Below are 56,012 nucleotides of genomic sequence, written 5' to 3' on the forward strand. Positions count from 1 at the left end.
GTCAGCGACTCGCCCCGGGCCTGCGGGGAGATCCCGGCCGCCACCAGGGCCGCCTCGGCGGCGGCGGGGGAGCCCGCCCAGCCGGCGAGGGCGGCGCGCAGCGTCTTGCGGCGCTGCGCGAAGGCGGCGTCGACGACGGCGAAGACCTCGGACTTGGCGGCGGTGGTCTTCGGCGGGTCGCGGCGGACCAGCGAGACCAGACCGGAGTCGACGTTGGGCGCGGGCCAGAACACATTGCGGCCGATGGAGCCGGCGCGCTTGACCTCCGCGTACCAGTTGGCCTTCACCGAAGGCACTCCGTAGACCTTGTTGCCGGGCGCGGCGGCGAGCCGGTCGGCGACCTCGGCCTGGACCATCACCAGGGTGCGGTCGATGGTGGGGAAGCGGTCCAGCATGTGCAGCAGCACCGGGACGGCGACGTTGTACGGGAGGTTCGCGACCAGCGCGGTCGGCTCCTCGGGCAGCTCGTCGACCTTCATCGCGTCGGAGTGCACCAGGGAGAAGCGGGGCGCGCGCTCCGGCAGCCGGGCCAGGATCGTGGCGGGCAGCGCGGCGGCCAGCACATCGTCGATCTCGACGGCGACGACCTTGTCCGCCGCCTCCAGCAGCGCCAGCGTCAGGGAGCCGAGCCCGGGGCCGACCTCCACGACCACGTCGTCCTCGCGGACACCGGCGGTGCGGACGATCCGGCGGACGGTGTTGGCGTCGATGACGAAGTTCTGTCCGCGCTGCTTGGTGGGGCGGACGCCCAGCGCCGAGGCGAGTTCGCGGATGTCGGCGGGGCCGAGGAGTACGTCGGAGGGCTCAGTGGTGCTCACCGATACAGCGTACGGGTCAGCGGTACAGGCTTTGGCCGCAGTGCGGCCAGGGAGTCGCGCCGCGCTGGATGTACAGCTTCTTGGCGCGGAAGGTCTGCTCGGCGGGGGCGGCGTCCTGCGGGCGGCCCCGGCCGCCCAGCGCCTGCCAGGTGAGGACGTCGAACTGGTAGAGCCCGCCGTGGGCCCCGGTGGGCGAGACGGCGGCGGGCCGGCCGCCGGACTCGCAGCGGGCCAGCGCGTCCCAGTTCAGGCCGTCCGCGCCGGGCACGGCCTCGGGCATCCGCCGGGTGCCGGTGTGGACGCGCTGGGTGACCGGCTGCCGCAGCACCACGTCGGCGACCTTGCGGGGCCGCTGGCGGACGCCGTTGACCGTGCGCAGCTCGTAGGTGACCCGGCGGGCCCCGGCCCGGCCCTGCTGGACGACGATCTCGGTGCCCGCGAAGAGCACCGGGTCCTCGACGGTGACCACCTCGTACGGGATGGACACCTCGCGCACCTCGCGGCTGCCGGTGATCCGTTTGACGGTGACGGTCTGCCCGTCGCGCGGGAAGCTCGCGGGCGGTACGGAGGTGGTGTCCTGGCCGCCGAGGGTGATCCCGGCCTCGGCGAGCGCCTCGGCGACGGTCGCCGCGTTGGTGCGGATGGCGCGCTCGTGGCCGTCGGCGAGGAAGGTCACGGTCCGTTCGGTGCGGACGTCCAGGGCGAGGCCGGCGCGGGAGATCGCCGCCGAGCGGGAGGCGGAGAGATACGCGCCGTCGGCCCGTACGCCCAGTTCGCGCAGTGCGCCGCCGACCGTGCGGGCGGTGGTCCACACTTCGCGGCGCTGTCCGTCGAGGGTGAGGACGACGGGCCGGCCGTGGCTGACGACGATCTCGTCGCCGCTGGTCAGCTCCGTGCCGGGGGCGGGGGCGACGAGGTCGTGGGTGCCGACGCCGACGCCGACGTCGTCCAGCAGCTCCTGGACGCGGTCGGCGAAGGTGTGCAGGGTGCGGGGGCGGCCGTCGACGGTGAGGCGCACCGCCTTGTCGCTGGCGACGAAGGCCGAGGTGCCGCCCGCGAGGATAACGACGACCAGGGCCTGGGGGACGAGTCGGCGCAGACCGGTCTCCGGGCGCTCGGCGGGGCGGCGGCGACGGCCCCCGCCCCCTCCCCCGAGGGTCCCGCCGAGGGTGGTGCCGATGACGGTTCCGCCGCCGCTGTGGGCCCCGCTCCCGCCTTCGGTGCGGCCGGGCGGGGCGGTGTTCCGCCGTGAGAAGGGGAGGAAGGGCGGGACGGAGGAGGGCGGGGGGACGGGCGGGGTGTACGCGGGGTGGACGGGGTACGGGGCGGCGTACGCGGGCGCGCCGGGGCGCGGGGTGAGGATGACGGTGTCGTCGGCCGCCCGGGGGCGTGGCTCGCCGTGGCCGTACGGCCGGTGGCCCGGCCCGTACCCCTGTCCCTGTCCCTGTCCGTGCCCGTATCCGTTGTGGCCCTGAGGGCTGAAATGGCTCACGACGCCGCTCCGTAAGGTCCGGGTCGTCCCGGGACGGCCCTGTGGGCCGGACGCTATCGGCAGCCGTGGTGACTCTCCAAAGCCATTCCGCCACCCGGTGTCACCTTCGTACGCGCGCGCTCCCGTACAGCCGCACGGGTCGGTACGGGTCGGTACGGGTCAGTAGTCGAACGCGGCGGCCGTGTTCGCCGCCACCGCCTCGGCCATGGTGTCCTCGTCCAGCCCCTTCACCGCCGCCATCGCGCGCAGGGTGAGGGGAATCAGATAGGGCGCGTTGGGCCGTCCTCGGTACGGCATCGGGGTGAGGAAGGGCGCGTCGGTCTCCACCAGGACGAGTTCCCTCGGCGCGACGGCGAGCGCGTCGCGCAGCGGCTGGGCGTTCTTGAAGGTCATATTGCCCGCGAAGGACATGTAATAGCCCGCGTCGGCGCACAACCGCGCCATTTCCGCGTCGCCGGAATAGCAGTGGAACACCGTGCGCTCCGGCGCACCCTCCTCCGCGAGTATGCGCAGCACATCCGCGTGCGCGTCCCGGTCGTGAATGACCAGGGCCTTTCCATGGCGCTTGGCGATCTCAATGTGGGCGCGGAAAGACCGCTCCTGGGCGGCGATCCCTTCCGCTCCGGTGCGGAAATAATCGAGCCCGGTCTCGCCGACCGCGCGCACCTGCGGGAGGGCGGCCAGCGCGTCGATCTCGGCGAGCGCCTCGTCGAGCGCGCCCTCGCCGCCCGCCTCGCGGGCGCCCTGGCGGGCGGTGCCGTCCGGGTCGCCGAAGACGATGCGCGGGGCCTCGTTGGGGTGCAGGGCGACGGCCGCGTGCACGGCGGCGTGTTCGGCGGCGGTGCGGGCGGCCCAGCGGGAGCCCTCGATGTCGCAGCCGACCTGGACCACGGTGGTCACTCCGACGGCGGCGGCCCGGGCGAGCACCTCCTCCACCGTGCCCTGCTGCATGTCCAGGTGGGTATGGGAATCGGCGACCGGGACACGGAGCGGTTCGGGCAGCGGCGGCGGGTCGGACTTCGAGGTCATGGGCGTGATCCTACGAGGCACGCGCCCATGACCCCGGCCGAGGATCTTCCGTTACCTGCGCTGGAAGGGGTGGAGCAGATCCGAGAGGTGCCAGTGGTGGGCCGGTTTGGCGGCCGGCGACTCCTCCCCGGCGGCGCCGGCCCCGGTGCCCTTGGCCGGTGGCATCGCCTCCCGGTGCGGGGGCGCGATACGCGCCGGACTGGCGGTCCTCGCCATCAGGTCCAGCACCGAGGAGACCTGTCCGGCCCGCATGATCCGTACAACGTGCCCCCCGCAGTTGAGGCAGGTGGGGCTGGACAGCGGGGACGGCACCCGCTCTCCATTCGCCTTGTAGACGACGTACTCGTGCCCGGCGGGGTCGCGGTGGTGCTCGATGTCGTACGACTGCTCCCAGCCGTGCCCGCAGCGCATGCACGCGAAGGCGTATGCCTCGTGGACCGTGGCGGCGCCTGTGATCTCACTCATGCCTGCTCCTTTCCACTGACCCAGTGGACGCCTATTCCGGCGGGAGCGCATCAGCGCTGTCGAATAATGGTGCGCTCTTTGGGCTTCCCATGCCCAAAGAGCACCGGAGCCGGTCTGCGCTTTGCCTTCTACGGTATCCCTTTACCGTCTCAGGGGGTCGGTCGAGCGGAGTTCTTTGCCGCCACGACGGCATCGAACACCTCTCGCTTGGGCAGTCCGGCCTCGGCGGCGACGGCCGCGATGGCCTCCTTGCGGCGCTCTCCGGCCTCTTCCCGGACCCGTACCCGGCGCACCAGCTCCTCGGCGTCGAGGTCGCCGGGGCCGGGGGCGGGCGCGCCCTCGACGACGACGGTGATCTCGCCGCGCACCCCGTCGGCGGCCCAGGCGGCCAGCTCAGCGAGGGAGCCGCGCTTGACCTCCTCGTACGTCTTGGTCAGCTCGCGGCAGACGGCGGCGCGGCGATCGGCTCCGAACACCTCGGCCATTGCGGTGAGGGTGTCGTCCAGTCGGTGGGGGGCCTCGAAGTAGACGAGGGTGCGGCGCTCGGACTCGTTGTCGCGGAGCCGGGTGAGGCGCTCGCCCGCCTTGCGGGGCAGGAAGCCCTCGAAGCAGAAGCGGTCCACCGGGAGCCCGGAGAGGGCGAGCGCGGTGAGCACGGCGGAGGGGCCGGGGACGGCGGTGACCCTGATGTCCTTCTCCACGGCGGCGGCGACCAGCCGGTAGCCGGGGTCGGAGACGGAGGGCATCCCCGCGTCGGTGACCAGCAGCACCCGTGCGCCGCCGATGAGGGCGTCGACCAGCTCCGGCGTGCGCGCGGACTCGTTGCCCTCGAAGTAGGAGACGACCCTTCCGCTGGTCTGGACGCCGAGCGCCTGGGTCAGCCGGCGCAGCCGGCGGGTGTCCTCGGCGGCGACGACATCGGCTCCGGCCAGCTCGGCGGCGAGCCGGGGCGGGGCGTCGGCGACGTCGCCGATCGGGGTCCCGGCGAGGACCAGCAGACCGGACGAGCCGGAACGGTCGGCGGGGGCCGGGGGGCCGGGGGGCGTGTCGCGGGGCTCAGTGGTCACACCGGCCATTGTCCCGCACCGGTGGCGGGGGTCGGTCCGGCGGCCGGTCCCGGAGGTCCTCGTGGGGGCCCTCATGGGGTCCTCGTGGGGTCCTCGTGGGGACGGAGGCGCACCTCGCATACATACGTTCCCTACGATGGCGCGGTGACCAGTACCGCGCCACAGACCCACCAGGGCAGGGACGCCGAGCCGCCGCCCTCCGGCCGGCAGCAGCGGCTGCGCAGATTCGGCTACACGTCCCCGGCCGTGATCGGGCTGCGCGAGCGCCTGGTGCCGCCCTACGTCCGCCCCTCGACCCGGCTGTGGCCCGTCCTCGGCATCGCCCCCTCGGCGGTGGCACCGCTGCTGCGGGCCTCCGCCTGGCTGGGGCCGCTGCTGGTGGCGCTGGTCGCGGGCCTGCTCCGGTTCTGGAACCTGGGCAAGCCGGACCAGGTGATATTCGACGAGACGTACTACGCCAAGGACGCCTGGGCGCTGATCAACCAGGGGTACGAGGGCAACTGGCCCAAGGACATCGACAAGGCGATCCTCAAGGACCCCTCGGCCGTCGCCGTCCCCGTCGACCCCGGCTATGTGGTCCATCCGCCGGTCGGCAAGTGGATCATCGGTCTGGGCGAGAAGCTCTTCGACTTCACGCCCTTCGGCTGGCGTTTCATGGTCGCGGTGCTCGGCACCCTGTCGGTGCTGATGCTCTGCCGGATCGGCCGCAGGCTGTTCCGCTCGACCTTCCTCGGCTGTCTGGCGGGCGCGCTGCTCGCCGTCGACGGGCTGCACTTCGTGATGAGCCGGGCCGCCCTGCTCGACCTGGTGCTGATGTTCTTCGTCCTGGCCGCCTTCGGGGCGCTGGTGCTGGACCGGGACTGGGCGCGGCGCGGACTGGCCGCCGCGCTGCCGGAGGACGAGGAGGGGGTGCTGCGGCCGGACGCGCACATCGCCCAGACCCTGCGGCTGGGGTGGCGGCCCTGGCGGATCACCGCGGGCGTGATGCTGGGCCTGGCGGCCGGCACCAAATGGAACGGCCTCTATGTGATGGCCGCGTTCTGCCTGATGGCGGTCTTGTGGGACGTCGGCGCACGGCGCACGGCGGGCGCGGTGCGGCCGTACCGCGCGGTGCTGCGCAAGGACCTGGTGCCCGCCTTCGTCTCGACGGTGCCGGTGGCGCTCGCCGCGTACATGGCCTCCTGGGCCGGCTGGTTCATCACGGACAAGGGCTACTTCCGGGACTGGGCGAAGGGCCGCGAGGGGCTCTCGCCCGACAGCGTCACCCTGCCGCTGCTGGGGCAGATCGATCTGCCCCAGTTCTCCATGACCTGGGTCCCGGAGGCGCTGCGCGCCTTCTGGCACTACGAGACCGAGGTCTACAGCTTCCACGTCAATCTGAAGTCCGGGCACACCTACGAGTCGAACCCCTGGAGCTGGATCGTCCTGGGCCGCCCGGTCTCGTACTACTACGAGGACCCGGCGGCGGGCGAGGACGGCTGTCCCGCCGACGCCGCCGACAAGTGCGCGAGCGAGGTGCTGGCGCTGGGGACGCCGCTGCTGTGGTGGGCGGCGTGCTTCGCGGTCTGTTACATCCTGTGGCGGTGGGCCTTCCGGCGGGACTGGCGGGCGGGCGCGATCGCCTGCGGTATCGCGGCGGGATGGGTGCCGTGGTTCCTCTACCAGGAGCGCACGATCTTCCTCTTCTACGCGGTGGTCTTTGTTCCGTTCCTCTGTCTGGCGGTCGCGATGATGATCGGCGCGATGCTGGGCCCGCCGGGGTCGGACGAGCGGCGGCGGACGATCGGCGCGATCGGTTCCGGGGTGCTGGTGCTGCTGATCATCTGGAACTTCATCTACTTCTATCCGCTGTACACGGGGACGCCGATCCCGGTGGAGGAGTGGCGCGACCGGATGTGGCTGGACACCTGGGTCTGATCCCCCGTCCGCCCGGACCCGCGCCGGATGCCGGGGCCGGGCGGACGGGCGGGTTCAGTCGGTGAGCCCGGAGACCGCGACCGCCTTGGCGACCTTGATCCGTACGGTGATCGAACCCGGGCCGCTGTTGCGCGCGCCGACCGCGGCGGCCACGTCCTCGCCCAGATACCGGGCCGCGATCCGGGTCGCCCAGTGCAGGGCCTGTTCCTGATCCTCACTCACCTCCGCCCGCCCCTGGAGGGTCACGAAGGCGAACGGCGGGGTCTCGTCGTCCACACAGATGGCGACCCTGCCGTCCCTGATCAGATTGCGGCCCTTGACCGACTCCTTGTCGGTGTTGAGGACCAGTTCGTCGCCGTCGAGGAGGAACCACACCGGAGCGATGTGCGGGCTGCCGTCGGCCCGTACGGTCGAGAGCTTCGCGGTGCGGGTGCCCTCCGAGACGAACGTGTGCCACTCGCCCTTCGTCATTGTTTTCGCCATTTGGCCATATTCCGACAGTTGCGGGATGACGGACGGTCAGGCACGCCGGGCGCGGGCCGCCGCATAGGTTCCGGTCCCGTAACAGGGCTGCCCCGGGAGCGTCCGCGTCCCGTAGGGTTCACGGGCCGGTTCCTTCTTGAACGTGTTCAAGAAGGATGGGGTGTCGAGGTGTCGAAGAGGGGCTGCAAGCCATGCGGAGTGGAGCGAAGGTCGCCGTCGTGGGCGGCGTCTTCCTGGTCATAGCCGGCGGCGTGGGGTACGGGGGCTACGCCATGCTCAGCGACGGGAGCGACGGCCGCGAGGCCCCCCGGGCGGAGAAGATCAGAACGGGTCCGCCGAGCGCGCGGGAGATCGAGAGGACCAGCACCGCCTTCCTCGCCGCCTGGGCCGAGGGCCGCACCGCCGAGGCGTCCCAGCTGACCAACAAGCCGGTGGACGCCGAGCCCCGGCTCGACGGCTACCGCGAGGACGCCAAGGTCTCCAAGGCGGTGATCACCCCGGGCACGCCCGTCGGCGCGAAGGTGCCGTTCACGGTCGAGGCGACGGTGACACACCAGCACGGCAGCAAGCCCTGGTCGTACTCCTCCGAGCTGACCGTGGTGCGCGGCAGGACGACCGGCCGGCCGCTGGTCGACTGGAAGCCCTCCGTGCTGCACCCCCGGCTGACGGAGACCACCACACTGGAGCTGGACGAGTCGGCCGCCCCGGGCTTCAAGGCCCTCGACCGTGAGAACCGGCCGCTGACGAAGGAGAAGTACCCCTCGCTCTCGACCGTCCTGGGCTCCCTGCGCCAGCGGTACGGCCGCGAGGAGGCGGGCGGCACCCCCGCCACCCGGCTGGTGCTCTCCTCCACCCTGGAGGGGGTGGCGAACCAGACCCTGCTGCCGCTGCACAAGGGCAGGCCGGGCACCCTGCGGACCACGCTCGACGCGGACGTCCAGGCGGCGGCCGAGCGGGCGGTGAAGCGGTACGGACAGGCGTCCGCGGTGGCGATCCAGCCCAGCACCGGGGAGATCCGGGCCGTCGCCGGCAGCCCGGCGGGCGGCTTCAACGCGGCGATGATGGGGACGCAGGCCCCCGGCTCCACGATGAAGATCGTGACGGCCGCGATGATGCTCGACAAGGGCATCGTCAAGGGGCCGGACGCGAAGGTGGAGTGCCCGGCGACGGTGAGCTGGGCGGGCGCGAACTTCCAGAACCTCGACAAGTTCGACATCCCGAAGGCCACCTTCCGGGACGCTTTCCTCCGCTCCTGCAACACCACCTTCATCAAGGCGGTCACCCCGCTCGGCAGCGGGGCGCGGGACACCGCGCTGGGCGAGACCGCGCGGAAGTACTTCGGCATCGGCCTCGACTGGCAGACCGGCGTCCCCAGCTTCGACGGCAGCGTGCCCGCGTCCTCCGGGACCGAGACGGCCGCCTCGTACATCGGCCAGGGCAGGATCACGATGAACGCGCTCACCATGGCGTCCATCAGCGCGACCGCGAAGAACGGGGCCTTCAAGCAGCCGGTCCTGGTGCCCGCCTCCCTCGACGACCGGCCGCTGGCCGAGGCCGAGCCGCTGCCGGGAGCCGTCGCCGGGGCGCTGCGGGACATGATGGGCGCGACCACCCGGGGCGCGGGCACCGGGCGGGCCGCGATGGCCTCGGTGACCGGCGTCAAGGGCGCGAAGACCGGCTCCGCCGAGGTCGAGGGACAGTCCAAGTCCAACAGCTGGTTCACCGGCTACGCCGACGACCTCGCCGCCGCCGCGGTCGTCCAGGCCGGCGGGCACGGCGGCGACGCGGCGGGCCCGGTGGTGGCGCAGGTGCTCAACGCCCGCTGAGCCTTCCGCGCCCTCGGGGGCCGACCGGGCCCGGCCCCCGTCGGCCGAATGTTTCTCGCGCGGCGGGCGGTGCGAGCGCTAGCGTGTCGCCATGAGCGATCAAGTCACCGAGGCCCACCCCCGATTCGCCGAGGCCCTGCGGGAGTTGGGCCTCGACGTGCCCGTACGCCGCTTCCCCGACGCGACCCGCACCGCCGCCGAGGCCGCCGCCGCGATCGGCTGCGACGTCAGCGAGATCGTGAAGTCGCTGATCTTCGCGGTGGACGGGGATCCCGTGCTGGTGCTGCTGGACGGCTCCTCCCGGGTGGATCTGGAGCGGGTGCGCGAGGAGCTGGGCGCGGACGCCGTCAAGCGCGCGAACGCGGACCTCGTACGGAAGACCACCGGCTACGCGATCGGCGGCGTACCGCCCTTCGGGCACCTCACCCGGACCCGGGTGCTCGCCGATCGCGCCCTGCTGGACCACCCGGTGGTGTGGGCGGCGGCCGGGACCCCGCACACGGTGTTCCCGCTCGACCCGAAGACGCTGATCGAGCACGCGGGCGGCAGGCTGGTGGACGTGCGCGAACGCGCGGCCTGAAAAATCCCGGGCAACTTCCCTTCCCCGTACAACCATTCACTCCCGTCCCTTGTCTACGTGTGCGAGTCAGCAGACTCATGAGCCACATCTGAGTACGGGGAATTACATGCGTTTTCGGATATCCGCCGCCGTCGTGACCGGTGCCGTCGTTCTCACCGGCCTCTCCGCCCCGGCCGTCCAGGCCGACGAGAAGCCGGCCGGCTTCTCGAAGGGCTTCGCCGCCAAGCCCCAGGGCGACGTCTCCACCGGCGACATCAAGATCTCGGACGTCTCCCTCAACGGCGGCAAGCCGGTCATCGTCGGCACCACCAAGGAGAAGAAGGTCACGCTGACCTTCAAGGCCATCGACAACTCGGGCGTCAAGGCGTCCTTCGCCTACCTGTGGCGGGGCACCGACCCCGAGGACCCGCAGGGCTTCTTCTTCGCCGACTCGGGCGGGGAGGACGTGAAGTGCAGCGGCAGCGGCAAGAAGACCAAGGCCACCTGCAAGGTGACCTTCACCATCGACCCGAGCTTCGACCTGTCCAACACCGACGCGGGCGGCGGCTGGCGGGTCATGGCCGCCGCGCAGGCCAACGACGGCAACGTCCGCGCGATGTACAAGGCCAAGTCCTTCAACCTGAACCGCGGCTCGCAGATCTCCATCAACGCCGCGCCCGAGCCGGTCAAGAAGGGCAAGGACCTCACCGTCACCGGGTCGCTGACCCGCGCCGACTGGGAGTCCGGCAAGTACATCGGCTACACCAAGCAGCCGGTGAAGCTCCAGTTCCGCAAGAAGGGCGCCAAGACCTTCACCACCGTCAAGACGGTCAGGACGGGCGACAGCCGCGTCCTGAGCACCACCGTCAAGGCCACGGTCGACGGCACCTACCGCTACTCCTTCGAGGGCAACTCCACCACCGCCCCCGTCACCAACGGCGGCGACTTCGTCGACGTCAACTGACGCGACAGCTCTGAAGGCCTCCTGAAGGCCCTCTCCACCGGATGCCCGCGCCCCCTCCCGGCCGCGGGCATCCGGCGCATCCGCACACCCCCTCCACGGCCTGCGGGCCGCCATCGCACCAGGGAAACAGCATGCGCTTTCGTGTCTCCGCCGCCGTCGTGACCGGGGCGATCGCCCTGACCGGCCTCTCCGCCCCGGCCGTCCAGGCCGACGAGAAGCCGGCCGGCTTCTCGAAGGCCTTCGCCGCCAAGCCCCAGGACGACATCTCCACCGGCGACACCAAGATCACCGACATCGTCCTCAACGGCGGCAAGCCGCTCGCCCTCGGCACCGCCAAGAAGACGTTCACCCTCACCTTCAAGGCCTCCGACAGCTCCGGCATCGAGTCCGCCTCCGGTCTCCTCTGGCGCGGCAAGGACTTCACCTCCGCCAAGGAAGGCATCCGCCCCGACCACGACGAGGTCAAGTGCAAGGGCGGCACCAAGGCCACCTGCACCGTCACCTTCACCCTCGACCCCCGCGCCGAGGACGCCACCAACTCCTTCGCCGGCGGCGGCTGGCACCTCGCCGTCTCCGCCCTCGGCAAGGACCGCAGCGTCCGCGCCATCTTCAAGGCCAGGACCACCAGCCTCCACCGCGCCTCCCAGATCTCCGTCAACGCCTCCCCCGAAGACGTGAAGAAGGGCAAGACCCTCACCGTCACCGGCTCCCTGAGCCGCGCCGACTGGGAGGCCAAGAAGTACACCGGCTACGGCAAGCAGTCCGTGAAGCTCCAGTTCCGCAAGAAGGGCGCCAAGACCTTCACCACGGTCAAGACCGTCAAGACCGACGCCAAGGGCAAGCTCAAGACCACCGTCAAGGCCACCGTCGACGGCACCTACCGCTACGCCTTCGACGGCACCTCCACCACCGCCCCCGTCACCAACGGCGGCGACTTCATCGACGTCCGCTGACACCCGGCCGTATCCGCTCCGACACGGCCTGAGCAGCGGATACAACCTTTTGGCGGGCTTGTCCGTCTGTGGTCGGTGAGTCACCGGACTCACCGACCGAACGGAAAGCACATGCGTATCCGGACATCCGCCGCCGCCCTCACCACCGGGGCCGTCGCCCTCACCGGGCTCACCGCCCCCACCGCCCAGGCCGATCAGAAGCCCGACGGCTTCTCGGCGTTCGCGGCGAAGACCCCGGGCGCCACCAAGATCACGGACGTCGTCCTCAACGGCGGCAAGCCGATCGTGCTCGGCCCCGCCAAGAAGAAGGTCACCCTCACCTTCAAGGCCGCCGACAGCTCCGGCATCGAGCTGGCGTTCGGCCTGCTCTGGCGCGGCAAGGACTTCGACTCCGCCAAGGAGAGGGTCAGTCCCGACCGGGACGAGGCCGGCTGCAAGGGCGGCACCAAGGTGACCTGCACCGTGACCTTCACCTTCGACACCCGGATGCCCAGCGCGGACAACGGCTTCGCGGGCGGCGGCTGGCACGCCGCCGTCGCGGCGCTGGCCAAGGACGACAGCACCCTCGTGCAGTTCAAGGCCAGGACCACCAGCCTCCTGCGCGCCTCCCAGATCTCGGTCAACGCCTCCCCCGAAGACGTGAAGAAGGGCAAGACCCTCACCGTCACCGGCTCCCTGAACCGCGCGGACTGGGGGACCAAGAAGTACACCGGCTACGGCAAGCAGCCCGTGAAGCTCCAGTTCCGCAAGAAGGGCGCCAAGACCTTCACCACCGTCAAGACCGTCAAGACCGACACCAAGGGCAAGCTCAGGACCACCGTCAAGGCCACCGCCGACGGCACCTACCGCTACGCCTTCGACGGCACCTCCACCACCGCCCCCGTCACCAACGGCGGCGACTTCATCGACGTCCGCTGATACGGATCCGGTCCCGGCCGCACCGGAATCAGCCTCGTACGGGCAAGGTGTGTGCGGCCGGGCCCCTGGCCTGTGAAGCGCTGATCCGGGGCTGAGCGCGGGCCCCGGGACCGGGGACCCGGGTGGTCTCCCGGTCCCGGGGCGGGGCCGCTACTCGGCTGTCGGGTCCGCTTCCGCGAGGATGTCGCGGAAGGCCATGTTCACGGAGGTGATGCCGCCGTCGACGCGGAGGGTGGTGCCGGTGATCCAGGAGGCGTCGCGGGAGGCGAGGAAGGCGACGGCGGAGGCGATGTCCTCGGGTTCGCCGACGCGGCCGAGGGGGTAGAGGCGGCGGCCCAGCTCGGCGAGGCCGTTGGAGTCGTCGGCCCAGGCACGGGTGCGGACGGTGCCGGGGTTGATCTGGTTGACGCGGACGCCGCGGGGGCCGGCGTGGCCCGCGAGGGTGCGGGTGAGGGAGGCGAGGCCGGCCTTGGCGGCGCTGTAGGAGTGGCCGTCGAAGTCGATCTCGGCGTTGACGGAGCCGATGTTGACGATCGCGCCCCGGCCGGAGGCCACCAGATGGGGCAGCGCGGCGCGGGCGCAGCGGAACGCGCCGGTCAGGGAGACATCGAGGTCGCGCTGCCAGGTGTCGTCGGGCTCGTCCTCGAAGAGCGGGGCGTCGGTGGCGCAGGCGAAGGCGTTGTTGACGAGGACGTCCAGGGTGCCGAAGTGCTCGACGGCGTACGCCACCGCCGCCTCGACCTGGTCCCGGTCGGCGACGTCGCAGCGGATGGACTCGGCACCGGGTATGGACCCGGCGGTCTTCGCGGCCTCCTCCTCGTCCAGATCGCTGACCAGTACGCGTGCCCCTTCCTCGGCCAGTCTCCGTGCGGTGGCCGCGCCGATCCCCCTGGCCGCGCCCGTGATCAGTACCCCGTACCCCTCGAAACGCCTCAACGGTTCAGTCATAGCGCTGAACGTACAGCGCGGATCAGGGCCTGAGCACGGGGATCAGCGGTAACTCCTTTCCGCAGACCGTTGGTTACATAGCCGAGCGCGACCCCCGACCCGGGGTCGGCGAGGCCGAGGGAGCCGCCGCGGCCGGGGTGGCCGAAGGAGCCGGGGCCGAGCAGGGGGGCCGCCGCGCCGTGGAGCATGAAGCCGAGGCCGTAGCGGGTGGGCACGACGAGGACGCGGTCGGGGCCCGCGGACTCCTCGGTGCGGGCGAGGGTGAGGGTGGCCGGGGCGAAGAGCCGACGGCCGCCGTCGACGTCGCCGATGGTCGCCGCGTAGAAGCGGGCGAGGGCGCGGGCGGTGGAGATCCCGCCGGAGGCGGGGAGTTCGGCGGCGCGGTAGCCGGGGTCGTTCTCGTCCGGCAGCGGGTCGATCGCGCCGAAGGCGCGGCGGGTGAGCGAGTCGGGGTCCCGGTAGGCCTCGGAGACCGCGCGCTTGGGGCGCAGGGTGAGTCCGGGCGCGGTGGGCGGCTCCTCGACCGGCCCGATGCGGCCGACCCGGTGGGCCTCCTCCGCGGGCAGCCCGATCCAGAAGTCCAGACCGAGCGGACGGGCGATCTCCTCGGCGACCCAGCGGCCCACGGTGCGGCCGGTGACCCGGCGGATCAGTTCGGCGGTGAGCCAGCTGTAGGTCTGCGCGTGGTAGCCGTGATCGGTCCCCGGCTCCCACGCGGGGCGCTGCGCGGCGAGCGCGGCCGGGCCGCTCCTCCCGTCGATCGCCTCGGCGGGGGTGAGCGGCCGGTCCAGCACGGGCAGGCCCGCGCGGTGCGAGAGAAGATGGCGCACCAGCACCCGCTCCTTGCCCGCCGCCTTGAACTCCGGCCAGTACGTGCCCACCGGCGCGTCCAGGTCGATCTGCCCCCGCTGGTGGAGCAGCAGCACCACGGCGGCGGCGACGCCCTTGGTGACGGAGCGGACCACCTGCGCGGTGTCCACCGCCCAGGGTTCCTCGCCGTCGACATCCCGGGTGCCGGCCCACAGATCGGCCACCTTGACCCCGTGCCGGTAGACGGCGACGGCCGCCCCCCGCTCGCCGCGCTCCTCGAAGTTGCGGACGAACGCGTCGCGTACCGCCTCGAAGCCCTCCGCCACCGTGCCCTGGACGTCCACTGTGTCCACTCTCCCGCTCCGTCGACCTCCCCCATGGTGCAACGGCGTGGATCGGCGCTCGCTTCCGGGGCCGGGCGAGGAGCACCGGAAATCCGTTTGAGCCGGAAATCGGGCCGTGTTACTACTTCCAGGCGAACTGCCGGAGCGAGCACACAAGGAAAAGACCATGATGCGGGGAGAGCTGGTGGGGCTGCGCGCCCTGGAGCCGTCGGACGCCGAGGCCCTGTGGCGCTGGAACCACGACCCCGAGGTCATGCGCTGGATGGACGACGGCCACCCCCAGTCCCTCGCCCGCACCCTCACCTCCCTTCAGGAGCGCCCCCGCAACTCCTACGGCGACGTCCTCCTCGGCGTCGAGGCCTCCGAGGACGACCGCCTCATCGGCCTGGTCCGGCTCCGCGACGCCGAGCCGGAGACCGGCTGCGCCGAGCTGGACATCTACCTGGGCGAGAAGGAGTACTGGGGCCGCGGCTTCGCCACCGACGCCCTGCGCAGGGTCTGCCGCTACGGCTTCGAGGACATGCGGCTGCACAAGATCTCACTCACCGTCGTCGTCGACAACCACGCCGCCCGCCGGGTGTACGACAAGGTCGGCTTCGTCGAGGAGGGCCGGCTCCGCTCGGTCTTCCGCCGCGACGGCCGCTGGTACGACCAGTACACGATGGGGCTGCTGGAGGGCGAGCTGCGCTAACCCGCGCCACCCGCCCGGCGGCCCGGGGCGGCGGGGACCGAGCGTGGGTCGAAGCCGTGGGGGAGTTCCAGGCGGTGGGCGCGCAGGAGGGGCTCGTCGGTGAGGAGTTGGGCGGTGGGGCCGTCGGCGGCGATCACGCCTTGGCTGAGGATGGCGGCGCGGGGGCAGAGTTCCAGGGCGTAGGGCAGGTCGTGGGTGACCATGAGCACGGTGATGTCCAGTTGGCGGACGATGTCGGCGAGTTCGCGGCGGGAGGCGGGGTCGAGGTTGGAGGAGGGCTCGTCGAGGACGAGGATCTCGGGCTCGGTGGCGAGGACGGTGGCGACGGCGACGCGGCGGCGCTGGCCGAAGGAGAGGTGGTGCGGGGGGCGTTCGGCGTACTCGGTCATGCCGACGCGGTCGAGGGCGCGGGTGACGCGGGTGCGGAGTTCCTCGCCGCGCAGGCCGGCCGAGGCGGGGCCGAAGGCGACGTCCTCGCGGACGGTGGGCATGAAGAGCTGGTCGTCGGGGTCCTGGAAGACGATGCCGACGGTACGTCTGATCCGGGCGAGGTTCTCGCGGGCCATCGGGAGCCCGGCGACGGTGACGGTTCCCGCGCCGGCGGCGAGGATGCCGTTGAGATGGAGTACGAGGGTGGTCTTGCCCGCGCCGTTGGGGCCGAGGAGGGCGACCCGTTCGCCGGGGGCGACGGTGAGGTCGACGCCGAAGAGGGCCTGGCGTCCGTCGGGGTAGGCGTGGGCGAGGCCCCGGATGTCGAGCGAGGGGACGGCGGTGCGGGCGGTCACAGGGTCACTCCCAGGAGGCAGACGGTGAACGCGGCGGCGGGGAGCAGGGCCGTGCGCGCCCACTGGGCGCGGGTGGCGGCGGGGTGGTCGGGCACGGGCGGGGACCCGGTGTACCCGCGGCTGACCATGGCGAGGTGCACCCGCTCGCCGCGTTCGTAGGAGCGGATGAAGAGCGCGCCGGCCGTTGTGGCGAGGACGCCCCACTGGCGTACGCCCCGGGCCTCGAAGCCGCGTGATCTGCGGGCGACGGACATCCGGCGCAGCTCGTCGGCGACGACCTCGCCGTAGCGGAGCATGAAGGAGGCGATCTGGGTCAGCCGCGCGGGGAGCCGCAGCCGCTGGAGGCCGAGGAGCAGGGAGCGCGGGTCGGTGGTGGCGGCGAGGAGCAGGGAGGCGGTGACGCCGAGGGTGGCTTTGGCGAGGATGTTCCACGCGCCCCAGAGGCCGGGGACGCTGAGCCGGAGGCCGAGGACGGTGGTGTGTTCCCCGGGGACGACGAAGGGGAGCAGCAGCGCGAAGGCCGTGAAGGGGACCTCGATGAGCAGCCGGCGGGCCAGCAGGCCCGGCGGGACGCGGGCGAGGGCGGCGACGGCGGCGAGGAGCAGCGCGTACAGGCCGAAGGCCCAGAGGGCGGTGCGCGGGGTGCAGGCGACGGCGAGGACGAAGCAGAGCACGGCGACGAGCTTGCAGTGCGCGGGGAGGGTGTGGACCGGCGAGTGGCCGGGGCGGTGGAGGGAGCGGTGGGCGCCGCCCATGTCAGAGGGTCTCCGGCGCGCGGGCGGGCCGTCGGCGTCGGGCTCGGCGGCGGCGTCGGGCGGTGAGGCGGAAGAGTCCGATGCCGACGGCGGCGGTCGCGCCGACGCCGATGACTCCGGCGAGTCCGACGGAGAGCCGGGGGTCGGTGATGTCCGCGACGCCGTAGTCGGCGAGCGGCGAGCCGGCGGCGGGGTGGTCGCGGACCTCGGCGTCGATGCCGTGGTCGGCGGCGACCTTCTCCAGGCCGTCGGGGCTGGCGGAGGCGTAGAAGGAGACTCCCCCGGCGAGGACGAGGGCGGCGGCCAGACCCGCGAGCCGGATCCGGCGCGAGGAGGCGGCGGAGGCCGGGGAAGAGGCGGGAGCGGGGGCGGTGACCGTCGTCGCGTCGACGAGCCGGCCGCCGACGCGGAGCTTGAGCGCGGGGGCGAGTCCCCGCGCGCCGTGGACCAGGTCGGGCCGTACCGCGAGGACCGCGCCGACGGTGAGCGCGGTGATGACGCCCTCGCCGAGGCCGATGAGGGTGTGCACGCCGGTCATCGCGGCGAGCACGGTGCCGGTGGGTACGTCGGTGGTGCCGCCGACGGCGTGGAGCAGGGTGAAGGCGGCGGCGGACGCGGGTACGGAGATCAGCGCGGCGGCGAAGGAGGCGGCGGTGACCGAGCGCCGGGCGCGCGGCAGCACGGCGAGCAGGGCGCGGAAGATCCCGTACGCCACGGCGACGGTGACCACGCCCATGAGGACGATGTTGACGCCGAGCGCGGTGAGACCGCCGTCGGCGAAGAGGAGGCTCTGCGTCAGCAGGACGACGGAGAGACAGAGGACGCCGGTGAAGGGGCCGACGAGGATCGCGGCGAGCGCGCCGCCCAGCAGATGGCCGCTGGTGCCGGCGGCGACGGGGAAGTTCAGCATCTGGGTGGCGAAGACGAAGGCGGCGACCAGCCCGGCGAGCGGGGCGGTGCTCTCGGGGTGGGGGCCGAGGGCGGTGGCGGGGCCCGCGGCCGGCTCCCGGCGGGCTCCCCGGAGGCTGATCGCGAGGGCCGCGGCGGCCACGGCTCCGGTCGCGAGGGACACGGGTGCGTTGATGAATCCGTCGGGCACATGCATGGCGCGCTCCGCATCGGACAGACGAGGACTGCGGCGAGGACTACGACGAGGACTACGACGAGCACTGCCCGTCGATAGTGGGCCTGTTGCACATCGCTCGCAAGAGCGGGCCGGTCACAGAAAGGGGTCGAACAACGGATCGAACATCCCGTCGAACACCATGCGGAATCGATGCTTCACGTAAAATATGGGACATTAGAGGGCAAATAAGACGAGTGTGAGGAGCAATCGATGCCCGCCGCCGTCAAAGATCTCGCCTGGGGCCGGATAGTCACCGACGCTCCCCAGGAGCGTCCCGTGCGCGTCGCCCTCTGCTACGAACCGTCCGAGGACCCCGGAGCGGTCCGGTTCTCCTTCCCGGGCGGGCGCGACGTCCCCCGTGACTGGACCTTCCCGCGCGAGCTGCTGGAGAGCGGGCTGCGCTCCCCCGTACGCGAGGGGAATGTGGAGGTCTGGCCCTGCGGCCGGGTCCAGGCGGTGGTGGAGCTGCACACCGCGGACGGGGTGTCGGTGGTCCAGTTCGACACCAGCGCGCTCAACAGATTCCTGCGCCACACCTACGCGGCGGCGACCCCGGCGCGCTGAGCGGCGTACGGCGGACGCCCGCCCGGCCCACCCGTGTACGGCGGTGGCCGCACCCCTCGCGTGGAGGAGTGCGGCCACCGTCGTCTCCGTATCCGCGCCCGGCGGACCGGCGGGATCCCGAAGGGTCAGACGCGAGCCAGCTCGCGGTCGTCGTCCGGACCCGCCTGAGCGTGGCCGAGCTGCTTCTGGAGCTGCTCGCCCTCCACGTCCACATTGGGCAGCGCCCGGTCGAGCCAGCGCGGCAGCCACCACGCCTTGTGACCGAGGAGCGCCAGCACCGCGGGCACGATGGCCATCCGGACCACGAAGGCGTCGAAGATCACCGCGATCGCGAGACCGAAGCCGATCATCGTGACCATCTGCTCGCCGGAGCCGATGAAGCCCGCGAAGACACCCACCATGATCGCCGCGGCGGCGGTGACGACCCGCGCGCCGTGCTTGAAGCCGGTCACCACGGCCTCGCCGGGACGCTCGCCGTGGACGTACGCCTCGCGCATCCGGGTGACGAGGAAGACCTCGTAGTCCATCGCCAGACCGAAGACGACACCCACCATGAAGATCGGCATCATCGACATGATCGGACCGGGCTGCTCCACATTGAACAGCTCGCCGAGCCAGCCCCACTGGAAGACCGCGACGACCGCGCCCAGCGCCGCGAGGACGGAGAGCAGGAAGCCGAGGGCCGCCTTCAGCGGAACCAGGATGGAGCGGAAGACCAGCACCAGCAGCAGGAAGGCGAGGCCGACGACCAGGGCCAGATAGGGCACCAGCGCGTCGTTCATCTTCTGCGAGAAGTCGATGTTCAGCGCCGTGGTGCCGGTGACCAGGACCTTCGCACCGGTGTCGGAGGCGATGTCCTTGCCGGAGTCACGGATGTCGTGGACCAGGTTCTCGGTCTTCACCGAGGAGGGGCGGTCCTTGGGGACCACGGTGACAAGACCGGTGTCGCCGGCCTCGTTCAGCGGGGCGGGGATGACCACGGCCACCCCGTCGAGCTTGCCGATCCGCTCGGCGACCTCGTCCACCGCGGCCTTGGGGTTCTCGCTCTTCTTGGCGTCGACCACCAGGGTCAGCGGACCGTTGAAGCCGGGGCCGAAGCCGTCGGAGAGCAGGTCGTACGCCTTGCGGGGGCTGGAGGAGGGGGCCGAGGAGCCCTCGTCGGGCAGACCCAGCTGGAGCGAGCCGACCGGGACGGCGGCGATGCCGAGGCCCACCACGCCGACGAGCAGCACGGCGATCGGGCGGCGCAGGACGAAGCGGGCCCAGCGGGTGCCCATGTTGGGCTTGTCGGAGACCGGGTCGGGACCCTGGCGGCCGGAGAGCTTGGCCTCCTTGCGGGCCTTGCGGACCTTGCGGCCCAGCACCTTCTCGCCCGCGAAGCCCAGCAGCGCCGGGATCAGGGTGATCGCGATGACGACGGCGATGACCACCGTGCCCGCCGCGGCGAAGCCCATCTTGCTGAGCATCGGGATGTTCACGACGGCCAGGCCGACCAGGGCGATGACCACGGTGAGACCGGCGAAGACCACCGCGGAGCCCGCGGTGCCGGTGGCCCGGCCCGCCGCCTCCTCGCGGGAGTGGCCCTCCAGCAGCTCCGCGCGGTAGCGGGAGACGATGAAGAGCGCGTAGTCGATGCCGACCGCGAGACCGATCATCATCGCCAGGGTGCCGGTGGTGGTGCCCAGGTCGAAGACGTTGGCCAGCGCGGTGATCGAGGAGATGCCGACGCCGACGCCGATGATGGCGGTCAGCAGCGGAAGACCGGCCGCGATCAGCGAGCCGAAGGTGATGGCCAGCACGATCGCCGCGATGACGATGCCGATGACCTCGGCGGAGGACGGGTCGACCTCCGCCATGGCGGCGTCGCCGCCGATCTCCACGGTCAGCCCGGAGTCCCGGGCCTTCTCGCCGGTGTTCGTCAGCGCCTCACGCGTCTGGTCGGTCAGCTCCATGCCGCTGACCTTGTAGCTGACGGAGACGTACGCCGTGCCGGCGTCCTTGGAGACCGCGCCCGCGGTGTACGGGTCGGCGACGGAGGCGACCTGGTCGGAGCCCGCCTTCAGATCGGCGATGACCTTGTTGACCTCGGTCTTGTTCGCCGGGTCGGTCATCTTCTGACCGTCGGGGGCCTTGAAGACGATCCTGGCGGTCGCGCCGTCGGCGCTGGCCCCCGGGAATCGCTCTTCCAGAACGTCGAAGGCCTGCTGGGACTCGGTGCCCGGGAGGGCGAACCCCGGGTCCTTGGGGGTGGAGGCACTGGAGGCGGCGACACCCGCGAGCACCAGCAGCGCCACCCATATCAGAGCGACGAACCGGCGTCTGCGGAAGGCGAACCGGCCGAGTTTGTAGAGGAACGTGGCCACGAGGGCTTACTCCCGTTATTGAAGACGGAACAGGACATGGGGAGTCGGCCCGACGGACGAGAGCAGCGCGCGTCAGGTACGGGGGTGGTGCGTGAGCGGGGTGGGGAGAGGCTCTGGGGAGAGCCGGGGCTCGAAAAGGGCTCGGGGGAACCCGCGGGCCCGCTGGGGAAGGGGCCCGAAGTCTCAGGGAAATCAGGGGAAGCAGAGAGAACAGGGGGAACGGAAGGGGCGGGGCTCAGGGCTCAGGTGGGGGGCTCACGGAGACTCAGCGGTGCGGAGAGGGCCGACAGCGGGGGCAGCCGCCCACTCCTCGGCCGCTGGGAGTACGGTGACGCATCAGGCCTCCAGCGCCGGGAGGACGACGGCGTCCACGTACTGGCGGAGGAACTCGATGTCCGGCGGCCGGACGTCGACCACCTCTCGGGCGAAGAACACACCGAGCAGCATGTGCGGCAGGAAATCCTTCGCGGGGTTGTCCTCGCGGATCTCCCCCCGCTCGACCGCCCGCCGCACCACGGTCTGGAGCTCGCCCGTGTCGGGCTCGACCAGCTGCTCCCGCAGCGCGCGGTGGAGATCGGGGTGGGTGTGGATGGCCTGGAACAGCCCGCGCAGCAGCGCGGTGTCCCGCGCCATCTCGGCGTCGTCGCCCCGGCAGACCATCGCGTGGAAGTCACCGCGCAGCGAGCCGGTGTCGACCTGGCTGCTGTTGTGCGGGGACAGCTCGCGCAGCGCCTTCGCCACCAGCTCGGGCTTGCCGCCCCACTGACGGTAGAGGGTGGCCTTGCTGGAGCGGGTACGGGCGGCGATCGCGTCCATCGTGAGGGCGTCGTACCCCACTTCGCGCAGCAGATCGAGGACGGCGCCGAAAAGCTCGCCCTCGCGCTCCGGCGTCAGCCGACTGCGTGTCATGACGGGCCTCCCCCCACCGATCGAATGATCAACCGAACGAAACGGTTTCGTACACTTAGGAATTTACTCCACCGCTCATCGAAACGAAAACGTTTCGCTTGTGTCCTCGGTCACGCCCCGGCGGCACCCGGGGTGCCCCCGGCCGCCGCCACCCGGAATGCCTCCGGCCGCCGTCGCCGGAGTTGCCGCCGCCCCGGAGCGCGGAAAGCATTGGGGGGTGAGCGACGACGTGGCGTATCTCCGCTTCCCGCATCTCCACGGCGATCTGCTGTGCTTCGCCGCCGAGGACGATCTCTGGGTCGCGCCGCTGGTCCCCGCGGGCCGCCGGCCGGACCGGGCCTGGCGGCTCACCGTCGACCGGACCCGGGTCGGACACCCCCGCTTCTCGCCGGACGGCGAGAGCATCGCGTACACGAGCTGGCGCAGCCTCGACCCGGAGATCCATCTCGTCCCGGTGGCGGGCGGCCCCGCCCGGCGGCTCAGCTACTGGGGGTCGGCCGACACCCGGGTCTGCGGCTGGGCCCCCGACGGCCATGTGCTCGCCGTCTCCTCGCACGGCCAGCCCTTCTCGTACTTCTCCTGGGCCTACAGCGTCCCCACCGACGGCTCCCCCGGCGGACAGCTCCCCTGGGGTCCCGTCTCGGACATCGCCGTCGCCGACGACCCCGGCGGCGAGCGGCGCACCCTGCTGCTCACCGGGAAGCCGCCGCACGAGCCCGCCTTCTGGAAGCGGTACCGGGGCGGGGCGACCGGGCGGCTCTGGCTGCACGGCCGGCGGCTGCTGGCCGAGCTGGACGGGCACCTGGAGTGCCCGATGTTCGTCGGCGGCCGGATCGCCTTCCTCTCCGACCACGAGGGCATCGGGAATCTCTACTCGTGCCTGCCGGACGGTTCCGGGCTGAGGCGTCATACCGACCATGACGCTTTTTACGCCCGTCATGCCTCCACCGACGGCCGGCGAGTCGTCTACCAGTGCGCGGGCGAGCTGTGGATCGCCGGGGAGCTGACCGATCCCGCCTCGGTCCCGCGCAGGCTGGACGTGCGGCTCGGCGGGCCGCGCACCGGCAGACGGGTCCATCAGGTGCCGGCCGCCAGCCATGTGGACGCGGTCTCGGTGGACACCACCGGCCGGGCGAGCGCCGTCTCCGTGCGGGGCAGTCTGTACTGGCTCACCCACCGCGACGGCCCGGCGCGCACCATCGCGGACACCCCGGGGGTACGGGTGCGGCTGCCGGTGATGCTCGGCGCGGGCGGGCAGGTGGCGTATGTGACGGACGCGGAGGGCGAGGACGCGGTCGAGATCGCCTATCTGCCCCGGGCCAGCGGCGACCGGGAGCCGAGACGCCCCGCGTCCGGAGAGCTGGGCCGGGTGCAGGAGATGGTGTCGGACCCGGCGGGCGAGGTCCTGGCGATCGCCTCGCACGACGGGCGGCTGCTGCTGCTGGACGCGCGGGAGGCGGAGCCCGGGGAAGCCGATACGGACGCTCTCAAAGACACGGGGGCGGCGGGCGGCGGCGGTCCGGTCGAGCTGGCCCGGTCCGACAACGGCCCGGTGCGCGATCTGGCCTTCTCCCCCGACGGCTCCTGGCTGGCCTGGTCCCAGCCCGGCGTCGGCCGGTCGCTGCGGCAGATCAGACTGGCCCGGATCGCGGACCGGACCGTCGTCGACCTCACCGACGGCCGCTTCGAGGACGAGAATCCGGTCTTCACCGGCGACGGCCGCTATCTCGCCTTCCTCTCCTGGCGGGGCTTCGACCCGGTGTACGACGTCCACACCGGGGACCTGTCCTTCCCGCTGGGCTGCCGCCCCTATCTCGTCCCCCTGTCCTCGGCGACCCCCTCGCCCTTCGCGCTCTCGCCGGACGGGCGGCCGGCGGCGGGCGGACTCGATCCGCTGGAGGAGTCCGACGCCCCGCAGGCCGAGGGCGCGGCCCCGCCGCTGGTGGTCGAGACGGAGGGGCTGGAGAGCCGGGTGACGCCGTTCCCGGTGGCGGCGTCCAAGTATTCGGCGATGTGCCCGGTGAGCGGCGGCGGGCTGGTCTGGCTGCGCTGGCCGATCTCCGGCGCGCTCGGGGAGACCTTCGCCAATCCGGCGGACATGTCCGGGCGTCCCACCCTGGAGCACTTCGACATCTCCAAGGCGCGGCGCACCGAACTCGTCGGCGATCTGGACTGGTTCGCGGTGAGCGGGGACGGCACCCGGCTGGTGGTGGTCGACGAGGACGAGCTGAGCGCGGTCCCGGCGACCGAGCCCGCCGACGGGGACTCGACGGTGCTGCTGGACCTGCGGCGGATCCTGCACGAGGTGGACCCGGCGTCCGAGTGGCGTCAGGCGTACGCCGAGGCGGGCCGGCTGATCCGGGCCTACTTCTGGGACCCGGGGCTGAGCGGCGTCGACTGGGACGCGGTGCTCGACCAGTACCGGCCGCTGGTGGAGCGGGTGGCCTCGCCGGACGAGTTCGCGGATCTGCTCCGCGAGGTGCTGGGCGAACTGGGCACCTCGCACGCCTATGTCTCCCCGGCGCGCCGCAACGAGGGGCCGCCGCACTACCAGCGGCCGATGGGGCTGCTGGGCGCCAATCTGATCTGCCGGGACGGGAACTGGCTGGTGAAGAGGATCCTTCCCGGCGAGTCCTCCGACTCCAAGGCGCGCTCCCCGCTGGCCGGGGCCGGGATCCGCGAGGGCGCGGCGATCACCCATGTGGACGGCCGCCCGGTGGACCCGGTCGCGGGCCCCTTCCCGATGCTGTCGGCGGCCGGCGGCACCACGGTCGAGCTGACCTTCCGGCCCGCCGAGGGCGGCCCCGGCTCCCGCCGGGTCGCGGTGGTCCCGCTGGTGGACGAGCGCCCGCTGCGGTACCAGGACTGGGTGGCGAAACGCCGTGCGGTGGTCCGCAGGCTGAGCGGCGGGGCCTGCGGCTATCTCCACATCCCGGACCTGGGCGGCTCCGGCTGGGCGCAGTTCAACCGCGATCTGCGGCTGGAGGTCTCCCGTCCGGCGCTGATCGTGGACGTACGGGGGAACGCGGGCGGCCACATCAGCGAGCTGGTGGTGGAGAAGCTGAGCCGGAGGATCCTCGGCTGGGATCTGACCCGGGACGCCCAGCCGGTCTCGTACGCCTCCAACGCGCCGCGCGGGCCGGTCGTCGCCCTGGCGGACGAGGCGACCTCCTCGGACGGCGACATGATCACGGCGGCGTTCAAGCTGCTGGGCCTCGGGCCCGTGGTGGGCTGCCGGACCTGGGGCGGGGTGGTGGGGATGACGGGACGGCACCAGCTGGGCGACGGCACGGTGATCACCGTGCCAATGAACGCGGCCTGGTTCGACGCCTACGGCTGGTCGGTCGAGAACCACGGCGTCGAACCGGATCTGCCCGCGCTGCGAACCCCGCTGGACTGGGCGGAGGGCCGCCACGCGGGCCTGGACGACGCGGTCCGCCTCGCGCTGGAGATGCTCGCCGAGCACCCGGCGGCGAGCCCGCCGGGTTACGACGCCGTGCCGGACCGCCGGCGGCCCGTCCTCCCGCCCCGCTGAAGACACGGCCCAGGGGTCACCCGGGCTCGCGCGCCGCCTCGTCCGCCGCGCCGCCCGGGCCGACGAGGCGCTGGGAGACGTCCGCGACCCGGGGCCCGAGGCGGGCCATCTCGCGTCGGCCCGCCGCCGCGACCAGCGGCGGCAGCAGCCCCCGTACCGCCTGGGTGGAGCGCAGCCAGCGCTGCCCGTAGACATGCGCGGAGCGGCGCTCGATCCCCGCCACGATCCGGTCGACGGCGGGGCCCGCCGGATAGGTGCGGTTCGCGGGCCAGGGCAGCCGTGCGCGTGTCTCGCGCATCACCTCGTCCCGGTCGGCCCCGCGCACCATGTCGGTGTCCGTCCAGGACAGATACGCCACCCCGACCCGTACGCCCCGGTGGGCGACCTCGGCGCGCAGGCCGTGGGCGAAGGCCTCGACCCCGGACTTGGAGGCGCAGTACGCGCTCATCAGCGGCGCGGGGACGATCGCCGCCAGCGAGGCGATCTGGAGGAAGTACCCCCGGCTCTCGGTCAGCACCGGCAGAAAGGCCCGTCCGGTGATCGCGCTCCCGATCAGATTGACCTCGATCACCCGCCGCCAGGAGGCCGGGTCGGAGTCGGCGAAGGGGCCGCCGGAGGCCACCCCGGCGTTGGCGACGACGATGTCGGCCTTGCCGAAGCGCGCCTTGACCTCGGAGGCCACCCGGGCCATCGCCTCGTGATCGGTCACATCCGCCTGCCACCAGTCGTTCTCGGTGTAGAGCCGGCCGCCGACCCGCTTCAGCTCCTCGGGCTCCAGGCCCACCAGCGCCACCCGGGCCCCACGCGCGGAGAGCTTGCGGGCGAGGAGTTCGCCGACCCCCCTGGCCGCGCCGGTGATCACCGCGACCTGTCCGTCGAGCCGCTGCCGCCTCATACGGCCTCCTCCACCGAGGTCGCTGTCACTGCCGCCGGCGCGCGCAGCACCTCGTACTCCGCGAGGTCGACCCGCCGGGTGACCCGGCGGAACTCGGCGGTCGTCCCCGGCCAGAGCGTGGTGTTGCGGCCGCTCGCGTCGAGGTACCAGCTGGCGCAGCCCCCGGTGTTCCAGACGGTCCGCCGCATCCGCTCCTGGATCCCCCGGTTCCACGCCTCGACGGCGGCCGGGCGGGCGGCGAGCGCGGTGCGTCCGCCGAGGGTGTTCAGCTGGCGCAGATAGTCGGCCAGATAGTTCAGCTGGGACTCGATCATGAGGATCATCGAGGAGTTCCCCAGGCCGGTGTTGGGGCCGATGATCGTCATCCAGTTGGGGAACCCGGCGGCGGTCGCGCCGCGCAGCGAGCGCATGCCGTCCTTCCAGGACTCCGCGAGGGTGATCCCGTCCGCGCCGACGACGCGTTCGGCGATGGGCAGATCGGTGACCCGGAACCCGGTGCCGAAGACGATCACGTCCGCCTCGGTCTCGGTGCCGTCGGCGGCGATCAGCGTCGAGCCCCTGACCTCGGCGAGCCCGGACGTCACCACGTCCACATTGGGCCGGGCGACGGCCGGGTAGTAGTCGCTGGAGAGCAGGATCCGCTTGCAGCCGATGCGGTACGAGGGGGTCAGCGCGGCCCGCAGCGCCGGGTCCTTCACCGACTTGGCGAGATTCGCGCGGGCCATGGCCTCCACCGGGGCGAGCCGGCCGGGCGACCTGGTGAAGGCGGAGACCTGGAGCTCGCGCAGCGCCCAGAGCGCTCCGCGCCGTACCGAGGTGGTGAACGGCAGCCGGCGGTGCAGCCAGCGCTCGGCCCCGGTGATCCGCCGGTCCATCTTGGACAGCACCCACGGCGGGGTCCGCTGGAACAGCGTCAGCCGCGCCGCCTCCGGCTGGATCCTGGGCACGATCTGGATCGCGGACGCCCCGGTGCCGATCATCGCGACGCGCTTGCCGCGCAGCTCACGGCCGCTTTCCCAGCGGGCGGTGTGGAAGACCTCGCCGGGGAAGGAGTCGAGGCCGGGGATCTCGGGGATCTTCGGGTCGGAGAGCGGGCCGGTGGCGGAGACCACCACATCGGCCGTGTAGTCGCCCCCGCTGGTCTCGATCGTCCAGCGCAGCTGGTCCTTGTCCCAGGTCATCTTCCGTACGTCGTGGCCCAGCCGCAGATGCGGGCGGAGCCCGAAGACATCGGTGACATGCTCCAGATAGGCGCGGATGTGCCGCTGTCCGGAGAAGGTGCGGGGCCAGTCGGGGTTGGGGGCGAAGGAGAACGAGTAGAGGTGCGAGGGCACGTCGCAGGCGCACCCCGGGTAGCTGTTGTCGCGCCAGGTGCCGCCGACGGAGCCGGCCCGCTCCAGGACGACGAAGTCGGTGATCCCCTCGCGGCGGAGCCGGACGGCGGCCCCGAGACCGCCGAAGCCGGATCCGACGACCGCGACCCTCACATGCTGTTGGTGCTCCTGTTCCCGCCGGCTCATGCCGCCTCCCACCGAAAGCCACAACCCTGCCAGCGATCACTGGCACAGTTGGGAGCGTAGAGCAGCGGGCTACCGTGCGGTAGGGCCAGGACACGCCAAGTTACTGGCGGTACAACATAGGCTTCGCCCGTGGCAGAGGGACGCGAGTACCGCATGGAGGAGCTGGCCGACAAGGCCGGCATCACGGTGCGCACCCTGCGCTTCTACCGTGAGCGCGGACTGCTTCCGCCGCCCCGGCGCGAGGGCCGGATCGCCTGGTACGACGATCACCATCTGGCCCGGCTGCGCACGATCTCCGCCCTGCTGGAGCGCGGGCACACCCTGAACGGCATCGCCGATCTGGCGACCGTGTTCGAGAGCGGCCGGGACGCCGCCGAGATGCTGGGCCTCCGCCCCGGCGGGCCGACGGAGGAGGTCCCGGTCCGGCTCACCCCCGAGGAGCTGGCCGACCGCTTCGCGGGCGAGGCCACCCCGGAGAATCTGGCGACCGCGCTGGAGCTGGGGTATCTCGCCCCGGACGGCGACGAGATCGTGCACATCAGCCGCCGGCTGCTGGACGTCTCCGCCGCGCTGGTCCGCGAGGGGGTGCCGCTCTCGGCCGTACTGGAGGCGGCCCGCCGGGTGCGCGTCCACGCCGACGCGCTGGCCGAGCTGTTCACCGAGGTCCTCGGCGCGCACGCGCCGGAGGCGGGCGCGGCCGGCCGGCTCCGGCCGCTGGCGAAGAGCGTGGTGGAGGCGGAGCTGTCGATGGCGCTGGACCGCAGACTCCGGCCGAACGGTCCCGGCTGACCCCGCCCGGCCCCGTCCGACCCCCCACCCGGCCCCAGCGGCCTCGCGGATGCGCACCCGCAACAGCGGTTTGGTCTAGACCAAGCGGGGTACGCTCCCGAGACCGGCGCTTGGCATGCCCATGCCCATATCCGCACTTAGTGCCAGGTCGACCCATCGATCACCCCACATCGAGACGAGGTCCCATGAACCGACACGAAGCGACCGCCCGCGCGGTCGCCGTGACCCTGCTCGCCACCGGTCTCGCCGCCGGCCTCACCGCCGCCCCGGCCGCCGCAGCGGCCCCCGCCGCGAAGTCCCGCGTCAACGCCGACTGGGCGACCCAGTCGATCCTCTTCACCGACACCTCGGGCCAGGTCAACGACCTCCATGTCATCCCCATGGACACCGGCTCCGGCATCCGGCGGATCGGCTTCCGCGACGCGGTCCCGCTCGCCCCCGGTGAGCACTGTTCGTACCTCGAACCCGGCGATCAGACCTTCGTCGTCTGCGAACTGCCCACCGGCGCCGCCCGGCCGGACCGGATCGACGTCCTCCTCGGCGAGGGCGACGACACGATCGTCACCAGCGACCCCGCGGTCTCCACCGTCCGGGGCGGCCCCGGGAACGACACCCTGCACGCCCACAGCGCGCACACCGTGCGGGGCGACGCCGGGGACGACATGGTCATGGGCCACTCGGTCCTGGACGGCGGCGACGGCATGGACCATCTGATGGGCGACGACAGCGGCCAGCGGCTGTGGGGCGGCCGGGGCCACGACATGATCGAGGCGTACGGCGGCGCGGACGTCATCCACGCCGGGCCCGGCGACGACCACGCCATGGGCGGCGACGGCCGCGACATCATCCTCGGCGGCACCGGCGACGACACCCTGCACGGCGAGGGCGGCGACGACCTGCTCGACGGCGGCCCCGGGAAGGACACCCTCGAAGGCGGCCCGGGCCGCGACATCATCCTCCGGTAGGCGCGGCGCTCAGGCCCTCAGGGGCCGTAGACCACCGTCACGGGCGCGTGGTCGCTCCACCGCTCCTCGTGCGTCGCCGCCCGCTCGACCGATGCCTTGATCACGCGCGCGGCCAGCCCCGGCGAGGCCATCTGGTAGTCGATCCGCCAGCCCGAGTCATTGTCGAAGGCCCGGCCCCGGTAGGACCACCAGCTGTACGGACCCTCCTGGTCCGGGTGGAGCGCCCGCACCACGTCCACGTACTCCGCCTCTTCGAGCACGCGCGAGAGCCACGCGCGCTCCTCCGGCAGGAAGCCCGCGTTCTTCTTGTTGGCGCGCCAGTTCTTCAGGTCCGCCTCGTGGTGGGCGATGTTCCAGTCGCCGCAGACGACGACCTCCCGGCCGGCCGCCGCCGAGCGCTCCCGCAGCTCGCGCAGATACGGCAGGAACTCGTCCATGAAGCGGTACTTCTCGTCCTGGCGCTCGGTGCCCACCTCCCCGGAGGGCAGATAGAGGCTGGCGACGGTGACACCGGGCAGATCGGCCTCGATGTACCGCCCGCTCCCGTCGAACTCGGCCGAGCCGAACCCGATCCGCACCTCGTCCGGCTCCCGCCGGGTGTACAGCGAGACGCCCGCCCGCCCCTTCGCCGCCGCCGGAGCGTGCGCCGTGAACCACCCCTCGGGCCGCCGCACGCCCTCCGGAAGCTGCTCCGGCTCGGCCCGCACCTCCTGGAGGCAGACGACCTCGGCGGCCGTCCCCGCGAGCCACTCCACGAAGCCCTTCTTCGCGGCGGCGCGGAGACCATTCACATTCACTGAAGTCACGGTGAGCATCCCGGCACGATACCCAGGACCGACGCGAAGGCCCACATTTCCGGTACCCGTACGATCGACCGCATGGATGTACGACCCACCCCGTTCGACCACCCCGACGCCGTCAAGCTCAGCGACCAGGTACTGCTCGAATACATCGAGCGGTACGGGGACGGGGAGGGCGACGAGACCCCCCTGAGCCCGTCGATGTTCGCTCCCCCCAGTGGGCTGTATCTCATCGCCTACGACGACGAGGACCACCCGGTGGCGACCGGCGGCTGGCGCGCCCTGGACGAGAACGAAGAGGGCTACTCCGACGGCGACGCCGAGCTGAAGCGCATGTACGTCATCCCCGAGGCCCGCGGCCTCGGCCTCGCCCGCCGCATCCTCACCGCCCTCGAACAGGACGCCCGCGCGGCCGGCCGCAGCCGCATGGTGCTGGAGACCGGTGACCAGCAGCCGGAGGCGATAGCCCTCTACACCTCCACCGGTTACCTCCCCGCCCCGAAGAAGTTCGGCCACTACCGCGAGCACGAGAGCAGCCGCTGCTTCGTCAAGCCCCTGATCTGACCCGCGCCCGCCGGGCCCCTCCGGGCCCGGCCGTGGTGCGCTCCGGATCCTGAAACGACGGAATCCCGCCCGATCTTGACGATCGGACGGGATTCCGTCGGCGATTCCGGGGCGAACCCTGGAACCGTTGCGTTGTGGACCTGTGGGGATTTGAACCCCAGACCCCCTCGATGCGAACGAGGTGCGCTACCAGACTGCGCCACAGGCCCTTGCAACGAGTGAAACTCTAGCACCCTCCCCGGGGTGGTTGGAAATCCGCTCCCCCGCTGGTCACGACCCGTCCCCGGCGGCCGGGCGGGAGGTCACTCGTTGGCGGCGCGGGGGCGGTCGTCGCCGTCGGCGTACTGGTCGAAGAGGGGGGTGCGGCCCCGGTCGCGGGCGGTGCGGCGGGGCTGGGGGGTGGTGCGGCGGGGGTGGGCGGGCGGGTCGGCGACGGGGTCGGGGTGGGCGGTGGTGGGGTCGGCCGTGGAGGAGCGGGCCGAGCTCCAGGTCTCCGGGTCGTTCATGTCGACGCCGCCGGTGGCGCGGGGGGCGACCGGGGCGGTGACATAGGTCGGGAGCGGGACCGGGACCGGCTCCCAGCTGTCGCCCGTGGCCGGGCCGCGGTCGCGCTGCTGGTCGACCCACTCGGCGTGGTCGGTCTGCTCGACCAGCGCCCGGCGGTCCGCCGCCTGCGGGGAGAGCTTGGCCGGCGCGGGCTCGGGGCCCGCCTCGGGCTCGGCGGCGGCCGAGGGGTCGGCGGGACCGGCGGGCGGGGCCTGGTGGCGGCGCGGGCGGTTCTCCCGGAGCCGCTGGGCCGCCTGCTCGGCGCGGCGGCGGTCCATGACCACCACGAAGCGCCGGCGCTCCTGGCCGCGCAGATGCACGATGTACACGCTCAGCAGGACGGCGGGGAGCGCGGGGGCCCAGAGGAGGCCGAGGCCGCCGACGGCCGCCACGACCGAGCCGAGGGTGAAGGCCAGGAAGAGCAGGATGGTCGTACGCCGACGGCGGGCCAGCACCTTGCCGCGCCGGGCCCGCTCGGTGGCCGCGCCGTCGCCGGGGGCGGGTCGGCGGCCCCGGGGAGCCCTGGCCTGCGGGGCCGGGGCCTGAAGCTGGGGCTGGGCCGGCGGGGCCTGGGCGGCCGGCCGGACATCGGTCCGGGGCGCGGCGAAGCCCCGGACGTCCACGGTACTCAGCCGGTCCGTGGCGGCGTCCGGGTCGGCGTCGGGACCGGGCTGCTCCCCGGCGCGCTCCCGCAGCTCCTTGGCGTACCGGCGCTCCATCGCCCCGCGTCCGGACAACAGCCGGATGGCGGTGGAGAAGCGCTCTGTCGGACGAGCCTCGTTCAACTCGTCCTGCCTGCGGAGCCACATCGGCACCAGGTAGGCGGCCCAGGCCCCGACGATGACTGCGTAGATGAGGCCGCTGCTGCTCACGGTCACACCGTAGAGGGATTCCGGCGGCAGGATCCGCCAATTGGCCCGGTGTGTCGCGCGATCCCGCTAATATCACTGACTTTTTTTCTGATTGTTCCGATCAGAGTATGGTCAGGATCACTCTCGGTCGGGGTGCGTGGCCCGGGGGCCCACCCGCTGCCAGCGGCGGAGCAGCCCGTCGGGGACCTCCTCGGCGGTCAGCGCGAAGACCAGATGGTCCCTCCATGCGCCGTCGATGTGCAGATACCGGGGGCGCAGCCCCTCCTCGCGGAAGCCGAGTTTCTCGACCACCCGGCGGCTGGGCCCGTTCTCCGGACGGATGCAGACCTCCATCCGGTGCAGCCCGACCGAGTGGAAGCAGTGGTCGACGGCGAGCGCGACGGCCGTGGGCATCACGCCGCGGCCCGCGACCTCGCGGTCGACCCAGTAGCCGACATGGCCCGAGCACATGGAGCCCCAGGTGATGCCGGCCACGGTCAACTGGCCCACCAGCCGTCCCCGGTACTCGATGACGAAGGGCAGCATCCGGCCCGCGTTGGCCTCGGCGCGCAGATGGCGGACCATCTGGCGGTAGGTGGGCCGGCGCGAGGCCGGGACGCCCGGGACGGGCGGCGGGACCGTCGCCTCCCAGGGGCGCAGCCAGTCGCGGTTGCGGCGGTTGACCTCGCGCCAGGCGCGCTGGTCGCGCAGCTTTATCGGACGGAGGACGATCTCGCCGTCCGTCAGCACCACCGGCCAGGGCGCGTTCAGCTCGGGCTCCCGGCGGCTCGTGGCGGACGGCCGCCCTGCTCCGCGTGGCCGCCGGGATCGCCGGGGCCGCCGGGATCGGCATGGTCGCCGCCGTGGATCTGGTCGATCGCGTGCAGCAGCAGCGGTTCGAGCACGGCCAGGCCGTCCCGTACCCCGCCGGTGGAGCCGGGGAGATTGACGATCAGGGTGTGGCCGGCGATTCCGGCCAGGCCCCGGGAGAGGGCGGCGGCCGGGACCTTGGCCAGGCCGTGGGCGCGGATCGCCTCGGGGATGCCGGGGATCTCGCGGTCCAGTACGGCGCGGGTCGCCTCGGGGGTGCGGTCGGTGGGGGAGAGGCCGGTGCCACCGGTGGTGACGATCAGGTCGTAGCCGGCGCTCACGCCCGTACGCAGGGCCTGTTCGACGGGGTCCCCGTCGGGGACGACGCGCGGCCCGTCGACGGTGAGGCCGAGGGCGGTCAGGCCCTGGGCGACGAGCGGGCCGCCCCGGTCCTCGTAGACCCCGGCGGAGGCCCGGTTGGATGCGGTGATCACCAGCGCGCGGCGGGCGGTGGTCATGCGCGGCTCCAGTCCCCGGACCGGCCGCCCGACTTGGCCTCGACGCGGACGTCGGTGATGACGGCGGCCCTGTCGACCGCCTTCACCATGTCCACGAGGGTGAGCGCGGCGACCGAGACGGCGGTGAGGGCCTCCATCTCGACCCCCGTGCGGTCGGTGGTGCGCACCGTGGCGGCGATCTCCACCGCGTCGTCGGCGACCGTGAGATCGACCGTGACGCCGGAGACCGCCAGCGGATGGCAGAGCGGAATCAGCTCGGGGGTGCGCTTGGCCCCCATGATCCCGGCGATCCGGGCGGTGGAGAGCGCGTCGCCCTTGGGGACGCCGTCGCCGCGCAGCAGCTCCACCACCCGGGGGGAGACCAGGACCCGGCCGGTGGCCCGGGCGGTGCGTGCGGTGACGTCCTTCTCGGAGACATCCACCATGCGGGCCGCCCCCGCATCGTCGATGTGCGTCAGCCTGCCGTCGGTGCTCATGTCTTGGTCGCCGCTCCCGGTCCGGGCCATCGGGGCCGCCAGGGCCCATGTGGGCAGACACGGTACCTTCCCGGCGGCGGCGTCAGCCGAGGAGGACCACTTCGACCTCCGTGCCGGGCTCGGCCGACTCGACCTCCTCCGGGAGCACGATCAGACAGTCGGCGTGGGCGAGGGCGGCGACCAGATGGGAGCCGGAGCCGCCCACGGGGGCGACGGAGCCGTCCGCCGGGTCGTGGGCGCCGCGCAGGAACTGCCGGCGGCCCGGGATCGAGGTGAGGGCCTTGTCGGTCTTCAGCTCGGCGCGCACCCGGGGGCGGTGGATGTCCGTCAGACCCATCAGGGTGCGGATCGCGGGGCGGACGAACAGCTCGAAGGAGACGTAGGAGGAGACCGGGTTGCCGGGCAGGGCGAGCAGCGGGATGTGGTCGGGGCCGATGGTGCCGAAGCCCTGGGGCTTGCCGGGCTGCATGGCCAGGGTGCGGAAGTCGATCCCGGTGCCGGGCTCGTCCTCCCCCTCGCCGACGGAGCCGAGGGCCTCCTTGACGACGTCGTACGCGCCGACGCTGACGCCGCCGGTGGTGACCAGCAGATCGGCGCGAATCAGCTGGTCCTCGATGGTGGAGCGCAGGGTGTCGGCGTCGTCGGTGACCGCGCCGACCCGGTAGGCGAGCGCGCCCGCGTCGCGCGCGGCGGCGGCCAGGGCATGGCTGTTGGAGTCGTAGATCTGGCCCTCGCCGAGGCTCTCGCCGGGCTGCACCAGCTCGCTGCCGGTGGAGAGCACGACGACGCGCGGCCGGGGCCGCACCCGGACCGTGCCCCGGCCGATCGCGGCGAGCAGGCCGAGCTGCGGCGGGCCGAGCACGGTGCCCCGGGCGAGGGCCAGCTCCCCGGCCTTCACATCGCTGCCGCGCGAGCGGATGTGCGCGCCCTCGGCGGCGGCGCGGTGGACGCGGACCTCGCCGCTCGCGTCCTCGGGGGCCTGGCCGGCCGGGCGCATCGCGGTGGCGGCTCCGCCGCCGCTGCCGCCGTCGGTCCACTCGACGGGGACGACGGCCTCGGCCCCGGGCGGCAGCGGCGCGCCGGTCATGATGCGGGCGGCCTGGCCCGGCCCCACGGTGAGCGGCTCGCCGGCGCCGGCCGCGACGTCGCCGATGACGGTGAGGACGGCGGGGAACTCCTCGCTCGCCCCCTGGACATCGGCGACGCGGACCGCGTACCCGTCCATGGAGCTGTTGTCGAAGGGCGGCAGGGCGACGGGGACGGTGACGTCCTCGACGAGGACGCAGCCCTGCGCGTCCATCAGTTGCAGTTCGATCGGATCCAGTGGGCGGATCGTCGCGAGGATGTCCTCCAGGTGGTCGTCCACCGACCAGATCGCGCTGCTCACCGTCGTTACATCTCCTCGGTCACATACGTCTGGAGCCAACCCCGGAACTCGGGTCCCAGGTCCTCACGTTCGCATGCGAGTCTGACAATGGCCCGCAGATAGTCGCCCCGGTCGCCGGTGTCGTAGCGGCGGCCCTTGAAGACGACGCCGTGGACCGGGCCGCCGATCGTCTCGTCGGCGGCCAGCTTCTCCAGGGCGTCGGTCAGCTGGATCTCATTGCCCCGGCCGGGCTCGGTCTCCCGGAGTATGGCGAAGACGGCGGGGTCCAGGACGTAGCGGCCGATGATGGCGAGATTGCTCGGGGCCTCGGCGGCGGAGGGCTTCTCGACCAGCCGGGTCACCCGGACGACGTCGGACTCGCCGGTGGCCTCGACGGCGGCGCAGCCGTAGAGATGGATCTGCTCGGGCTCGACCTCCATGAGGGCGATGACGCTGCCGCCCTCGCGCTCCTGGATCTCGACCATGCGCGCGAGCAGCGGGTCGCGCGGGTCGATCAGGTCGTCGCCGAGGAGGACGGCGAAGGGCTGGTCGCCGACGTGCGGGGCGGCGCAGAGGACGGCGTGGCCGAGGCCGCGCGGGTCGCCCTGGCGCACATAGTGCATGGTGGCGAGGTCGCTGGACTCCTGGACCTTCTTCAGGCGCTCCTCGTCCCCCTTGCGGGTCAGCGCCTCCTCCAGCTCGTAGTTGCGGTCGAAGTGGTCTTCGAGCGGGCGCTTGTTGCGGCCCGTGACCATGAGCACGTCGGAGAGGCCGGCGGCGACCGCCTCCTCCACGACGTACTGGATCGCGGGCTTGTCGACGACAGGCAGCATCTCCTTGGGAGTGGCTTTGGTGGCAGGCAGGAAGCGCGTGCCGAGGCCGGCGGCGGGGATGACCGCCTTGCTGATCCTGGTGTTCGACTCATTCATGTTCAGCACAATATCCGGTGACCGGGGAGGCGGAGCGGGCATCGGACAAGCCCTCCGTCCCGAGCCACGACAGGAGAGGCCTTTCATCCCCCATGGGCGAAGAAATGACCACAAAGCGCGCCATTCGGAGTGAACTGCTCGCCGCACGGCGCCGGCTCACCCCCGAGCTGCTGAAGGAGGCCGACGCCGCCTTCGCGCACCGGGCGGCGCGGCTGGAGGAGTTGTCGGGCGCGGCCACCGTCGCCGCCTATGTCTCGGTGGGGAGCGAGCCGGGCACCCGCGCGCTGATCGACGCGCTGCGCGCCCGGGGCGTACGCGTGCTGCTGCCGGTCCTGATGGCCGACGACGATCTCGACTGGGGCGAGTACCGGGGCGCCGAGCACCTCGTCGCCGCCGGGCGCGGGCTGCTGGAGCCGGACGGGCCCCGGCTGGGCCCGGACGCGGTGCTCGCCGCCGGGGCCGTGCTGCTGCCCGGGCTCGCGGTGGACGGCCGGGGGATGCGGCTGGGGCGCGGGGGCGGCTCGTACGACCGGGTGCTCGCGCGGCTCGCGGCCCATGGCGCGCACCCGGCGCTGGTGGTGCTGCTGTACGCGAACGAGGTGGTCGCGCGGGTCCCGGAGGAGCCGCACGACCACCCCGTACAGGCTGTGGTCACCCCCGAGGGGGTGCGCCGGTTTACGGCTTCAGCGTGAGTGTGTCGACGGTGTTGGTCTCGACCGCTTCCTCGGTGAAGGACCAGTCGAGGAGTTCGCCCTCGGCCCACTTGTCGGTCTGATCCGTGTAGTGCGCGCTGTAGGCGTGCCCGGACGCGCCGGTCAGATTGATCCAGTCGGACTTGTCCCAGTCGCCCACGTTCACCACCATCCGCATGGACGGCACCCAGACGACGTCGTAGCCGGCGGCAGCGTTCCAGCCGGTGGCGTTGACGGTGGCCTCGCCGCCGCCGAGGTCCCAGGGGCCCCGGTTGAGCAGGAACTTCAGGACGCCGGGGCCGTCCGTGCCGAGGGTCTGGTTCTTCAGCTTCAGCTGGTGCAGCCTGCCCCAGCTCCAGCTGTCGATGTCCTTGCCCAGCTCGGCCGTCAGCTCCCAGCGGGCGTCCTCCATGGCCCGTGCGAACAGCTCGTCACGGGTGTCGGCGGCCTTGTCGGAGCGGGTGGCGGGCGCGCGCCACCACGGGTTCTTCTCGTCCTCGACGATGCCGCGCACCACCTCGAACCAGCGGTCGCCGCCGTCCGGCTGCGCCGAGTCCGCGTCGCGCTCGCCGCACTCGATGACCCGCTCGCTCAGCTCGTCGTCCGGAACGGTGCTGTCCGCCGGGCGGACGCTCAGGCACTCGCCCTCCACCCGCAGCTCCTTGGGGAGCTTGTTGCCGAAGGCGAGCTTGAGGATGTTGCGCCACACACCGTTGAAGTAGGCGGCGGCGGCCGAGTCCGGCTCCTGGGTGTAGTCCCAGGTCTCCAGCAGCTTCTGGGCCTCGCGGACATACGGGTCGTCGATGTCGATCTTCAGCAGATGCGGGGTCAGCAGCTTCGCGATCTCGCTCGCGTTGTCCATCTGCATCGTCCGCATGTCCTCGGTGGAGATCTTGCCGCCACCCTTGATCTTGGACTCGATGAGGTTGTTGAGCCGCTGGCTGCGCGCGCCGTATCCGTAGTCCTCGGTGATGGCGTACGGGTACTTGTCGGCGTCCACGACGGCCTGGTTGGCGGTGACGATGAAGCCGCGCTTCGGGTTCAGCTCGTACGGCATCTCGTCGAAGGGGATGTAGTCCTCCCAGCGGTACTTCGGGTCCCAGCCGGGCGCGGGGGCGGAGCCGTCGCCCGTCGCGCGCCTCGGGATCTTGCCGGGGGCCTGGTAGCCGATGTTGTTCTCGCTGTCGGCGTAGATCAGGTTCTGGGAGGGGACCTCGAAGTCCTTGGCCGCCTTGCGGAAGGAGGCGAAGTCGTTCGCGCGGTTGAGCGCGAAGACCGCGTCCATCGACTTGCCGGGCTGGAGGGCCGTCCACTGGAGCGCGACGCCGTAGCCGGTCGCGCGGTCCGGGGCGGCGTTGGAGACCGGGGCCTTCTGGCCGACCTGCGCCAGTTCGGTGCTGCGGTCGGAGACCAGCGGGCCGTGCTCGGTGGCGCGGACCGTGATGGGCTTCGGCTTGCCGCCCGCGACCTCGATGACCTCCTTGCGGGTGATGAGCTTCTTCTGCTCGTCACCGACCTGGTAGGTGTTGCCGGTGAGCTTCTCCAGGTAGAGATCGGTCACGTCCGCGCCGAGGTTGGTGAAGCCCCAGGCGATGTCCTTGTTGTGTCCGATGATCACACCGGGCATTCCGGAGAAGGTGAATCCGGCGGTCTGGTACTGGCAGGACTCGCTGACCTTCCGGCAGTGCAGGCCCATCTGGTACCAGAGCGAGGGCAGCTGGGGGGCGAGGTGCGGGTCGTTGGCGAGCAGCGGCTTGCCGGTCGTCGTGTACTCGCCGGAGACGACCCAGGAGTTGGAGCCGATGCCGTTGCCGCTGGGGCCCAGCAGGGCGGGGATGGTGTCGAGGGTGTCGGCGAGCGCGGCGAGCTGGGTGTTGAGGCCCTGGGTGGCGTCGGCGGGGGTGCCGGCCGTCCCGGTGCCTGTACCGGTCCCGGTCCCGGTCCCTGTGCCAGTCCCCGTACCGGTGCCCGTGCCTGTGCCCGTACCGGTGCCGGTCCCTGTACCCGTACCGGTGCCCGTGCCCGTCGCCGATCCGACCGGTGCGGTCTGGCCGTTGGCGGTGCCCGACGGCGCGGCCTCCGGGTCGAACTTCCCGGTGACCGGGTCGATCCCGCCGCGTTCCATGATCGGCTTGTTCCTGTCGTACGGATACGCCGGGTACAGCTCCTTGATCTGCTTCTTGCTCAGCCTGCTGGTGAGCAGCGAGCGGTCGATCTCCTCCTCCATGTTGCCCCGGAGGTCCCACGCCATCGCCTTGAGCCAGGCCACCGAGTCGACCGGCGTCCACGGCTCGGGCTTGTAGTCGTTGGTGAAGGCGAGCGCCGCGTACTCGACGGAGAGGTCCTTCGCGCCCTTGCCCGCGAGATACGCGTTGACACCGGCCGCGTACGCCTTGAGGTGGTTCTTCGTCTCGGGCGTCAGCTTCTCGTCGTATTCCTTCTGAGCGACGCCGCGCCAGTCGAGCGTACGCAGGAACGCGTCCGTCTCGACCTGGCTCTCGCCGAACATCTCGGAGAGCCGTCCCGCCGTCATATGACGGCGTACGTCCATCTCCCAGAAGCGGTCCTGGGCGTGGACGAAGCCCTGAGCGCGGAAGAGATCCTCGTCGGTGTCCGCGTAGATCTGCGGAATGCCGTAGTCGTCGCGCTTCACCTCGACCTCGCCGCGCAGGCCTTCGATCTCTATCGTGCCGGTGGTCTGCGGGAAGGAGGCGCGCACGGTGCTGACACCCCAGTACCCGCCGTATCCGATGCCGCCGAGCAGCGCCAGTACCAGGAAGATCACAAGCAGGCGGGCGCGTCGCCCCTTCTTCTTGGGGGAAGAGGCGGTTTTTTTGGAGGGCATCGCTGTCCTTCGAGGCGCAGGCTGGTACAGGAGTGCTGGAGCCAACCATAGGCGCAGCGCCCCACCGCCCCTGACGCGGTATCCGAAAGCGATACGGCGGCCGAGCGCGCGGGACCCCTGTTCACGGGGCGGACACACGACTGTCCGCGGAGAAGATCCACACAGGATCGGGCGTCAAGGAAACGTTAAAGATTAGGTAAGGTAACGAAGTGTCGCCGCCCGGATCAGCGATCCGGCACGTAGAGGCGCGAGGGGAAGGATCGGCCACTGACTGTCCACCAGCTCAACGAACTCCTGCTCATCTGCTCGCTCGTGCTGCTCATCGCCGTCGCGGCGGTACGCGTCTCCTCGCGCAGCGGGCTCCCCAGCCTGCTGCTGTATCTCGGCATCGGGATCGCGATAGGGCAGGACGGTTTCTTCGACGTCGAGTTCAACAACGCCGAACTGACGCAGGTGATCGGCTATGCCGCGCTTGTGGTGATCCTCGCCGAGGGCGGACTGGGCACCAAGTGGCACGAGGTCAAACCCGCGCTGCCCGCGGCCGTCGCGCTCTCGACCGCCGGCGTCGCGATCAGTGTGGGCATCACCGCGTCCGCCGCGCACTATCTGGTCGGCCTGGAGTGGCGGCAGGCGCTCATCATCGGCGCCGTGGTGTCCTCGACGGACGCGGCCGCGGTCTTCTCCGTACTGCGCAAGGTGCCGCTGCCGTCCAGGGTGACGGGTGTGCTGGAGGCCGAGTCCGGGTTCAACGACGCCCCGGTGGTCATCCTGGTGGTGGCCTTCTCGGCGGCCGGTCCGGTGGACGACTGGTACGTCCTGGTCGGCACGATCGCGCTGGAACTCGCCATCGGCGCGGCCGTCGGCCTCGCGGCCGGATTCCTCGGCGCGTTCGGACTGCGGCATGTGGCGCTGCCCGCCTCGGGCCTGTACCCGATCGCCGTGATGGCGATCGCGGTGGTGGCGTACGCCGCCGGGGCCATGGCCCACGGCAGCGGATTCCTCGCCGTCTACCTCGCCGCCATGGTGCTCGGCAACGCCAAGCTGCCGCACGCCCCGGCCAATCGGGGCTTCGCCGAGGGACTGGGCTGGATCGCCCAGATCGGGATGTTCGTCCTGCTCGGTCTGCTGGTGACGCCGCACGAGCTGGTGGACGACTTCTGGCCGGCGGTGACGGTGGGGCTGGTGCTGACCATGGTGGCGCGGCCGGTGTCGGTCGTCCTCAGCCTGCTGCCGTTCCGCATCCCCCGGCGGGAGCAGGTGCTGCTCTCCTGGGCGGGGCTGCGCGGGGCGGTGCCCATCATCCTGGCCACCATCCCCATGGTGGCCGGGGTCGAGGGCAGCGACCGGATCTTCAACATCGTCTTCGTCCTGGTCGTCGTCTACACCCTGCTCCAGGGCCCCACCCTGCCCTGGCTGGCCAAGTCCCTGAAGATCGGCCCCGGCGACCCGTCCGACCTGGGCGTGGAGTCCGCGCCGCTGGAGCGGCTGCGCGGGCATCTGCTCTCGGTCTCGATCCCCGGCGAGTCCAAGATGCACGGCGTCGAGGTCGCGGAGCTGCGGCTGCCGCCGGGGGCGGCGGTCACCCTCGTCGTCCGCGACGAGAAGAGCTTCGTCCCGCTGCCGGCCACCGTGCTGCGCCGGGGCGACGAGCTGCTCGTCGTCGCCACCGACCCCGTACGCGACGCCGCCGAGAAACGCCTCCGGGCCGTCGCCCACGGCGGCAAGCTCGCGGGCTGGCTGGGCACGGGGCAGTGACCCCCTCCGCCGTCCTGGCCGGCCGGGCCCGGCCGGTCAGGACGGCAGGCCGGGGCTCCCTGTAATATGAGCGGGTATTGATCGACCACCTCTGCCTGACGCAGAGCTGGCGCGACCGTATGGCGGCCGAATCGTCCCCCCAGGACCCGGTATCTACCGCAGTCCCGCGCGTAGAGGACAGCTCTCGGCCTCCCCGTACCCCCGGGGACGTCACCAGGCGGCAGAAAGGCACGGGCCGTGGCATCCACGGTCACGAAAGACCCCCGCCCCGGGTACGGACAGCTGCTCCGCACCCCCGGCGCCTGGACCTTCCTGCTTCCGGGCTTCGCCGCCCGACAGCCCTTCGCGATGCTCACCATCGGCATCGTGCTGCTGGTCCAGCACACCACCGGCTCCTACGGCAGCGCCGGAGCCGTCGCCGCCGCGACCGGTGTCTCGATGGCCCTGTTCGCCCCGCAGAGCGGCAAGCTCGCCGACCGCTTCGGCCAGCGCGCCGTCCTGCTCCCCGGTGTGCTCATCCACACCGTGTCCGTATCGGCCCTGACCGCCCTGGCGCTCGCGGACGCCCCCCTGTGGGCCCTGTTCGTCGCGGCGGTGCCGACGGGTGCCTCCGTACCGCAGATAGGCCCGATGGTCCGCGCCCGCTGGGCCGCGAAGCTGGACGGTTCGCCGCTGATGCCGACGGCCGCGGCCTTCGAGTCGGTGACGGACGAGTTCACCTTCGTCGTCGGACCGGTCCTCGCCACCGCGCTCTGCGCCGGTGTCCACCCCGCGGCCGGCCTGATCGCCGAAGCGGCCCTGACCCTGGTCGGCGGTCTGCTCTTCGCCGCGCAGAAGCGCACCCAGCCGAAGGTGCTGCCGCGGGGCTCCGCCGACGGCTCCGGCCCCCGGGTCTCGGCGCTCTCGATACCGGGCGTACGCGTCCTGGTGATCGCCTTCCTCGGCATCGGCTCGGTCTTCGGCGGCATGCAGGTCTCGCTGACCGCCTTCAGCGAGGAGATCGGCAACCCGAGCGTCAACGGGCTGCTGTACGGGATCTTCGCGGCGGGCAACATGCTCGCGGGCGTCGCCTGCGGCGCCATCGCCTGGAAGAGCGGCCCGCGACGCAGAGTGGTGATCGGTTACGTGGGGCTCACCCTGGCCGCGTCCGGGCTCTGGGCGGTCCACTCGGTCGCCCTGCTCGCGGCGCTCGGTCTGCTGGTCGGGCTCTGCATCGCCCCCGCGCTGATCGGCGGCTACACCCTGGTGGAGTCGCTGGTGCCGGCCTCGGCCCGTACCGAGGCCTTCACCTGGCTGACGGGAGCGGTGGCTCTCGGCCAGGCGGCGGCCGTCACGGCGGCCGGACAGCTCGCCGACGCCAAGGGCGCGAGCGCGGGTTTCGTGGTGCCGCTCGTGGGCACCGTACTGGCTCTGATCACGCTTCTGACCTTGCGTTCCCGGCTTTCGCCGCAGGGCGGCGGGGGCCAGGGCGGGGGCTTGATCGCCGCCCGTGGGGCGAGTGGGATGGATCACCGAGAGCCGGTGGCGGTGGACTGACGCAGCGGAATACGTCACTATGGACCGTCGTTAGCACTCATTGAGTCAGAGTGCCAGGAGGAAGACACAGTGCCGACCTACCAGTATCAGTGCACCGAATGCGGCGAGGGCCTCGAGGCGGTGCAGAAGTTCACCGATGACGCCCTGACCGTGTGCCCGAATTGCGAGGGACGCCTGAAGAAGGTGTTCTCGGCAGTCGGCATTGTCTTCAAGGGCTCCGGCTTCTACCGCAACGACAGCAGGGGCTCCTCGTCGAGCAGCACGCCTGCCGCGTCGTCCACGTCGAAGTCGTCCGACACGAAGTCGTCGTCGTCCGACGCGAAGGCGTCCGCGTCCTCGTCGTCCGCGTCCTCTTCTTCATCGACCTCGTCCTCATCTTCGTCGTCGTCGAGTTCCACGGGTTCCGGCGGCAGCAGCTCCGCCGCCTGATTCCGGCTCTTCTTCTTCACCGGTCTTCACCGATTTCCGCCGAGGGCCCCGCCGTTCCACACGGCGGGGCCCTCGGCGCATCCGTCCCCGCTCCGTCCCCATGGGCCTCTTCCGCGCGTCGATAGTGTGCTCGGCATGACTGACGTGGACGTGGACATGAACGCGGAGATCGGTGTCATCGGCGGCTCGGGTTTCTACTCCTTCCTGGAGGACGTGACCGAGGTCGAGATCGACACCCCTTACGGCAGCCCCAGCGACTCCCTCTTCTTCGGCGAGGTGGCCGGGCGGCGGGTGGCCTTCCTCCCCCGGCACGGCCGCTCCCACCGGATCCCGCCGCACCGCATCAACTACCGGGCCAATCTGTGGGCCCTGCGCTCGGTGGGGGTGCGGCAGGTGCTCGGGCCGTGCGCGGTGGGCGGGCTGCGGCCCGAGTACGGGCCGGGGACGCTGCTCGTGCCCGATCAGCTGGTGGACCGGACGAAGACCAGGGCGCAGACGTACTTCGACGGGGAGCCCAGGGCCGACGGCGTTGTCCCCAATGTGGTGCACACCACCTTCGCCGATCCGTACTGCCCGACCGGCCGGGCCGTGGCGCTGAAGGCGGCGCGGGGGCGCGACTGGGAGCCGGTGGACGGCGGAACGATGGTCGTCATAGAGGGGCCGCGGTTCTCCACCCGGGCCGAATCGCGCTGGCACGCGGCGGCGGGCTGGTCGGTGGTGGGCATGACCGGGCATCCGGAGGCGGTCCTCGCCCGTGAGCTGGCGCTCTGCTACACCTCGCTGTCGCTGGTCACCGACCTGGACGCGGGGACGGAGACCGGCGAGGGGGTCTCGCACACGGAGGTGATGCGGGTCTTCGGCGAGAAGGTGGGGGAGCTGCGGAAGGTGCTCTTCGACGCGGTGGGGGCGCTGCCGGCGACCGGGGAGCGGGATTGTCTGTGCGTGAGCGTTCACGACGGGTGGAAGCTGGGGCTGGAGCTGCCCTGACGGCTGCTCTGACGGCTGTCCTGGCCGCTGCTCGGAGCTCGTCCGGGTGAGGGAGTTGTCCACAGGCCGTGGGCCGTCCACAGGCTTCGACGGGATCGGGGCGGACGGCGCATCGTGAAGGGGCGAGGTTCCGGCCGGTGACGGCGGCCGGGACACCCTCTCCATGACGGGCGGTGCGGGTACCGATGTCGTTCCCTTCTTCCTCTGCGTCCTCCTCCGGCTCTTCCTCTCCCGCGGGGGTCCCGGAGTTCGCGCCGATCCGGGTCCGGGGCGGGGCGCACCGGCTGCGCCGGGCGGTCGGGAGACGGCGGCGGGCGCTGGCGGCCGGGGTCGCGCTGACGGCGGCGGCGCTGGCCGCGTCGGCTCCCCGTGGCGCTGACGGCGGGAGTGCCGGGGCCGGGACCGGGCGGGCCGTTCCGGACGGGGCGGGCGGCGGGGAGCGGGTCTCACGGAGGCCCGTGGTCCACGCGCTGGTGTCGGCCCCGGTGCGGATCGCCGACGCGGCGACGGTCCGGCTGCTGCGTCCTGGCGACCGGGTGGATGTGATCGCGATGCCCCTCCCTCCGCCGCCGCGCTCGGACCGGGCCGATCAGCCCGGGGCCCGGGTGGTGGCGACGGGGGTGCGGGTGGCCGGGGTGCCGAGGGCGGCCGGTCCGGCCGACGGCGGCGCGCTGGTGATGCTCTCCGTGCCGCGCGCCGTCGCGGCCGAACTGGCCGCCGCGAGCGCGGCGGGCGCTCTGGCGGTGACCCTGTGCTGAGCCGTCGGCCGGGAGTGGAAAGGGCGTTCACTCGTACTGACGTACCGACGCGTCACCTCTTCGTACCCGTGGAGTGGACAGCGCGCCCCGGCCTTGCCGTAGGTTGCGGGGGGTTTTGTTCCGTCCCCTGTACGAGATGCGAAGAAAGGCTCACTTGTGAGCGAGAAGAAGGTCAGCGTTCTGGAGGGCTTCAAGGCCTTCCTGATGCGCGGCAATGTGATCGACCTGGCGGTGGCCGTCGTCATCGGCGCGGCGTTCACCTCAGTGGTGAACTCCGTGGTGAAGGGCATCATCAACCCGCTGGTCGGCGCGTTCGGCACCAAGGATCTCGACGCCTACAGCTCCTGCCTCAAGGGCACCTGCAAGGTGGTGAACGGCGAGGTCGACGGCATCAAGATCCTTTGGGGTTCCGTCCTCGGGGCCATTCTGACCTTCCTGATCACCGCCGCCGTCGTCTACTTCCTGATGGTGCTGCCCATGTCGAAGTACCTGGCGCGCAAGGCGGCCAGGGACGCGGCGAAGGAAGGCACCAAGGAGGTCGTGGAGCTGTCCGAGCTGGAGGTGCTCAAGGAGATCCGGGACGCGCTGGTGGCGCAGTCCCGGGGCGGCTCGGCCCTCGGATCGGGCACTGGCTTCGGCAGCGGTCCCGGCTCCGGGCCCGGTACGGAATCCGGGCCCGGCAGGCTGTAGCGAGGACGGGGCCCGACGCCGGGAGGGCCCGCGCTCAGAGGTGGTGGGGCGGCTTCTCGTCGAGGAAGCGCGCCAAGTCGTCGGCGGAGCCGCCGCTCGCGGCGGGCCGCTCGCCCCATCCCCGGTCCGTATCGTCCGAGGACTGCTGGTCCAGCGGATCGTCGAAGTCGATCCTCGGCGCGGCGGGCCGCTGTCGGGAAGGCTTCGCGTCTCGCGGTCCGGGGGCGGGGGCGGTGCTCATGTCTCCAGGGTACGGCGGCGGTGCCCGGCGCTCCCCCGCCCCGGGTCCCGGCCCGGGGCCGAAGGGCCGGGCGGATGGGACGTCACCCGGCGGGCGCGCGTCCCGCCGCCCGGCGGCGGGGTCTCTGCTGTTCTGGACCCATGACGCGCTCAGGCAGCTCAGACGCCCCGGAGAACGCGGGGGACCCGGACCCGGCGCACGGGCCCGGCACCGCGGCGGACACCGCGGCGGACGGCTACGAGCCACTGCGGCGGATGGCTCCCCGCAGCCGGGACGAGGCGCATCGCGCGGCCACCCCGCTGGAGCTCTTCTTCGACCTGTGCTTCGTGGTCGCGGTCGCCCAGGCCAGTGCGCAGCTCGTCCACTCGCTCGCCGAGGGCCGCCCCGCCACCGGCTTCGTCGGCTACTGCTTCGTCTTCTTCGGCGTGTGGTGGGCCTGGATGAACTTCACCTGGTTCGCCTCGGCGTACGACTGCGACGACGTCCCCTACCGGATCGCGACCCTCGTCCAGATCGCGGGCGTCCTCGTCTACGCGGCCGGGATCCCCCGGGCCTTCAACGAGAACGAGTGGACCGTCGCGGTCGCCGGCTATCTGATCATGCGGCTGGCGCTGACGAGTCAGTGGCTGCGGGCGGCCTCGGCGGAGCGGGGCCGGGCCAGGACGGTCGCGCTGAGATATGTCGCCGGGATCACGCTCTGCCAGGCGGGCTGGGTGGCCCTGCTGTTCGCGCCGCAGGGCTGGCGGCACTGGCTGTTCCCGATCGTGCTCGTGGCCGAGCTGCTGGTCCCGCCGTTCGCCGAGCGGCACCGGGAGACACCGTGGCACGCGCACCACATCGTGGAGCGGTACGGGCTGTTCACCCTGATCGTGCTGGGCGAGACGATGGCGGCGAGCACGGTCGCCGTGCAGTCGGCGCTGGACGAGCACAAGGCGGTCGCCGAGCTGCTGCCCGTCGCCGCCGGCGGGCTGCTGATCGTCTTCTCGGCGTGGTGGATCTACTTCGCCGTGCCGGCGCACGAACGGCTGATCTCCAACCGGCAGGCGCTGCCCTGGGGCTACGGCCATGTGCTGATCTTCGGCTCGGCGGCGGCGATCGGGGCGGGCATGGAGGTGGCCGTCGAGCACGGGGCCGGGGTCGCGCACATCTCCTCGTTCGCGGCGGGAGCCTCCGTCACGGTGCCCACGGCCGTGTTCCTGCTGACCGTCTGGCTGCTGCACGCCCGGCACTTCAAGCACGGCACGGCCCAGCAGCTGCTTCTCCCGCTGGCGGCGGCGGCGACCCTCGGATGCACCCTCGCGGGCGGCTGGGCGGTGTTCGCGGCCGGGCTGGTCGCCGCGGCCACCGTCGCGGCCGGGGTGGCCCTCGGCCGGCGCTCGCGGGAGCCGCTGCCCGTACGGGCGTAATGGGCCCGCGCGGACCGGCCCCGGGGCCCGGCCGTGATACGCAGGGAGGCATGAACGACTGGGCGGGGCCGCCGGGCGGGAACGACGCGTTGACGGATGTGGCCGGGCTGCGCGTCGGGCACGCGCGGGTGCCGGGCGAGCGGGCGCTGAGCGGTACGACGGTCGTCCTCGCGCCGGAGGGCGGGGCGGTGGCCGCCGTGGATGTGCGCGGCGGCGGTCCGGGCACCCGGGAGACCGACGCGCTCGACCCGCGCAATCTGGTGGAGCGGATCGAGGCGGTCGTCCTGACCGGCGGCAGCGCCTACGGGCTGGACTCGGCGAGCGGGGTGATGGCCTGGCTGGAGGAGCGGGGGCGGGGGGTGCCGGTCGGCGGCCCCGGGCAGGTGGTGCCGGTGGTGCCCGCCGCCTGCCTCTTCGACCTGGGGCGCGGCGGCCAGTGGCGGGCCCGGCCCGACGCGGCCACCGGGCGGGCCGCGATCGAGGACGCGGCGCGCGGAGGGCTCGGCGCGCCGGTGGCGATGGGGAACACGGGCGCGGGGACGGGCGCGGTGGCCGGCGGTCTGAAGGGAGGGGTGGGGACGGCGAGCCTGTTCCTGCCGGGCCCGGGCATCACCGTCGCGGCCCTGGTGGCCGTCAACGCGGTGGGGTCGGTGGTCGATCCGCTCACGGGGGTGCTGTACGGGAGGTACTTCGAGGGCGCCGTACGCCCTCCCGGCCCGGCGGTGCGCGCGCGGGCGGCCCGGAGGCTGGCGGAGGCGGTGGCGGCGAGCGGTCCGCAGCCGCTGAACACCACACTCGCGGTGGTCGGCACCGATGCCGCGCTCACCCGGGCCCAGGCGCGGAAGCTCGCGGGCACGGCGCACGACGGCATCGCGCGCGCCGTGCGCCCGGCGCATCTCCTGAACGACGGCGACACCGTCTTCGCCCTCGCCACCGGGGCCGTGGAGATGGCCGCCGGAAACCCGCTCGCGCTCAACGATGTGCTGGCGGCGGGCGCGGACTGCGTCAGCCGCGCCATCGTGAAGGCGGTCCTGGCGGCCGAGAGCGTGAGCGGCCCCGGCGGGGTTTTCCCCTCGTACCGGGAGCTGTACGACATCAACTGATCCCTGGGCCATGCCCGTTGACACGAAGCGGGGAACTTCACAAAGACTTGCTTCGTTTTTCGCAACGAGGGGACGAGTTGCAAGAACAAGAGGCTACTTTTAGCAATCAACGAGTTACTTGTGGCGACGGCCTGGAGACCCACCTTGAACGATCCGCATGAGACGACCGAGGCACACCTCAAGCGACTCCTGGGCCGGGCGCTCAACTCCTTCGACCTGCCCGACACCACGGTCGAACGACTGGACTCGGCACTGGCTCACGCGAGTTCGCTGCACTCCTCGCACGACAGCGGCTCGCTGGACCGCGCCACCTACCGGCACGCCTATCTGCTGAGCGACGGCAGCGCGCTCACGCTGTGGGAGCTGGTGCACAGCACCGGCCCCCGGGGCGGTGTCGAGCAGCACGAGCTGTACACGGAGGAGTCCGAGGTGCGCCTCGCCGCGTCCCGGCTCCCGGCGGGGTTCCCCGGCTTCGCCGACACGGACGAGCCCGGCGGCATCGCGCCGTCCCCGTTCCCTCCGCCCTGCGGCGCGGACGACGGGCCCTCCTGGCCCTCCGGCCGGCCGGAGGCGGTCCGCCCGGGGCCGACGGGCCCGTCCGGCGATCCCGACGCGGACTTCGCGCTGCTCGCCGATCTGATCGCCGCGCCTCCGGCGGCGCTCCCCCGGATGTACGCGCCGGACGATTCGGCGGACCACGCCCGCCGGGTCCTGCGCCGCGCGGAGAACGCGGACCGGCCGGGCGAGAAGACGGCCCGGCTGCTGCGCGCCTCCTTCGCCCACCACATCACCCAGGTCTCCGCCCGGCAGTGCCTGGTGGGCGGCAAGGACGCCGGGTTCACGCTCTACGAGCACGCGTTCCTGCTGCTGGACGGAGCCGAGATCAGTCTGTGGGAGGTGGAGCACACCGCCACCCCCGACGGCCGCCACATGTGCGAGGTGTACACCTCGGAGCACACCGCGCGCGAAGCCATGGAGCTGCGCGCGCGGGTGCGATGAGGTCTTTCGGCGGGGGTCAGTGCGTCAGCACCGGCTCCCGGTGCGCCTCGGGCTCGGTGGGATCGGCGGGCCCGGCGGCCTCCGGCTTCGGCCCGGGCCGGGCGGGCAGCGCGAACATCACCAGGAAGATCACCACGAGTACGGCGACCACCCAGGACAGGGAGTTCTGGAAGGCGTCCGCGAAAGCCTTGCCGACCGCTTCCGGCACCCCTGCCCCGGCGCCCGCGCCGGCCCCCGAGTGCTCCGAGATCCCGTCGCCGGTCGAGCCGCTCATCGAGCCGAAGAAGACCACCGAGACCAGGCCGAGGCCGAGCGCGTTGCCGGTCTGACCCATCGTGTTGATCAGCCCGGAGGCGGAGCCCGCGTGCTCGCGCGGCACCTCGGAGAGGACCGCGTCGGTCAGCGGGGCCACGATGAGCCCCATGCCCACTCCCATGACGATCAGCGGGGCCACCATCTGCCAGGAGCTGATCCCGGTGCCGTAGTGCCCGGCCGCCCAGATGTAGAGCAGGACGCCCGCGGCCATCGTCAGCGCGCCCGCCTGGAGCACCTTCCGTCCAAAGCGCGGCACCAGCTTCTGCACGGACACACCCGCCGCGGCCGACACCGCGATGGAGAACGGGACGCCCGTCAGCCCGGCCCGCAGCGGGGTCCAGCCCAGCCCTATCTGCATGTACAAGGTCCACACCAGGAAGAACACCCCGAGGGCGACGCCGAAGACGAGCTGTACCGCGATACCGGCGGCGAAGCTCTTCACCTTGAACAGCTCCAGCTCGACCAGCGGCGAGCCGTCCTTGCGCGTCTTGTGCCGCTCGTACGCCACGAACGCGGTCAGCACCACCAGGCTGCCCGCCATGCACAGATGTCCCCACAGCGGCCAGTCCAGCTCACGGCCCCGGGTCAGCGGGTAGATCAGCATCAGCAGGGCCGTGGTGACCATCAGCACACCGATCAGGTCCAGCTTGAGCGCCTTGGGCGCACGGGACTCGGTGATGTACTTCCGGCCGAGGATCAGACCGGCGATGCCCACCGGCAGATTGATGAGGAAGATGGGCCGCCACTCCAGGCCGAAGAGGTTCCACTGGGTCAGCAGCGCGCCGAGCAGCGGCCCGGAGACCGCGCCCAGGCCGACGATCGCGCCGAACAGGCCGAAGACCTTGCCCCGCTCATGCGCCGGGAAGGTGGCGTGAACGATCGACAGCACCTGCGGCACCATCAGCGCGGCCATCGCGCCCTGGAGGATCCGGGAGCCGACCAGCATCTCCGAACTCGCGGCGAAGCCGCCGAGCGCGGAGGCGAGGGTGAAACCGGCGATGCCGATGAGGAAGATCCGCTTACGGCCGTAGATGTCACCGAGCCGACCGCCCGTGATCAGACCGGCCGCGAAGGCGAGCGCGTAACCGGCGGTGATCCACTGAATCTCGCTGAAGGAGGTGCCGAGGTCCCGCTCGATGCTGGGGATCGCGATGTTCACGATGGTGACATCGACCAGGTCCATGAACGCGGCGGTCATGACGATGGCGAGGGCGATCCAGCGGCGGCTGTCCGAGGTGCCGCCCGCTGGGACGGGCTGTTGGCTCTGTTGGCTCATGGGGAAGACATTAAGTGGGTTCTAGGCCAGAACATGTCCTAGATCAGAGGCATCCTGGTGCCCATGACGGACACTCCGGCACGGCTGCTGAATCTCCTCTCCCTCCTTCAGACCCCGCGCGAGTGGCCGGGCAGCGAGCTCTCCCGCCGTCTCTCGGTCAGCGCGCGGACGATCCGGCGCGACATCGACCGGCTGCGGGAGCTGGGCTACCCGGTCGAGGCGACCAAGGGCGCGGTCGGCGGCTACCGGCTGGTGGCGGGAGCGGCGATGCCCCCGCTGCTGCTGGACGACGAGGAGGCCGTCGCGATCGCGGTGGGGCTGCGGGCCGGGGCGGGCCATGCGATCGAGGGCGTCGAGGAGGCTTCGGTACGGGCGCTGGCCAAGCTGGAGCAGGTGCTGCCCGCCCGGCTGCGGCACCGGGTGTCCGCTCTGCAAGCCGCCACCGTCCCGCTGGCCAGGGGCGACGGCGCGACGATCGACCCCCGCACCCTGACCGCGATCGCGAGCGCGGCCACCGGCGGGGAGCGGCTGCGCTTCGGCTACCGCGCGGGCGACGGCGTCGAGAGCAAGCGTCTGGTGGAGCCGCACCGGCTGGTCTCGACGGGCTACCGGTGGTACCTGGTGGCGTACGACATGGAGCGGGAGGCCTGGCGGACCTTCCGGGTCGACCGGGTGTCGGAGCCCTTCGCGACGGGGGCGCGCTTCACCCCCCGGGAGCTGCCCGCGGCCGGGGCCGAGCTGCTGAAACACACCCGCCCGCCCCGGCAGGAGTACGCGCTGGACGTGGATTTCGAGGCCCCGGCGGCGTTCGTCTCGGCGCGGCTGCCGAAGTCGCTCACCCCGTCCCCGACGGGCGAGGGCAGCTGCCGGCTGGTGGCGCGGTCGGCCGACTCGCTGGAGTGGCTGGCCCTGCGGCTGGCGCTGGTCGACTGCGAGTTCACCGTGCACGGGCCGCCGGCCCTGGTCGCGCACCTCGGCGAGCTGGGGGCCCGGCTGACCCGCTCGGCCACCGCGAAGGCATGAGGACGGAGGAGGAGGGACGGAGGAGAGGGCAGAAAAAAGGACCCCGAGGCCAAGGGGGGGGAATGGCCTCGGGGCCCAGCTCTGGGCGGGCGGGTGCGGGATCGCGCGGTCCCGCCCGGCGGACGGGATCACGCGGCGGCGTCGAAGCCGGTGTCCCGTGCCATCTTCTTCAGCTCCAGCAGAGCGTGCTTCTCGATCTGCCGGATCCGCTCCCGGGTCAGACCGTGCTCCTTGCCGACCTCCGTCAGCGTCCGCTCGCGGCCGTCCACGATGCCGTACCGCATCCGGATGATCGACGCGGTGCGCTGGTCGAGCTTGCCGATCAGATCGTCGAGGCCCTCGCTGCGCAGCAGGGTGAGCACCGACTGCTCCGGCGAGACCGCCGAGGTGTCCTCCAGCAGATCGCCGAACTGGGTCTCGCCCGCGTCGTCCACCGGCATGTTCAGGCTGACCGGATCACGCGCCCAGTCCAGCACGTCGATGACGCGCGCGGGGGTCGAGGCCAGCTCCTCCGCGATCTCGGCGGGCTCCGGCTCGCGGCCCTTCTCGCGGTTGAACTCGCGCTGCACCCGGCGGATCCTGCCCAGCTCCTCCACCAGGTGGACGGGGAGCCGGATGGTGCGTGACTGGTCGGCTATGGAGCGGGTGATCGCCTGGCGGATCCACCAGGTGGCATACGTGGAGAACTTGAAACCCTTGGCGTAGTCGAACTTCTCGACCGCGCGCACCAGGCCCGCGTTTCCCTCCTGGATCAGGTCGAGCAGGGGCAGCCCGCTGCGCGGATAGCGCCGGGCGACCGCCACGACCAGCCGGAGGTTGGAGCGGATGAAGACGTCCTTGGCCCGCTCTCCCTCGGCCACCAGGGCTTCGAGCTCCTCGCGCGCCGCGCCCGCGGCACCGCTCTCGCTCTCGGCATCGCCGGCCAGGATCTGCCGGGCATAGACACCCGCCTCGATGATCTGGGACAGCTCGACCTCCTTGGCGGCGTCGAGCAGCGGTGTGCGCGCGATCTCGTCGAGGTACATGCCGACCAGGTCGCGGTCGGCTATCTCGCCGCTCACCGCGCGAACGCTGCTGGCCCGGCCGGTGGTCCTCGTGGTCTCGGACTGGCGACGGGCGACGGCACGGGTTGCCATGCGAGCTCCCTTGCTGAGTAGGTCGCGACACCCTTCCGGGTGCCCTGCATCCGATGGAAACAACGACTGGAATCCGGACAGAATTCCCATGTGGCACCTCCACTTTTACGATCTTGCAGTACCCTGTCCCGCCGCCGAGGCGGAACAGATGACCGCGGAATCACTGGAGGCGCAGGTCAGACCGGTCGTGGCAGTCGATCCGACTCCCTCGGCGGCGCGCTGCGCGACTACCCCATGAGACGTCCGTCACGCCTGTCGCGTTCATCTCGTCGGCGTACGGGTGAACAACGTCGTCCGGGACCGCGTTCCCACCCTGAAGGACGGTCTCCGCCGCTCCCCGGTTGCCCGGCCCCCGGCGCGCGCCCCGCACGGGCCACGCCGGGTACCGGGCCGGATCGGTCCCGAGGTGTAGGACCAGGTGTAGGACTCCAGCCCGTTACGGACCCGGCGGGCCCGCGCCTACGGTCGGCGCATGGACACCACCGGCACTCTCGACGAAGCGCTCGACCGTATCCACGCCTCCGGCCCCGAGTTCCTCGGCCGGCTGAGCAATCACGCGCCGATGGCCGTCGAGGCCCTCGTACGCCACGGCCAGGCGGGGACCGTCCACCGCTGGCTCGACCGCTACCGCGACAGGCTGGAGGAGATGCCGCCCCGGCACACCCGGGTGACCGGGGCGAACTGGCGCGAGGCGCTCGGCGACCCGGAGCGGATCACCGACTGGACGGATTACTTCGAGCGGGAGACCGCCGAACACCCCTGGCGGGAGGTCCTGGCCGAGTGGTGGCCCCGGCTGCTGCCCGGTATCGCGGGCGGCGCCACCCATCCGGTGATCCGGACGGGCCATGCCGTGCGCACCCTGCTGACCACCGAGGAGACCCGCCCCCGGGTGACCGAGCTGGCCCACGCCCTCGGCTACTGGGCCGCCCGGCACTCCCCGCTGGGCGGGCTGCGGACCCTGGCGGCCGTGCCGGGCGCCGCCGCCGCGCTGGACGCCGTACCCGTGGTGGCCGACCGGTCCGGCGGCATCGAGTACCGGCTGAAGCAGCTGACCGCCTTCCCCGGCTGGCCCCCGGCCACCGCCGCCCCGGCCGACCCCGACACCGCGCACGCGCGGCTGCGCGAGCTGGTCACGGCGGCGACCCACCGCTACGCCACCCACGGCCACGGCGAGCCGGTGATGCTGGTGCACTCCGCGACCGCCCCCAACGCCGTACTGCGGGTGCTGCCCGCGCTCCCCCGTGAGCTGTGGCCGGTCAGTCTGGCCGCCGCGTGGGCGGCGAGCGCGGCGGTGACCGCCGCGTACAGCCCGGACGCCCCGGCGGCGTACCTCCCGACCCGGGCGAGCGCGCAGGAGATCTTCGAGCGGGCGGCGGCGCACGGCGAGGACCACACCATCAAGTTCACCGACACCGCGCTCGACATCGGCGACGAGCGCGCGCTGACCGCCGCCGTCCGCTCGATCGAGCTGAACGAGCCCTTCCTGTCCTGAGCCGGGAGACCCGGCCCGGCCCGGGAGACTCAGCCGTACTGCACCGAGCGCTTCGCCAGCCCCATCCAGAACCCGTCGATCACGCTCCGCGCGCCGTCCAGCTCGTCCTCGGCCGCGCCCAGGGTGACGAAGAGCGGGGCGAAGTGCTCGGTCCTCGGATGGGCGAGCCGTCCGGCCGGGGAGGTGTGCTCGAAGTCGAGCAGCGCGTCCACGTCGGCCGCCGCCAGCGCCCGGTTCCCCCAGTCGTCGAACTCCGCCGACCAGCCGGGGATCCCGCCCTGGCGCAGCGCCGCCAGATTGTGGGTGAAGAAGCCGCTGCCGACGATCAGCACTCCCTCGTCGCGCAGCGGGGCGAGCTTGCGCCCGATCTCCATCAGCCGGCGCGGGTCCAGGGTGGGCATCGAGATCTGGAGCACCGGGATGTCCGCCGCCGGGAACATCTCCACCAGCGGTACGTACGCGCCGTGGTCGAGCCCCCGGTCGGGGATGTCCTGTACGGGGCTGCCGGGGCCGCGCAGCATCTTGCGCACGGTCTCGGCCAGCTCCGGCGCGCCGGGGGCCGCGTACCGCACGCGGTAGTAGTGCTCGGGGAAGCCCCAGAAGTCGTACACCAGCGGCACGGTCTCGGTCGCGCCGAGCGCGAGCGGGGCCTCCTCCCAGTGGGCGGAGACCATCAGAACGGCCTTGGGGCGGGGCAGTCCGGCGGACCAGGCGGCGAGCTGGCCGGGCCAGAGGGGGTCGTCGGCGAGCGGCGGAGCGCCGTGCGAGAGGTAGATCGCGGGCATCCGCTCCGCGACCGGGGTGGCGGTCATCGTGACGACTCCGATCCTCGAAAGATCCTTGAAACTTAAAGTGATGCCTACCGTAGACCCATATAGTTCAACTTTCAAGAAGTAGTCGTACAGTGGACCCATGACAACCGCACCCACCGGCGGGGGCGAGCGGGAGACCCGCTGGCTCACCGACGACGAGCAGCGTG

At 72.2% G+C, this 56,012-nt stretch carries 52 protein-coding genes and 1 tRNA gene (2 of these 53 running past the window's edge); 25 read left to right on the plus strand and 28 right to left on the minus strand.

What is annotated here, in order from left to right; translation table 11 throughout:
* From rsmA to rsmI, 5 genes are all read right to left on the minus strand, one after another.
* Window positions 1-818, minus strand: partial view of a 16S rRNA (adenine(1518)-N(6)/adenine(1519)-N(6))-dimethyltransferase RsmA gene (gene rsmA, locus ABD371_RS00725; protein WP_344471456.1) — the 5' portion only. It extends 40 nt beyond the left edge of the window; only the first 818 of its 858 coding nucleotides appear in the window; its start codon is at window positions 816-818; the stop codon falls past the left edge of the window.
* 16 nt (window positions 819-834) lie between these two features.
* Window positions 835-2,310, minus strand: coding sequence for a resuscitation-promoting factor (locus ABD371_RS00730; protein ID WP_344471458.1), 1,476 nt, complete (start codon window positions 2,308-2,310; stop codon window positions 835-837).
* Between the two features lie 159 nt (window positions 2,311-2,469).
* Window positions 2,470-3,339, minus strand: a complete 870-nt coding sequence (locus ABD371_RS00735; protein WP_344471460.1) for a TatD family hydrolase — start codon at window positions 3,337-3,339, stop codon at window positions 2,470-2,472.
* Between the two features lie 51 nt (window positions 3,340-3,390).
* Window positions 3,391-3,804 carry a hypothetical protein gene (locus tag ABD371_RS00740; RefSeq protein ID WP_344471463.1) on the minus strand — a complete coding sequence of 138 codons (414 nt, stop codon included), beginning with the start codon at window positions 3,802-3,804 and terminating at the stop codon, window positions 3,391-3,393.
* Window positions 3,805-3,953: 149 nt separating this feature from the next.
* The gene (gene rsmI / locus ABD371_RS00745) at window positions 3,954-4,802 is read right to left on the minus strand and encodes a 16S rRNA (cytidine(1402)-2'-O)-methyltransferase (RefSeq protein ID WP_344472149.1); all 849 of its coding nucleotides are present in this window, start codon (window positions 4,800-4,802) and stop codon (window positions 3,954-3,956) included.
* Between the two features lie 213 nt (window positions 4,803-5,015).
* Between rsmI and ABD371_RS00750 the strand changes: the two genes are divergently transcribed.
* The gene (locus ABD371_RS00750; RefSeq protein WP_344471465.1) at window positions 5,016-6,788 is read left to right on the plus strand and encodes a dolichyl-phosphate-mannose--protein mannosyltransferase; all 1,773 of its coding nucleotides are present in this window, start codon (window positions 5,016-5,018) and stop codon (window positions 6,786-6,788) included.
* A 54-nt stretch (window positions 6,789-6,842) separates the two neighbouring features.
* Here ABD371_RS00750 and ABD371_RS00755 read toward each other — a convergent pair whose 3' ends face one another.
* The gene (locus tag ABD371_RS00755) at window positions 6,843-7,271 is read right to left on the minus strand and encodes a PPOX class F420-dependent oxidoreductase (protein ID WP_344471467.1); all 429 of its coding nucleotides are present in this window, start codon (window positions 7,269-7,271) and stop codon (window positions 6,843-6,845) included.
* A 191-nt stretch (window positions 7,272-7,462) separates the two neighbouring features.
* Between ABD371_RS00755 and ABD371_RS00760 the strand changes: the two genes are divergently transcribed.
* The 5 genes from ABD371_RS00760 (at window position 7,463) to ABD371_RS00780 (ending at window position 12,491) form a co-directional block, all read left to right on the plus strand.
* The gene (locus tag ABD371_RS00760; RefSeq protein ID WP_344471469.1) at window positions 7,463-9,097 is read left to right on the plus strand and encodes a penicillin-binding transpeptidase domain-containing protein; all 1,635 of its coding nucleotides are present in this window, start codon (window positions 7,463-7,465) and stop codon (window positions 9,095-9,097) included.
* 91 nt (window positions 9,098-9,188) lie between these two features.
* Window positions 9,189-9,677, plus strand: coding sequence for a YbaK/EbsC family protein (locus ABD371_RS00765; protein ID WP_344471471.1), 489 nt, complete (start codon window positions 9,189-9,191; stop codon window positions 9,675-9,677).
* A gap of 106 nt (window positions 9,678-9,783) precedes the next feature.
* The gene (locus ABD371_RS00770; protein ID WP_344471473.1) at window positions 9,784-10,620 is read left to right on the plus strand and encodes a hypothetical protein; all 837 of its coding nucleotides are present in this window, start codon (window positions 9,784-9,786) and stop codon (window positions 10,618-10,620) included.
* A gap of 131 nt (window positions 10,621-10,751) precedes the next feature.
* Window positions 10,752-11,573: a DUF5707 domain-containing protein gene (locus tag ABD371_RS00775; RefSeq protein WP_344471475.1), complete on the plus strand. Its 822-nt coding sequence runs from the start codon at window positions 10,752-10,754 to the stop codon at window positions 11,571-11,573.
* Between the two features lie 111 nt (window positions 11,574-11,684).
* Window positions 11,685-12,491, plus strand: coding sequence for a hypothetical protein (locus ABD371_RS00780; RefSeq protein WP_344471477.1), 807 nt, complete (start codon window positions 11,685-11,687; stop codon window positions 12,489-12,491).
* Window positions 12,492-12,641: 150 nt separating this feature from the next.
* Here ABD371_RS00780 and ABD371_RS00785 read toward each other — a convergent pair whose 3' ends face one another.
* Together ABD371_RS00785 and ABD371_RS00790 are read right to left on the minus strand one after the other, a co-directional pair.
* Window positions 12,642-13,439: an SDR family NAD(P)-dependent oxidoreductase gene (locus ABD371_RS00785; RefSeq protein WP_344471479.1), complete on the minus strand. Its 798-nt coding sequence runs from the start codon at window positions 13,437-13,439 to the stop codon at window positions 12,642-12,644.
* Window positions 13,436-14,593: a serine hydrolase domain-containing protein gene (locus tag ABD371_RS00790; RefSeq protein WP_344472151.1), complete on the minus strand. Its 1,158-nt coding sequence runs from the start codon at window positions 14,591-14,593 to the stop codon at window positions 13,436-13,438. Before ABD371_RS00790 ends, ABD371_RS00785 begins: the two co-directional genes overlap by 4 nt.
* A gap of 166 nt (window positions 14,594-14,759) precedes the next feature.
* Here ABD371_RS00790 and ABD371_RS00795 point away from each other — a divergent pair, with 166 nt between their 5' ends.
* Window positions 14,760-15,284, plus strand: coding sequence for a GNAT family N-acetyltransferase (locus ABD371_RS00795; RefSeq protein WP_344471481.1), 525 nt, complete (start codon window positions 14,760-14,762; stop codon window positions 15,282-15,284).
* Here ABD371_RS00795 and ABD371_RS00800 read toward each other — a convergent pair.
* The 3 genes from ABD371_RS00800 to ABD371_RS00810 are packed head-to-tail and all read right to left on the minus strand — an operon-like array spanning window position 15,281 to window position 17,929.
* Complete coding sequence (locus ABD371_RS00800) at window positions 15,281-16,069, minus strand: energy-coupling factor ABC transporter ATP-binding protein (RefSeq protein WP_344471483.1); 789 nt, start codon at window positions 16,067-16,069, stop codon at window positions 15,281-15,283. The two genes, ABD371_RS00795 and ABD371_RS00800, sit on opposite strands and share 4 nt — an antisense overlap.
* Window positions 16,066-16,824: a cobalt ECF transporter T component CbiQ gene (gene cbiQ, locus ABD371_RS00805; RefSeq protein WP_344471485.1), complete on the minus strand. Its 759-nt coding sequence runs from the start codon at window positions 16,822-16,824 to the stop codon at window positions 16,066-16,068. The genes ABD371_RS00800 and cbiQ overlap by 4 nt, the downstream gene beginning before the upstream one ends.
* A gap of 1 nt (window position 16,825) precedes the next feature.
* Complete coding sequence (locus tag ABD371_RS00810; RefSeq protein WP_344471486.1) at window positions 16,826-17,929, minus strand: energy-coupling factor ABC transporter permease; 1,104 nt, start codon at window positions 17,927-17,929, stop codon at window positions 16,826-16,828.
* Between the two features lie 231 nt (window positions 17,930-18,160).
* On the opposite strand from ABD371_RS00810, the gene ABD371_RS00815 reads away from it, so the two are divergent.
* Window positions 18,161-18,514 carry an SsgA family sporulation/cell division regulator gene (locus ABD371_RS00815; protein ID WP_344471487.1) on the plus strand — a complete coding sequence of 118 codons (354 nt, stop codon included), beginning with the start codon at window positions 18,161-18,163 and terminating at the stop codon, window positions 18,512-18,514.
* Window positions 18,515-18,639: 125 nt separating this feature from the next.
* Here ABD371_RS00815 and ABD371_RS00820 read toward each other — a convergent pair whose 3' ends face one another.
* Window positions 18,640-20,877 (minus strand): MMPL family transporter, encoded by a 2,238-nt coding sequence (locus ABD371_RS00820; RefSeq protein ID WP_344471489.1) that lies wholly within the window; start codon window positions 20,875-20,877, stop codon window positions 18,640-18,642.
* A gap of 336 nt (window positions 20,878-21,213) precedes the next feature.
* Window positions 21,214-21,786: a TetR/AcrR family transcriptional regulator gene (locus ABD371_RS00825; protein ID WP_344471492.1), complete on the minus strand. Its 573-nt coding sequence runs from the start codon at window positions 21,784-21,786 to the stop codon at window positions 21,214-21,216.
* 217 nt (window positions 21,787-22,003) lie between these two features.
* Between ABD371_RS00825 and ABD371_RS00830 the strand changes: the two genes are divergently transcribed.
* Window positions 22,004-25,321, plus strand: coding sequence for a S41 family peptidase (locus ABD371_RS00830; protein ID WP_344471494.1), 3,318 nt, complete (start codon window positions 22,004-22,006; stop codon window positions 25,319-25,321).
* Window positions 25,322-25,337: 16 nt separating this feature from the next.
* Here ABD371_RS00830 and ABD371_RS00835 read toward each other — a convergent pair whose 3' ends face one another.
* On the minus strand, window positions 25,338-26,216 hold the full coding sequence (locus ABD371_RS00835) for an SDR family oxidoreductase (RefSeq protein WP_344471496.1): 879 nt from the start codon (window positions 26,214-26,216) through the stop codon (window positions 25,338-25,340).
* Window positions 26,213-27,736: a flavin-containing monooxygenase gene (locus tag ABD371_RS00840; protein ID WP_344471498.1), complete on the minus strand. Its 1,524-nt coding sequence runs from the start codon at window positions 27,734-27,736 to the stop codon at window positions 26,213-26,215. The genes ABD371_RS00835 and ABD371_RS00840 overlap by 4 nt, the downstream gene beginning before the upstream one ends.
* A gap of 153 nt (window positions 27,737-27,889) precedes the next feature.
* On the opposite strand from ABD371_RS00840, the gene ABD371_RS00845 reads away from it, so the two are divergent.
* Window positions 27,890-28,525: a MerR family transcriptional regulator gene (locus ABD371_RS00845; protein ID WP_381735323.1), complete on the plus strand. Its 636-nt coding sequence runs from the start codon at window positions 27,890-27,892 to the stop codon at window positions 28,523-28,525.
* A 185-nt stretch (window positions 28,526-28,710) separates the two neighbouring features.
* Window positions 28,711-29,490 carry a calcium-binding protein gene (locus ABD371_RS00850; RefSeq protein WP_344471502.1) on the plus strand — a complete coding sequence of 260 codons (780 nt, stop codon included), beginning with the start codon at window positions 28,711-28,713 and terminating at the stop codon, window positions 29,488-29,490.
* 17 nt (window positions 29,491-29,507) lie between these two features.
* On the opposite strand, the gene ABD371_RS00855 is transcribed toward ABD371_RS00850, so the two are convergent.
* Window positions 29,508-30,305: an exodeoxyribonuclease III gene (locus ABD371_RS00855; protein WP_344471504.1), complete on the minus strand. Its 798-nt coding sequence runs from the start codon at window positions 30,303-30,305 to the stop codon at window positions 29,508-29,510.
* Between the two features lie 63 nt (window positions 30,306-30,368).
* On the opposite strand from ABD371_RS00855, the gene ABD371_RS00860 reads away from it, so the two are divergent.
* Window positions 30,369-30,854 carry a GNAT family N-acetyltransferase gene (locus ABD371_RS00860; RefSeq protein ID WP_344471508.1) on the plus strand — a complete coding sequence of 162 codons (486 nt, stop codon included), beginning with the start codon at window positions 30,369-30,371 and terminating at the stop codon, window positions 30,852-30,854.
* Window positions 30,855-30,989: 135 nt separating this feature from the next.
* Here the strand turns inward: ABD371_RS00860 and ABD371_RS00865 are convergent.
* The 7 genes from ABD371_RS00865 to galU all read right to left on the minus strand — a co-directional run bounded on the left by ABD371_RS00865 (window position 30,990) and on the right by galU (window position 36,350).
* Window positions 30,990-31,063, minus strand: a tRNA-Ala gene (locus ABD371_RS00865).
* A 93-nt stretch (window positions 31,064-31,156) separates the two neighbouring features.
* Window positions 31,157-32,272, minus strand: a complete 1,116-nt coding sequence (gene sepX, locus ABD371_RS00870; RefSeq protein ID WP_344471510.1) for a divisome protein SepX/GlpR — start codon at window positions 32,270-32,272, stop codon at window positions 31,157-31,159.
* Window positions 32,273-32,389: 117 nt separating this feature from the next.
* Window positions 32,390-33,004, minus strand: a complete 615-nt coding sequence (locus tag ABD371_RS00875) for a GNAT family N-acetyltransferase (protein WP_344471512.1) — start codon at window positions 33,002-33,004, stop codon at window positions 32,390-32,392.
* Between the two features lie 14 nt (window positions 33,005-33,018).
* Window positions 33,019-33,579 carry a MogA/MoaB family molybdenum cofactor biosynthesis protein gene (locus ABD371_RS00880; RefSeq protein ID WP_344471514.1) on the minus strand — a complete coding sequence of 187 codons (561 nt, stop codon included), beginning with the start codon at window positions 33,577-33,579 and terminating at the stop codon, window positions 33,019-33,021.
* On the minus strand, window positions 33,576-34,055 hold the full coding sequence (gene moaC, locus ABD371_RS00885) for a cyclic pyranopterin monophosphate synthase MoaC (protein WP_344471516.1): 480 nt from the start codon (window positions 34,053-34,055) through the stop codon (window positions 33,576-33,578). The genes ABD371_RS00880 and moaC overlap by 4 nt, the downstream gene beginning before the upstream one ends.
* A gap of 82 nt (window positions 34,056-34,137) precedes the next feature.
* Complete coding sequence (gene glp / locus ABD371_RS00890; RefSeq protein WP_344471518.1) at window positions 34,138-35,442, minus strand: molybdotransferase-like divisome protein Glp; 1,305 nt, start codon at window positions 35,440-35,442, stop codon at window positions 34,138-34,140.
* A gap of 5 nt (window positions 35,443-35,447) precedes the next feature.
* The gene (gene galU, locus ABD371_RS00895; protein ID WP_344471520.1) at window positions 35,448-36,350 is read right to left on the minus strand and encodes a UTP--glucose-1-phosphate uridylyltransferase GalU; all 903 of its coding nucleotides are present in this window, start codon (window positions 36,348-36,350) and stop codon (window positions 35,448-35,450) included.
* A 104-nt stretch (window positions 36,351-36,454) separates the two neighbouring features.
* Here galU and ABD371_RS00900 point away from each other — a divergent pair, with 104 nt between their 5' ends.
* On the plus strand, window positions 36,455-37,042 hold the full coding sequence (locus ABD371_RS00900) for a 5-formyltetrahydrofolate cyclo-ligase (RefSeq protein WP_381734871.1): 588 nt from the start codon (window positions 36,455-36,457) through the stop codon (window positions 37,040-37,042).
* Here ABD371_RS00900 and ABD371_RS00905 read toward each other — a convergent pair.
* Window positions 37,026-39,887 (minus strand): penicillin acylase family protein, encoded by a 2,862-nt coding sequence (locus ABD371_RS00905; RefSeq protein ID WP_344471525.1) that lies wholly within the window; start codon window positions 39,885-39,887, stop codon window positions 37,026-37,028. The genes ABD371_RS00900 and ABD371_RS00905 overlap by 17 nt on opposite strands.
* Window positions 39,888-40,199: 312 nt before the next feature.
* Between ABD371_RS00905 and ABD371_RS00910 the strand changes: the two genes are divergently transcribed.
* The 6 genes from ABD371_RS00910 to mscL all read left to right on the plus strand — a co-directional run bounded on the left by ABD371_RS00910 (window position 40,200) and on the right by mscL (window position 46,042).
* Complete coding sequence (locus ABD371_RS00910) at window positions 40,200-41,642, plus strand: potassium/proton antiporter (protein WP_381734868.1); 1,443 nt, start codon at window positions 40,200-40,202, stop codon at window positions 41,640-41,642.
* 237 nt (window positions 41,643-41,879) lie between these two features.
* On the plus strand, window positions 41,880-43,178 hold the full coding sequence (locus ABD371_RS00915; RefSeq protein WP_344471527.1) for an MFS transporter: 1,299 nt from the start codon (window positions 41,880-41,882) through the stop codon (window positions 43,176-43,178).
* A gap of 69 nt (window positions 43,179-43,247) precedes the next feature.
* Window positions 43,248-43,607 (plus strand): FmdB family zinc ribbon protein, encoded by a 360-nt coding sequence (locus ABD371_RS00920; RefSeq protein WP_344471529.1) that lies wholly within the window; start codon window positions 43,248-43,250, stop codon window positions 43,605-43,607.
* 135 nt (window positions 43,608-43,742) lie between these two features.
* Window positions 43,743-44,594 (plus strand): S-methyl-5'-thioadenosine phosphorylase, encoded by an 852-nt coding sequence (locus tag ABD371_RS00925; protein ID WP_344471531.1) that lies wholly within the window; start codon window positions 43,743-43,745, stop codon window positions 44,592-44,594.
* A 185-nt stretch (window positions 44,595-44,779) separates the two neighbouring features.
* On the plus strand, window positions 44,780-45,352 hold the full coding sequence (locus tag ABD371_RS00930) for an RcpC/CpaB family pilus assembly protein (RefSeq protein WP_344471532.1): 573 nt from the start codon (window positions 44,780-44,782) through the stop codon (window positions 45,350-45,352).
* Between the two features lie 156 nt (window positions 45,353-45,508).
* Window positions 45,509-46,042, plus strand: a complete 534-nt coding sequence (mscL, locus tag ABD371_RS00935; protein ID WP_344471533.1) for a large conductance mechanosensitive channel protein MscL — start codon at window positions 45,509-45,511, stop codon at window positions 46,040-46,042.
* Between the two features lie 34 nt (window positions 46,043-46,076).
* Here the strand turns inward: mscL and ABD371_RS00940 are convergent, their stop codons facing one another.
* Entirely contained in the window at window positions 46,077-46,283 is a 207-nt protein-coding gene (locus tag ABD371_RS00940; protein WP_344471534.1) for a hypothetical protein, read from the minus strand.
* Window positions 46,284-46,423: 140 nt separating this feature from the next.
* On the opposite strand from ABD371_RS00940, the gene ABD371_RS00945 reads away from it, so the two are divergent.
* From ABD371_RS00945 to ABD371_RS00955, 3 genes are all read left to right on the plus strand, one after another.
* Entirely contained in the window at window positions 46,424-47,689 is a 1,266-nt protein-coding gene (locus ABD371_RS00945) for a low temperature requirement protein A (protein ID WP_344471535.1), read from the plus strand.
* 50 nt (window positions 47,690-47,739) lie between these two features.
* Entirely contained in the window at window positions 47,740-48,792 is a 1,053-nt protein-coding gene (locus tag ABD371_RS00950; RefSeq protein WP_344471536.1) for a P1 family peptidase, read from the plus strand.
* A 144-nt stretch (window positions 48,793-48,936) separates the two neighbouring features.
* Complete coding sequence (locus ABD371_RS00955) at window positions 48,937-49,791, plus strand: DUF6227 family protein (RefSeq protein ID WP_344471538.1); 855 nt, start codon at window positions 48,937-48,939, stop codon at window positions 49,789-49,791.
* A 16-nt stretch (window positions 49,792-49,807) separates the two neighbouring features.
* On the opposite strand, the gene ABD371_RS00960 is transcribed toward ABD371_RS00955, so the two are convergent.
* Window positions 49,808-51,382 (minus strand): MFS transporter, encoded by a 1,575-nt coding sequence (locus ABD371_RS00960; protein ID WP_344471540.1) that lies wholly within the window; start codon window positions 51,380-51,382, stop codon window positions 49,808-49,810.
* Between the two features lie 63 nt (window positions 51,383-51,445).
* On the opposite strand from ABD371_RS00960, the gene ABD371_RS00965 reads away from it, so the two are divergent.
* Window positions 51,446-52,405 carry a helix-turn-helix transcriptional regulator gene (locus ABD371_RS00965; RefSeq protein WP_344471541.1) on the plus strand — a complete coding sequence of 320 codons (960 nt, stop codon included), beginning with the start codon at window positions 51,446-51,448 and terminating at the stop codon, window positions 52,403-52,405.
* 128 nt (window positions 52,406-52,533) lie between these two features.
* Here ABD371_RS00965 and ABD371_RS00970 read toward each other — a convergent pair whose 3' ends face one another.
* A complete protein-coding gene (locus tag ABD371_RS00970) occupies window positions 52,534-53,541 on the minus strand; it encodes a sigma-70 family RNA polymerase sigma factor (protein ID WP_190122371.1) in 1,008 nt (335 codons plus the stop codon).
* 472 nt (window positions 53,542-54,013) lie between these two features.
* Between ABD371_RS00970 and ABD371_RS00975 the strand changes: the two genes are divergently transcribed.
* On the plus strand, window positions 54,014-55,033 hold the full coding sequence (locus ABD371_RS00975; RefSeq protein ID WP_344471542.1) for a questin oxidase family protein: 1,020 nt from the start codon (window positions 54,014-54,016) through the stop codon (window positions 55,031-55,033).
* Between the two features lie 29 nt (window positions 55,034-55,062).
* Here ABD371_RS00975 and ABD371_RS00980 read toward each other — a convergent pair whose 3' ends face one another.
* Window positions 55,063-55,845, minus strand: coding sequence for a dioxygenase family protein (locus ABD371_RS00980; RefSeq protein WP_344471543.1), 783 nt, complete (start codon window positions 55,843-55,845; stop codon window positions 55,063-55,065).
* A gap of 100 nt (window positions 55,846-55,945) precedes the next feature.
* Here ABD371_RS00980 and ABD371_RS00985 point away from each other — a divergent pair, with 100 nt between their 5' ends.
* On the plus strand, window positions 55,946-56,012 hold the 5' end (the start) of the coding sequence (locus tag ABD371_RS00985; RefSeq protein ID WP_344471544.1) for a MarR family winged helix-turn-helix transcriptional regulator. The gene runs 449 nt beyond the window's last position; only the first 67 of its 516 coding nucleotides appear in the window; it begins with the start codon at window positions 55,946-55,948; its stop codon lies beyond the right edge, outside the window.

The organism is Streptomyces amakusaensis, assembly GCF_039532665.1.
In the GTDB taxonomy this organism is placed as follows: Bacteria; Actinomycetota; Actinomycetes; order Streptomycetales; family Streptomycetaceae; genus Streptomyces; species Streptomyces amakusaensis.

Bases quoted from the DNA above. Each gene is read 5' to 3' on its own strand.
- ABD371_RS00735 (WP_344471460.1), bottom strand. From the start codon at position 3,339: ATGACCTCGAAGTCCGACCCGCCGCCGCTGCCCGAACCGCTCCGTGTC.
- ABD371_RS00740 (WP_344471463.1), bottom strand. From the start codon at position 3,804: ATGAGTGAGATCACAGGCGCCGCCACGGTCCACGAGGCATACGCCTTC.
- ABD371_RS00755 (WP_344471467.1), bottom strand. From the start codon at position 7,271: ATGGCGAAAACAATGACGAAGGGCGAGTGGCACACGTTCGTCTCGGAG.
- ABD371_RS00760 (WP_344471469.1), top strand. From the start codon at position 7,463: ATGCGGAGTGGAGCGAAGGTCGCCGTCGTGGGCGGCGTCTTCCTGGTC.
- ABD371_RS00765 (WP_344471471.1), top strand. From the start codon at position 9,189: ATGAGCGATCAAGTCACCGAGGCCCACCCCCGATTCGCCGAGGCCCTG.
- ABD371_RS00770 (WP_344471473.1), top strand. From the start codon at position 9,784: ATGCGTTTTCGGATATCCGCCGCCGTCGTGACCGGTGCCGTCGTTCTC.
- ABD371_RS00775 (WP_344471475.1), top strand. From the start codon at position 10,752: ATGCGCTTTCGTGTCTCCGCCGCCGTCGTGACCGGGGCGATCGCCCTG.
- ABD371_RS00780 (WP_344471477.1), top strand. From the start codon at position 11,685: ATGCGTATCCGGACATCCGCCGCCGCCCTCACCACCGGGGCCGTCGCC.
- ABD371_RS00785 (WP_344471479.1), bottom strand. From the start codon at position 13,439: ATGACTGAACCGTTGAGGCGTTTCGAGGGGTACGGGGTACTGATCACG.
- ABD371_RS00795 (WP_344471481.1), top strand. From the start codon at position 14,760: ATGATGCGGGGAGAGCTGGTGGGGCTGCGCGCCCTGGAGCCGTCGGAC.
- cbiQ (WP_344471485.1), bottom strand. From the start codon at position 16,824: ATGGGCGGCGCCCACCGCTCCCTCCACCGCCCCGGCCACTCGCCGGTC.
- ABD371_RS00810 (WP_344471486.1), bottom strand. From the start codon at position 17,929: ATGCATGTGCCCGACGGATTCATCAACGCACCCGTGTCCCTCGCGACC.
- ABD371_RS00815 (WP_344471487.1), top strand. From the start codon at position 18,161: ATGCCCGCCGCCGTCAAAGATCTCGCCTGGGGCCGGATAGTCACCGAC.
- ABD371_RS00825 (WP_344471492.1), bottom strand. From the start codon at position 21,786: ATGACACGCAGTCGGCTGACGCCGGAGCGCGAGGGCGAGCTTTTCGGC.
- ABD371_RS00835 (WP_344471496.1), bottom strand. From the start codon at position 26,216: ATGAGGCGGCAGCGGCTCGACGGACAGGTCGCGGTGATCACCGGCGCG.
- ABD371_RS00840 (WP_344471498.1), bottom strand. From the start codon at position 27,736: ATGAGCCGGCGGGAACAGGAGCACCAACAGCATGTGAGGGTCGCGGTC.
- ABD371_RS00845 (WP_381735323.1), top strand. From the start codon at position 27,890: ATGGAGGAGCTGGCCGACAAGGCCGGCATCACGGTGCGCACCCTGCGC.
- ABD371_RS00850 (WP_344471502.1), top strand. From the start codon at position 28,711: ATGAACCGACACGAAGCGACCGCCCGCGCGGTCGCCGTGACCCTGCTC.
- ABD371_RS00855 (WP_344471504.1), bottom strand. From the start codon at position 30,305: ATGCTCACCGTGACTTCAGTGAATGTGAATGGTCTCCGCGCCGCCGCG.
- ABD371_RS00860 (WP_344471508.1), top strand. From the start codon at position 30,369: ATGGATGTACGACCCACCCCGTTCGACCACCCCGACGCCGTCAAGCTC.
- ABD371_RS00880 (WP_344471514.1), bottom strand. From the start codon at position 33,579: ATGACCACCGCCCGCCGCGCGCTGGTGATCACCGCATCCAACCGGGCC.
- moaC (WP_344471516.1), bottom strand. From the start codon at position 34,055: ATGAGCACCGACGGCAGGCTGACGCACATCGACGATGCGGGGGCGGCC.
- galU (WP_344471520.1), bottom strand. From the start codon at position 36,350: ATGAATGAGTCGAACACCAGGATCAGCAAGGCGGTCATCCCCGCCGCC.
- ABD371_RS00900 (WP_381734871.1), top strand. From the start codon at position 36,455: ATGACCACAAAGCGCGCCATTCGGAGTGAACTGCTCGCCGCACGGCGC.
- ABD371_RS00905 (WP_344471525.1), bottom strand. From the start codon at position 39,887: ATGCCCTCCAAAAAAACCGCCTCTTCCCCCAAGAAGAAGGGGCGACGC.
- ABD371_RS00925 (WP_344471531.1), top strand. From the start codon at position 43,743: ATGACTGACGTGGACGTGGACATGAACGCGGAGATCGGTGTCATCGGC.
- ABD371_RS00930 (WP_344471532.1), top strand. From the start codon at position 44,780: ATGTCGTTCCCTTCTTCCTCTGCGTCCTCCTCCGGCTCTTCCTCTCCC.
- ABD371_RS00940 (WP_344471534.1), bottom strand. From the start codon at position 46,283: ATGAGCACCGCCCCCGCCCCCGGACCGCGAGACGCGAAGCCTTCCCGA.
- ABD371_RS00945 (WP_344471535.1), top strand. From the start codon at position 46,424: ATGACGCGCTCAGGCAGCTCAGACGCCCCGGAGAACGCGGGGGACCCG.
- ABD371_RS00950 (WP_344471536.1), top strand. From the start codon at position 47,740: ATGAACGACTGGGCGGGGCCGCCGGGCGGGAACGACGCGTTGACGGAT.
- ABD371_RS00960 (WP_344471540.1), bottom strand. From the start codon at position 51,382: ATGAGCCAACAGAGCCAACAGCCCGTCCCAGCGGGCGGCACCTCGGAC.
- ABD371_RS00965 (WP_344471541.1), top strand. From the start codon at position 51,446: ATGACGGACACTCCGGCACGGCTGCTGAATCTCCTCTCCCTCCTTCAG.
- ABD371_RS00970 (WP_190122371.1), bottom strand. From the start codon at position 53,541: ATGGCAACCCGTGCCGTCGCCCGTCGCCAGTCCGAGACCACGAGGACC.
- ABD371_RS00975 (WP_344471542.1), top strand. From the start codon at position 54,014: ATGGACACCACCGGCACTCTCGACGAAGCGCTCGACCGTATCCACGCC.
- ABD371_RS00980 (WP_344471543.1), bottom strand. From the start codon at position 55,845: ATGACCGCCACCCCGGTCGCGGAGCGGATGCCCGCGATCTACCTCTCG.